Below are 56,189 nucleotides of genomic sequence, written 5' to 3'. Positions count from 1 at the left end.
CGCTGGTGGCGAGCAGGGCGTAGGCCTTGAGCGCGGTGGTCACCCGGCGCGCGCGTGGTTGCGCGGGTTTCCATCCGCGCGCGTCCTGTTCGGCGCGGCGCGCGGCCAGTTCCGCCTCGTCCACCAGCAGGTTGATGCCGCGAGCGGGAATGTCGATGCGGATGCGATCGCCGTCGCGGACCAGGCCAATCGCACCGCCCGCCGCCGCTTCCGGCGAGGCATGGCCGATCGACAGCCCGGACGTTCCACCCGAGAAGCGCCCATCGGTCAGCAGTGCGCATTGCTTGCCCAGGCCCCTGGATTTCAGGTAGCTGGTCGGATACAGCATTTCCTGCATGCCCGGCCCGCCCTTTGGCCCTTCGTAGCGGATCACCACCACGTCGCCGGCCTTCACCTCGTCGCCGAGGATGCCCTTCACCGCGGCGTCCTGGCTTTCGTAGACACGCGCGTTGCCCTCGAACACGTGGATGGATTCGTCGACGCCCGCGGTCTTCACCACGCAACCGTCGCGGGCGATGTTGCCGTACAGCACCGCCAGCCCGCCTTCCTGCGAGAAGGCGTGTTCGACGTCGCGGATGCAGCCCTCGGCGCGATCGGTGTCCAGCGACGGCCAGCGGGTGGCCTGGCTGAAGGCGACCTGGGTCGGGATGCCGGCCGGCCCGGCCTTGTAGAAGGTGTGGACCTTCTCGTCGTCCACCACGCCCACGTCCCACTGCGCGATCGCGTCGCCCAGCGTCTTCGCGTGCACCGTCGCCACCTGCGTGTGCAGCAGCCCGCCGCGCGCCAGTTCGCCCAGGATCGCCATGATGCCGCCGGCCCGGTGCACATCCTCGATGTGGTACTTCTGGGTGTTCGGCGCGACCTTGCACAGTTGAGGCACGCGCCGTGACAGCCGGTCGATGTCGCGCATGTCGAACGCCACCTCGCCTTCCTGTGCGGCCGCCAACAGGTGCAGGATGGTGTTGGTCGAACCGCCCATCGCGATGTCCAGGGTCATCGCGTTCTCGAAAGCCTCGAAGGTGGCGATGCCGCGCGGCAGCGCGGTCGGATCCTCGCCGCCGTACCAGCGGTGGCACAGTTCGACCGCCAGCCGGCCGGCGCGCAGGAACAGCTGCTCGCGATCGGCGTGGGTGGCGACCACCGTGCCGTTGCCCGGCAACGACAGGCCCAAGGCTTCGGTCAGGCAGTTCATCGAGTTGGCGGTGAACATGCCCGAGCAGGAACCGCAGGTCGGGCACGCGCTGCGCTCGACCGCCGCCACCGCCTCGTCGCTGGCATTCGGATCCGCCGCCATCACCATCGCGTCGATGAGATCCAGCTTGTGATCGGCCAGCCGCGTCTTGCCCGCCTCCATCGGCCCGCCGGATACGAACACGGTGGGGATGTTCAGCCGCAGCGCGGCCATCAGCATGCCCGGGGTGATCTTGTCGCAGTTGGAAATGCACACCAGCGCATCGGCGCAGTGCGCATTGACCATGTACTCCACCGAGTCGGCGATGACCTCGCGGCTGGGCAGCGAGTAGAGCATGCCGTCATGGCCCATCGCGATGCCGTCGTCGACCGCGATGGTGTCGAATTCCTTGGCCACGCCGCCGACCCGCTCGATCTCGCGCGCGACCAGCTGGCCGAGATCCTTCAGGTGCACGTGGCCCGGCACGAACTGGGTGAACGAGTTGGCGATGGCGATGATCGGCTTCTGGAAATCGCCGTCCTTCATGCCGGTGGCGCGCCAGAGCGCACGGGCACCGGCCATGTTGCGCCCATGGGTGGAGGTCTTGGATCGGTATTCAGGCATGGTCTGCGGGGGAGTCGTGTTGCGCGGAAGGCGGCGATTCTGCGGGCTTTTCATGGTTGCAGTTGCAACCATCGCCACGCAAACCGGCCTCTCATCGGGACATTACCGAAAATTTTCCCGACGCGCTTGACAAGGCTCGAACGGGCATGTTTCCCTTGCCGCATGTTGCATCGCCACACGCCCCCGACCCACGACCTGCGGACCGCGCCCAGCGCGGCCTCCATTCTCGTCGTCGTCCTTATTACCTCGCCAACAGGTGCGGGACGAACCGGCGTGTAAGCAGAAAACAACGCCAGATTCGCAAAAACCCCGCACTGAGAAGTGCGGGGTTTTTTGTTGCCGCAGTTTCCAACCCACCCTGCCCTTCCCAACCCAGGAACCCCGAAAATGACCACCGCCGCCTCCTCCGCCCCGCAACCCAAGATCGCCGTCGTCGGCTACGGCAGCCAGGGCCGCGCGCACGCGCTGAACCTGCGCGAATCCGGTTTCGACGTCACCGTGGGCCTGCGCCCGGGCGGTCCCACCGAGGCCAAGGCCCAGGCCGACGGTTTCCTGGTCAAGTCGCCGGCCGAGGCCGTGAAGGACGCCGACCTGGTCGCCGTGCTGACCCCGGACATGGTCCAGAAGCAGCTCTACAACGAGGTGCTGGCGCCGAACATGAAGCCTGGCGCCTGCCTGCTGTTCGCCCACGGCCTCAACGTCCACTACGGCCTGATCAGCCCGCGCGAGGATCTGGACGTGGTGCTGGTCGCACCCAAGGGCCCGGGCGCGCTGGTCCGCCGCGAGTACGAAATCGGCCGTGGCGTGCCCTGCATCTATGCCGTCTACCAGGACAAGAGCGGCCAGGCCGAGGCGCTGGCGCTGGCCTACGCCGCCGGCCTGGGCGGCGCCCGCGCCAACATCATCAAGACCAGCTTCAAGGAAGAGACCGAAACCGATCTGTTCGGCGAGCAGGCCGTGCTGTGCGGCGGCGCCTCCTCGCTGGTGCAGGCCGGCTTCGAGACCCTGGTGGAAGCCGGCTACCAGCCGGAAATCGCCTACTACGAAGTCCTGCACGAGCTGAAGCTGATCGTCGACCTGTTCTACGAAGGCGGCATCACCCGCATGCTGGAATTCGTCTCCGAGACCGCCCAGTACGGCGACTACGTCAGCGGCCCGCGCGTGATCGATGCCGGCACCAAGGCACGCATGAAGGATGTCCTGAAGGACATCCAGGACGGCACTTTCACCAAGAACTGGATCGCCGAGTACGAAGCCGGCCTGCCGAACTACAAGAAGTACAAGCAGGCCGATCTGGAGCATCCGATCGAAGTCGTCGGCAAGCAGCTGCGCGCCAAGATGGTGTGGCTGCAGGCCAACGCCTCCCAACCCGATACAGAACAGGCCGCCGCCGCATGAACGCCGACGCTGCCGCTGCCCCGCGCAATGGCGCCCGCTGGTTGACCCTGGCCCTGGAGGCCGAAGGCGTGGACACGCTGTTCGGCTATCCGGGCGGCACCATCATGCCGTTCTACGACGCGCTGGTGGACTCTTCGCTCAAGCACATCCTGGTGCGCCATGAGCAGGGCGCGGCGCTGGCCGCCAACGGCTACGCCCGCGCCAGTGGCAAGGTGGGCGTGTGCGTGGCCACCTCCGGCCCCGGCGCGTCCAACCTGGTCACCGGCATCGCCGATGCGATGCTGGATTCGGTGCCGATGGTCTGCCTGACCGGGCAGGTCGCCACCCCGCTGATGGGCACGGATGCGTTCCAGGAACTGGACGTGTTCGGCCTGACCATGCCGATCGTCAAGCACAGCTTCCTGGCACGACGCGTCGAGGATCTGCCGGAGATGGTGCGCGAAGCCTTCCGCATCGCGCGCGAAGGCCGTCCGGGACCGGTACTGATCGATCTGCCCAAGGACGTGCAGATGGCCGATGCCTCGCATCTGCCCGATCACGTCCCGGCCGCGGTCGATCCGGTGCCAGCCCCGGCGGACGCGCGGCTGGCCGAAGCGCTGGCGGCGATCGCCGGCGCCGAGAAGCCGGTGATCTATGGCGGCGGCGGCATCGCCCTGGCCGACGCGGTGGATGCGTTCCGCCAGTTCGTCGAGGCCACCCGCATCCCGACCGTGTTGACCCTGCGCGCCCTGGGCGCACTGCCCGGCAACCACCCGCAGTTCCTGGGCATGCTGGGCATGCACGGTACCCGCGCCGCCAACATGGCGGTGCAGGAAGCGGATCTGCTGGTGGTCGTCGGCGCGCGCTTCGATGATCGCGCCACCGGCAAGCTGGCCGAGTTCGCGCCGTTCGCACGGGTCGTGCACCTGGACGCCGACGCCTATGAAATCTCCAAGCTGCGCGATGCAGACATCGCCATTCCGGGCGACGTCGCCACCGGCCTGCGGGCCCTGGGCGCGGCACGCAGCACCTGCGAGGAGTGGCGCAAGCGCTGCGCCGGCAACCGCGAGCGGCATGGCTTCCGCTATGACGCACCGGGCAGCGACATCTACGCGCCGGCCCTGCTGAAGCGGCTGACCGAAGTGGCGCCCGCCGACACCATCGTCGCCTGCGACGTCGGCCAGCACCAGATGTGGGTGGCCCAGCACTGCAAGTTCGGCCACCCGCGCAACCACCTGACCAGCGGCGCGCTGGGCACGATGGGGTTCGGCCTGCCGGCGGCGATGGGCGCGCAGTTCGCCTGCCCGGATCGCACCGTCGTGCTGGTCAGTGGCGACGGCAGCTTCATGATGAACGTGCAGGAGCTGGCCACCATCGCCCGCTGCAAGCTGCCGGTGAAGATCGTGCTGCTGGACAACAGCGCGCTGGGCATGGTCCGGCAATGGCAGGAACTGTTCTTCGCCGAGCGCTACAGCGAGATCGACCTGTCCGACAACCCGGACTTCGCCGCGCTGGCACAGGTGTTCGGCATTCCCGCCCGCCGCATCGAACTGCGCAACCAGGTCGACGACGCATTGGCCGAACTGCTGGCCCAGCCCGGTCCCGCGCTGCTGCACGTCGCCATCGACATCAAGGCCAATGTCTGGCCGCTGGTGCCGCCCAACCATGCCAACAGCTCGATGCTGGACGGCAATCCCGCCAAGCAGAGTCCGGAGCCCTCCTCCCATGCGATACCGGCTTGACCTGGTGCTGAAACCCGCCGAGGGCGCGCTGACGCGCGTGATCGGCATGGCCGAGCGACGCGGCTTCGCGCCGCGCGCGATCAGCGGCGAACCCGCCCCGTCCGACGGACGCTGGCGCGTGCAGCTGGTCGTCGACGGCCAGCGCCCGCCCGAAACCCTGCGCCTGCAGATGCAGAAGATCTACGACTGCGAATCGGTCGAGATCACCGCCGTCGATTCCGGGGAGGCCGCGTGATGAACACGTTGTCCGTCCACGCCGTCGGCACCCACGTCCGGAGGCGTCTTCTTCAACATCAGCCGTTCGCGTGCCGCGATGCCTGATGCCGGCCGCGCCGCCAGCAGCGAAGACCCGGACGTCGGTGACGTCCGGGTCAGCGTGGCCGACGTGCTGGCCGCGCAGGCGCGCCTGCGCCGCTACCTGCCGCCGACGCCGTTGCATCATGCCGAACGCTTCGGCGTGATGCTGAAACTGGAAAACCTGCAGCGCACCGGTTCCTACAAGGTGCGTGGCGCATTGAACGCCCTGCTGGCCGCGCGCGAGCGCGGCGACGGCCGCCCGGTCATCTGCGCTTCCGCCGGCAACCACGCGCAGGGCGTGGCCTGGGCCGCCTACCGGCTGGGCGTACAGGCCATCACGGTGATGCCGCATGGTGCGCCGGAAACCAAGATCGCCGGTGTCGCCCACTGGGGCGCGACCGTGCGCCAGCACGGCGCCAGCTACGACGAAGCCTTTGCCTTCGCCCGCGAACTGGCCGAACAGAACGGCTACCGCTTCCTGTCCGCGTTCGACGACCCGGACGTGATCGCCGGACAGGGCACGGTCGGCATAGAGATCGCACCGCACACGCCGGACGTGGTCATTGTCCCGATCGGCGGCGGCGGTCTGGCCTCGGGCGTCGCCCTGGCGCTGAAGTCCCAGGGCATCCGCGTGATCGGCGCGCAGGTGGAAGGCGTGGACTCGATGGCGCGTGCCATCCGCGGCGACACCGCCGCGCGCGATCCGGCCGCTTCGCTGGCCGACGGCGTACGGGTCAAGATTCCCGGTTTCATCACCCGTCGCCTGTGCGCGAACCTGCTGGACGACGTGGTCATCGTGCGCGAGGCCGAACTGCGCGAAACCCTGGTCCGGCTGGCACTGGAGGAACACGTCATCGCCGAAGGCGCCGGCGCGCTGGCGCTGGCCGCCGGCCGGCGCGTGGCCGGCAAGCGCAAATGCGCGGTGGTGTCCGGCGGGAACATCGATGCCACGGTCCTGGCCCGGCTGCTCTCCGAGGTACGTCCGCGCCCGCCGCGCAAACCGCGCCGGCGCAACCGTGAAGGCGACCCTTCGCTTGCCGGCACCCCGCCGCGCAATCCGACCATACCCCGTTCCATCGCAGTGCCGCCCGTATCCCGTTCGCGCCGCACTGCCGCCGTCGCAGAGGAATCCAGCTGGTGAACACGAACACTTCCGAATCCAATCCGTCCGACCACGTCCGCATCTTCGATACCACCCTGCGCGACGGCGAGCAATCGCCCGGCTGCAGCATGACCCCGCAGCAGAAGCTGGTGATGGCGCGCGGACTGGCCGATCTGGGCGTGGACATCATCGAAACCGGCTTCCCCGCCAGCTCGCAATCGGATCGCGAGGCGCACGCGCTGATCGCGCGCGAACTGCGCGACACCACCCTGGCGGTGCTGTCGCGCTGCCTGCCCGCCGACATCGAAACCTCGCTGCGCACGGTCACCGCCGCCGCCCGGCCGCGCCTGCACCTGTTCCTGTCGACCAGCCCGCTGCACCGCGAGCACAAGCTGCGCATGAGCCGCGAGCAGGTCCTGGAGTCGGTCCACAAGCACGTCAGCATGGCGCGCGCGCATATCGACGACGTCGAGTTCTCCGCCGAGGACGCCACCCGCACCGAGGAGGATTTCCTCCACGAGGTAGTCGCCGCCGCGATCGCCGCCGGCGCCCGCACCATCAATCTGCCCGATACGGTCGGCTTCACCACCCCGGAGGAAATCCGCGGCATGTTCCAGCGCGTGATCGCGCAGGTGCCCGGCGCGGACAAGGTGGTGTTCAGCACCCACTGCCACAACGACCTGGGCCTGGCCGTGGCCAACTCGCTGGCCGCCATCGAGGGCGGCGCGCGCCAGGTGGAGGGTTCCATCAATGGCATCGGCGAGCGTGCCGGCAACTGCGCCATCGAGGAAATCGTGATGGCGCTGAAGGTCCGCAATGCTTTCTACAACCTGGACACCGGCGTGGACACCCGCCGCATCGTGCCGACCTCGCAGTTGCTGTCGCGACTGGTCGGCATGCCGGTCCAGCGCAACAAGGCGATCGTCGGCGCCAACGCCTTCGCCCACGAGTCCGGCATCCACCAGCACGGCATGCTGCGCCATCGCGGCACCTACGAAATCATGCAACCGCAGGATGTGGGCTGGCCGTCCTCGCAGATGGTGCTGGGCCGCCACAGCGGCCGCGCCGCGGTCGAACAGCGCCTGCGCGCATTGGGCTACTGGCTGGACGAGGACGAGCTGAAGCTGGTGTTCGAACAGTTCAAGGCGCTGTGCGAAAAGCAGCGCGTCGTCGGCGACGCCGACCTGCAGGCGCTCATGCAGGACGCCGCGGTCAGCGATGGCTATCGCCTGGCCTCGATGACCATCAGCGATGTCGGCAGCCGCGCCAACGCCCTGGTCGAGCTGTCGGATCCGGACGGCAACCGCGTCGCCGAGACCGCACAGGGCAATGGTCCGGTGGACGCCCTGTTCGGCGCGCTGTCGGCCGCCACCGGCGTGCAGCTGCAACTGGAGAGCTACCAGGTGCACAGCGTCGGCATCGGCGCCGACGCGCGCGGCGAGGCCAGCCTGTCGGTGCGCTGCGAAGGCGAGGAATACGAAGGCACCGGCACCAGCAAGGACATCATCGAGGCCTCCGCGCTGGCGTGGCTGGACGTGGCCAACCGCCTGCTGCGCCATCGCCGCGTTGCCAACCAGGAAGTGGCGGCCGCATAAGGCCGATCGCGACATGAATTCACCCGACACTCAGACCATGACCACCCCACCACCCCGCACCCTGTTCGACAAACTCTGGGACGCGCACGTCGTCAGCCCCGAAAGCGACGCCGCGCCCGCCGTGCTGTACATCGATCTGCACCTGATCCACGAAGTCACCTCGCCACAGGCCTTCACCGAGCTGAAATCGCGCGGCCTGAAGCCGCGCCGCCCGGATCGCACCAAGGCGACCATGGATCACTCCACCCCCACCCTGCCCGCCGGCGCGGACGGCAGGCTGCCCTACTACACGGCCGCCGCCGAAACCCAGGTCCAGACGCTGGCGCGCAACTGCGCCGAGCATGGCATCGAGCTGTTCGACATGGGTTCGGACCAGCGCGGCATCGTCCACGTCATCGCGCCGGAACTGGGTTTCACCCAGCCCGGCATGACCATCGTGTGCGGCGACAGCCACACCTCCACCCACGGCGCGTTCGGCGCGCTGGCGTTCGGCATCGGCACCAGCGAAGTCGGCCACGTGCTGGCCACCCAGTGCCTGCTGCAGCGCAAGCCGAAGTCCATGGCGATTACAGTGGAAGGCGAACTGGCGCCGGGTGTCGGCGCCAAGGACGTCATCCTGCACATCATCGGCGTGATCGGCGTCAACGGCGGCACCGGCCATGTCATCGAGTATCGCGGTTCCACCATCCGCGCGATGGACATGGAGCAGCGCATGACCCTGTGCAACATGTCGATCGAAGCCGGCGCGCGGGCCGGCATGGTCGCACCGGACGAGGTTACCTTCGCCTGGCTGGCGCAGGCGCCGCGCGCGCCCAAGGGCGCCGACTTCGAGCAGTCGAAACGTGACTGGGCGTCGCTGCGCAGCGACGAGGGCGCGCGCCATGACGTGGAGGTGCGCATCGACGCCGCCGACATCCGCCCGACCCTGACCTGGGGCACGCACCCCGGCACCGCGATCGCGATCGATGCGCCGATTCCCGCCGCCAACGACGCCGCCGCGCGCAAGGCGCTGGACTACATGGCGTTCGAGGCCGGCCATGCGCTGGCGGGTACGCCGGTGGACGTGGTGTTCGTCGGCTCCTGCACCAACGGCCGCCTGAGCGACATGCGCGAGGTCGCCTCGGTGCTGCGCGGTCGCAGTATCGACCCGCGCGTGCGCATGCTGGTGGTGCCGGGCTCGGAGCAGGTCAAGCGCCAGGCCGAGGCCGAGGGCATCGACGCCATCGTGCGCGCCGCCGGCGCTGAATGGCGCGAACCGGGCTGCTCGATGTGCATCGCCATGAACGGTGATCTGGTCGCGCCCGGCCAGTTGGCGGTCAGCACCAGCAACCGCAATTTCGAAGGCCGCCAGGGCCCCGGCTCGCGCACCCTGCTGGCCTCGCCGCTGACCGCGGCATGGGCGGCGGTGAACGGAAGGGTCAGCGATCCCCGCGAACTGTTCGCTGCGCGCAAGGAGGTGGCCTGATGAGCGGTTTCCGTGAACTGCGTTCGCAGAGCGTCGTGCTGCGCCAGACCAACATCGACACCGACCAGATCATCCCGGCCCGGTTCCTGTCCACCACCGAACGCGCCGGCCTGGGCCGCAATGCGTTCAACGACTGGCGCTGGCAGGCCGACGGCACGCCCAATCCGGAATTCCCGTTCAACCAGCCGGAAAACGCCGGCCGCGCCGTACTGCTGGCCGGCCGGAACTTCGGCTGCGGCTCCTCGCGCGAACACGCGCCGTGGGCGCTGACCGACCTGGGCCTGCGCGCGATCGTCAGCAGCGAGATTGCTGACATCTTCCGCAACAACAGCCTGAAGAACGGCCTGTTGCCGGTGGTGCTGGCCGAGGACGACGTGCAGGCGCTGATGGAACGCCCCGATGACGAACTGGTCATCGACGTGGCCGCGCGCGAACTGCGCACGCCCGACGGCCGCGTCTACCCCTTCCCGCTGGATGCCTTCGCCCAGACCTGCCTGCTCGAAGGCGTCGACGAAATGGGCTATCTGCTGGCCCGCCAGGCCGATATCGAACACTACGAGGAAACCCGCCATGCGCGCTGAAATCGCCGTCCTGCCCGGCGACGGCATCGGTCCGGAAGTCACCGCCGCCGCCGTCTCCGTCCTGCGTACCGTGGCCCGCCGCCACGGCCACGACTTCACTTTCACCGAACACGACATCGGCGGCATCGCCATCGATCGTCATGGCGATCCGCTGCCGGCCGCCACCCTGCGCGCCTGCCAGCAGGCCGACGCGGTGCTGCTGGGTGCGGTGGGCGGACCGAAATGGTCCGACCCGAACGCGAAGATCCGTCCCGAGCAGGGCCTGCTGGCACTGCGCAGGGGCCTGGGCCTGTTCGCCAACCTGCGACCGGTCCGCCCGCACCCGGCGGCGCTGAACGCCTCGCCGATCAAGCCGCACCTGCTGACCGGGGTGGACATCATGGTGGTGCGCGAACTGACCGGCGGCATCTACTTCGGCGACAAGACCCGCGACGAACGCGGCGCCAGCGATCTGTGCAGCTACAGCGTCACCGAAATCGAGCGGGTGGTGCGCAGCGCGTTCCGCCTGGCACGCCAGCGTCGCGGCTACCTGGTGTCGGTGGACAAGGCCAACGTGCTGGAGACCTCGCGCCTGTGGCGCGACGTCACCGCGCGCATCGGTCGCGAGGAATTCGCCGACGTGAAACTGGAGCACGTGCTGGTCGACGCGATGGCCATGCACCTGCTGTCGCGGCCACGCGAGTACGACGTGATCGTCACCGAAAACATGTTCGGCGACATCCTGACCGACGAAGCCTCGATGCTGGCCGGATCGCTGGGCCTGTTGCCCTCGGCCTCGCTGGGCGACGGCCGGGTCGGCCTGTATGAACCGATTCACGGCTCGGCACCGGACATCGCCGGCAAGGGCATCGCCAACCCGTACGCCGCCATCCTGAGCTGCGCGATGCTGCTGCGCCACTCACTGGGCCTGGACGAAGAGGCCGATTGCATCGAGCGCGCGGTCGATGGTGCCCTCAACGCGCAGGTGTTCACCAACGATCTGGCCGCAGGCGGTCGCGGCGTCTCCACCCAGGCTGCCGCCCAGGCGGTGATCGAACAGTTGAACGAGCACTGCTACGTCGCCGAACTCAGGGACTGAGTCTGCTCTCTCTGACAGGCGGGCTTCGGCCCGCCTTTTTTTTGCCCGTCTTGCCAGCCGTCCGCCAACTGCTTGTGGTTGAGACCTGATCCGGCCATAGTCCGCCTCGCCATGCAGAGGACGCGGACATGACGCCCGGCACGAAGCATCGATTGAGACTGGTGATCTCCGCCTCGCTGATCACGCTGTGGGGCGTCGGCTCGCTGGCGGGATGGCCGGTGCTGGAAGGCGTCCTTCCGCTGGCCCTGGTCTTCCTGCTCAACTCGTCCGCGGAAACGGCCGACCCCAACGACTCCGGGCTCATGGGCCTCATGCAACCGCGCCTGGTTCCGATCTTCGTCCTGCTGTTCTTCGGCGGGTTCTACCTGGTGGCGAAGCATGGATTCCCGAAGAGCGGGCTCGAAGATGTCTGGCGGGGCTGGTTCGTGATCCCGGTCTGGATGGCATTGCTGGCACAACTGGTTCTACAGTCCGATCCGGAACCGGCCGGCGAAGCACGGGCTCGCGACGAAACTTCTCCATCGGACGCCTGACTGGCATCCGTTCCCACCTGTCTCCCGCACGCCTCATCCACCTGTCCTTGCTCCTACAATGCCGGCATGAAGACCATCGGAATGCTGGGCGGCATGAGCTGGGAATCCACCGTGCCCTATTACCGCCTTATCAACCAGCGCGTGCAGGAACGCCTCGGCGGCCTGCATTCGGCGCGCATCCTGCTTTACAGCGTGGACTTCCACGACATCGAACAGCTCCAGCACGCCGGCGAGTGGGAGCACGCGGGGGCGTTGCTGGCCGATGCCGCACGGCGCCTGCAATCGGCCGGCGCCGATTTCCTCGTGATCTGCACCAACACGATGCACAAAGTCGCGCCGGTGATGGAAGCCGCGACCGGGCTGCCGCTGCTGCACATCGCCGATCCCACCGCGATCGCCGTCACGGCAGCGGGATTCAGGCGCGTCGGCCTGCTGGGCACGCGGTTCACCATGGAAGAGGATTTCTATCGCGAACGCCTGCAAGGCGATCATGGCCTGGACGTGCTTATCCCCGACGCCGGAGACCGCCTCGAGGTCCATCGCATCATCTACGAGGAACTCTGCCAGGGCATCGTCGACGAAGGATCACGCGGGATCTATCGCGGCGTCATCGATCGCCTGATCACCCGTGGCGCGGAAGCGGTGATCCTGGGTTGCACGGAAATCTCGCTGCTGGTGGGGCCAGGGGATTCACGGGTGCCACTGTTCGACACCACCACGCTGCATGCCCGTGCCGCGGCCGACCACGCGCTCGAAGGCTAGGGTCAGTGATGCGCAAGGTGCTCTTCATCTGCAGCCAGAACCGGCTGCGCAGCCCCACGGCGGAACAGGTCTTTGCGGATTGGCCCGGTGTGGAGGCCGCTTCCGCCGGCCTGAACAACGATGCGGAGAATCCACTTACACCCGAGCTTCTGAAGTGGGCCGACCTGGTGTTCGTCATGGAGCGTGCGCACCGCAACAAGCTGTCGTCACGCTTTCGCGCCCACCTGGGCCGGCAACGTATCGTCTGCCTCGACATCCCGGATGAGTACGACTACATGGATCCAATGCTGATCCGCCTGCTGCGCATGAAGGTCCCGCCCCACCTTCCATAAGGTGGGGCTTCGACTGGCCTCCGCGATGCGCGCTCCGGTCACGCCAGCGCGGGTTGGGCCGGGCCCGTCACGTGTCAGCCCGCGTTGCCTTCCTCCGGCTTCACCTTGAACCACGCCGCATACAGCGCCGGCAGGAACAGCAGGGTCAATAGGGTCGCCACGGTCAGGCCACCCATGATCGCCACCGCCATCGGCCCGAAGAACGCACTGCGCGACAGCGGGATCATCGCCAGCACCGCCGCCAGCGCGGTCAGCACGATGGGCCGGAACCGGCGCACGGTGGCATCGATGATCGCGTGCCAGCGATCGTGTCCGGCATCGATGTCCTGCTGGATCTGATCCACCAGGATCACCGAGTTGCGCATGATCATGCCCGCCAGGGCGATGGTGCCGAGCATGGCGACGAAACCGAACGGCACCCGGAAGATCAGCAGCGCGAGGGTCACGCCGATCAGTCCCAGCGGCGCGGTCAGCGCCACCAGTGCCATCCGCGGGAAGCTGCGTAGTTGCAGCATCAGCAAGGTCGCCACCACCAGCAGGAACAGCGGCATGCCGGCGTTGATCGAGTTCTGCCCGCGCGCGGAATCCTCGACGGTGCCGCCGGTTTCCAGCAGGTAGCCTTCCGGCAACGCCTTGCGGATGTCTTCCAGGGTCGGCTGGATCTGCCCCACCACGGTCGGCGGGGTCAGATCATCGGTATTGAGATCCGCACGCACGGTCACCGTCGGCAACCGATTGCGATGCCAGATGATGCCGTCCTCGAACGCGTATTCCAGGTTGGCGATCTGCGAAAGCGGCACGCTGCCGCCATTGCTGGTCGGCACCGCCAGGCTGCCCACGAGATCCATGCGCGCGCGTTCCTGCTCCGGACCACGCAGCAGGATCTCGATCAGCTCGTTGCCCTCGCGATAGGTGCTCACGTGCAGGCCCGACAGCGAACTGGTCAGGAAGTGCGATACCTGCGCGGTACTGACGCCGAGCGCGCGGGCGCGATCCTGGTCGATCACCAGGCGCACGATCTTGCTGGGTTCATCCCAGTCGAGGTTGACGTTGGCGACATTAGGATTCGCGCGCACCTTTTCGGCCACCTGGCGCGCGAGCGCCTGCACCCGGTCGATGTGCTCGCCCGACACGCGGAACTGGATCGGATAGCCCACCGGCGGTCCGTTCTCCAGCCGGGTCACCCGGAACTGCAATTGCGGGAACTTCGGCGCGACCTCCTCGATCAGCCACTTGCGGGTGGACTCGCGCGCCTCGGTGTCGTCGGCCAGTACCACGAACTGCGAGAAATTGGCCTGCGGCAATTGCTGGTCCAGCGGCAGGTAGAAACGCGGCGAGCCGGTGCCGATGTAGGCCACGTAGTTCTGGATGCCTTCGCGCCTGGCCAGCAGCTTCTCCAGCTGGCGCGCCTGCGCGTCGGTGGACTTGAGCGAGCTGCCTTCGGCCAGTTCGAGATCCACCATCAGTTCCGGGCGCACCGAGTCGGGGAAGAACTGCTGCGGAATGAAGCGGAACATGACGATCGACAGCACGAACGCCAGCACGGTCACGCCGATCACCAGCCAGCGATGGCGCAGGCAGGCATCCAGCAGCTTGCGGAACTTCTGGTAGAACGGCCGCTGGTAGGGATCGTGATCGTGGGCGTCATGCGGCGCGGGTTCCAGCCAGCCGGCCAGTGCCGGATGGCGATCGGCCAGGCGCGCGCGCAGGCCATGCCAGCGCGCGGCCAGCGACCCCGGCTTCGGCGGCCGCGGCTGATCCAGGTCCGGCAGCATCTTGTCGCCAAGATAGGGAATGAACAGCACCGCCGCGATCCACGACACCACCAGGGCGATCGTCACCACCTGGAACAGCGAGCGTGTGTATTCGCCGGTGCTCGACGCGGCGGTGGCAATCGGCAGGAAGCCGGCGGCGGTGACCAGCGTACCCGTCAGCATCGGGAATGCGGTCGACTCGTAGGCGAAACTCGCGGCCTTCAAGCGGTCGTAACCCTGCTCCATCTTGATGGCCATCATCTCCACCGCGATGATCGCGTCGTCCACCAGCAGGCCCAGCGCCAGCACCAGCGCGCCCAGCGAGATCTTGTGCAGGCCGATGCCGAAGTAATGCATCACCGCGAAGGTCATCGCCAGCACCAGCGGAATCGAGACCGCCACCACCAGGCCGGTACGCAGGCCCAACGAGAAGAAGCTGACCACCAGCACGATGATCACCGCCTCGGTCAGCACCCGCACGAACTCGCCGACCGATTCCTCCACCGCATGCGGCTGGTCGGATACCTTGCGCAACTGCATGCCAACCGGGAGGGATTTCTGCAGGCGCTGGAATTCGTGCTCCAGGGTGTCGCCCAGCTTGAGGATGTCGCCACCGTCCTTCATCGCCACCGCGATGCCGATGGCGTCCTCGCCCATGAAGCGCATCTTCGGTGCGGACGGATCCGCGAAGCCGCGGCGCACCTCGGCGATGTCACCCAGCCGGACCGTGCGGCCGCCGGCATGGATCGGGAATTCGCGGATCTCCTCGACCGAGCTGAATTCCCCGCTGACCCGCAGTTGCACCCGGTCGCTTGGCGTCTCGAAGAAACCGGCCGAGGTCATCGCGTTCTGCTCATCCACCGCCTGTTGCACCGCCGTCAGCGGAATGCCCAGCGTCGCCAGCTTGGTGTTGGAGAGTTCAATCCAGACCTTCTCGTCCTGCAGTCCGACCAGTTCCACCTTGCCCACGTCGGATACGCGTTGCAGTTCCAACTGGATGCGGTCCGCGTAGTCCTTCATCACCGCATAGTCGAAGCCCGGTCCGGTCAGCGCATAGATATTGCCGAAGGTGTCACCGAACTCGTCGTTGAAGAACGGCCCCACCACGCCTTCGGGCAGGGTGTAGCGGACGTCGCCGACCTTCTTGCGGATCTGGTACCAGAGTTCGGGAATGTCCTTGGACTTGAGCGAATCCCGGGCCATGAAGATGACCTGCGACTCGCCGGCGCGCGAATACGAGCGGATGAACTCGTACTTGCCGGTGGTCATCAGCGCCTTCTCGATGCGCTCGGTGACCTGCTTGGACACTTCGTCGGCGGTCGCGCCGGGCCATACCGTGCGCACGACCATCGCCTTGAAGGTGAACGGCGGATCCTCGGATTGGCCCAGGTGCCGGTATGACCAGGTACCGATCAGCGCAAGCACGATCATCGCGAACAGCACCAGCGAGCGGTTGGTCAGCGCCCACTCGGAGACATTGAAGCGGCGCATGGTCAGCGACTCCCTTCAGCGGACGCGAGCCCCATCCTGATCGTCGCTTTCATCAGCGTGCTTCCTTGGCGGGCACCGCCAGCACGGGGCGGTTGTCCCGATCCACGGGCGTCACCGCCACGCCTTCGCGCAGCAGATGGCCGCCGCCGACCACGACCCAGTCGGTTGCGGCGACACCGGACAGCACGGGTACTTCAGTATCGCCGTAGGCGCCGAGCCGGACCGGACGCAGCGACACCTTGGCGGTCTTCGGGTCCACCACCCAGACCGCGGTGCCACCCTTGGCGCCACGCTGCACCGCCGACAGCGGCAGCTTCAGCGCCGCCTTGGCGCCGTGTTCCTGCACGTAGACGCGCGCGCTCTGGCCCAGTTCGACCGCGTTGACCGCTTCGCCAACCAAGCTGACCCGCGCGGCGTAAGTGCGGGTCTGCGGATCGGCCGCGGGTGCGATTTCGCGGATGGCGCCCGGCAACCGCTCGCCCGGCGCATTCCACAGTTCCACCAGCACCGGCTGGTCGACGCTGAACTCGCGGATGCGGTTTTCCGGCAGGCCGATGGCGACCTCGCGTCCGCCATCGGCAGCCAGCGTATAGATGGTCTGCCCGGCGGCGACCACCTGGCCCGCTTCGGCCTGGCGGCTGGCAATCACGCCGTCGCGCGGCGCGCGCAGCTGCGAATAGCCCGCCTGGTTGCGCATCACTTCCATCTGCGCGCGGGCGGCGCGGACCCGGCCGTCGGCGGCCTTCCAGGCCGCGACCTGCGCGTCGTAGGCGGAGCGGCTGACCACCGACTGCTCGACCAGCTTGGCGTAACGATCCCGGTCGCCGCGGGTGCGGGCCAGTTCGGCCTCGGCGGCGGCCAGTTCGGCGCGTGCGGCCTGCTCCTGCAGGCTGAAATCGCCCGGATCCAGCAGCGCCAGGATTTCTCCGCGCCGCACCCGCGCACCGGCATCGACGTTTCGACGGGTCAGATTGCCGCCGACCCGGAACGACAACGGGCTCTCCTCGCGGGCCCGCACCTCACCGGCATAAGCCGTCAGCGCCGCCTCGACCCCGCCGACAGGATGCACCACCATGGCCGGCCGCGGGGTTTCCGCGGTTTCATCGCTTCCTCCGCAGGCCGACAGCGCCAATCCGAGGAACAGACCCATTCCGATCCCGCGCAAGCCCTGCCTGTGCATGGCGACTCCGTTGTCATTCAGTAATTAATGGACTTGCCGGTATAGTATAAATATCGAACCGAGTAGTCTAGTATTGCCGAATGGCCAGCCCCGTTCCCCCCGCCAGCCGCCGTCCTGCCGCCAAGCCCGCCACCGGGCCCGGGCGTCCCAAGGATCTCGGCAAGCGCGCCGCCATCCTCGACGCCGCCAAGCGGCTGTTCGCCCGCGAGGGCTTCGGAGGAACCTCGATGGATCAGATCGCCGCCGAGGCCGGCGTCTCCAAGCTGACCGTATACAGCCATTTCGGTGACAAGGAAGCCTTGTTCACCGAGGCCGTGCGGGCCAAATGCGAGGAAATGCTGCCCGACGACCTGTTCCAGATCGAACTCAAGGGACCGCTACGCGACCAGTTGCGGGTCATCGCCCAGGCGTTTTTCGCCCTGATCAGCAGCGACGAGGCCATCAGCACCCACCGGATGATGCTGGTCCCCGGCAACATCGACGACAACCTGAAGCAGGTGTTCTGGCAGGCCGGGCCACAGCGCACCCACGACGCCTTCGCCGCCCTGCTGCAGGCGCGCGTGGATGCGGGCGAGCTGGAGATCCCCGACGTGCCCCGGGCCGCCGAGCAGTTCTTCACCCTGATCAAGGGCGATCTCCATGGACGCATGATGTGCGGCTTGTGCGAGCGGCCCGGCCGGGGCGACGTGGACAGCCACCTGGATGCCAGCGTGGACCTGTTCCTGCGGGCCTACGGAAAGCGCTAGGCTCATGCCGCCGAGGATGCCCGACGGAGGTCGCGGTGACTTCCGGCACTGCGCCCTGCGGGGGCCAGCCGCGATCCTTCCCGAGCGCGACCGGGGCCGTCCCGGTAAAATGCTCGACCCAGTCCCACGCGCCGGATGATTTCCCCCATGACGATCGATTACTCCCTCGCCCGCGAAAACATGGTCGAACAGCAGGTACGTCCCTGGGACGTGCTGGAAGTCCGCGTGCTGGACGTGCTGGCCACGCTGCCGCGCGAGGCGTTCGTACCGGAGATTCACCGCGCGCTGGCGTACGCGGATCTGGAGATTCCGCTGGGCCACGGCCAGAAGATGATGAAGCCGGTGCTCGAGGGTCGTGCCCTGCAGGCCCTCAACATCCAGTCCGATGAGGAAGTGCTGGAGATCGGCACCGGCAGCGGCTATATGGCGGCCTGCCTGGGCGCGCTGGCGCGCGACGTGGTGAGCCTGGAAATCCAGCCCGAGCTGGCCGCCGCCGCGCGCGAGCGCCTGGATCGCACCGGCCTGGGCAACAACGTACGCATCGAAACCGCGGATGCGCTGCACTACACGACCGAGCGCCGCTTCGATGCGATCTGCGTGACCGCGGCGGTGGACAGCATCCCGGCGCGTTTCCTGGAATGGCTGCGCCCCGGCGGCCGCCTGTTCGTCGTGCGCGGACAGTCGCCGGTGATGGAAGCGGTCCTGCACCACGCCGATGTCAACGGCGGCCGCATCGAATCGTTGTTCGAGACTGATCTCGCCTACCTTGTCGGCGCCGCCCCGGCGCCGAAGTTCGTCTTCTAAAGGATCAATAAGGAAACCGCATGAGCCGTCGCCCCCTCGTACTCGCGCTCGCCCTTGCCCTGCCCGTCGGCGCCAGCGCCACCGACCTGCTCCAGACCTTCGATCTGGCGCGGACCGGTGATACCCAGCTGTCCATCGCCGAGTCCAACACGCTGAGCACCAAGGAAGGCAAAGTGCAGGCGCGAGCCGCGCTGCTGCCGCAGCTCAGTGGCTCGGTGGGCTATGAGCGTTCGCACAGCAGCCGACCCGGCAATTTCCAGCAGGATGAATTCGGCAACGTCGTCGCGGTCGGCGACACCAAGGGCCGCACCTACGGTGCGACGCTGAGCCAGTCGATCTTCGACTGGAGCCGCATCGCCAACCTGCGTGCCGAGCGCGCCAACAGCACCGCGGCCGACTACAACCTCAATTCGTCGAACCAGGAGCTGATCACCCGCACGTCGGCGGCCTACTTCGACGTGCTGATCGCGATCGAGTCGCTGGCCGCGGCCCAGACCAACGAAGCCGCCGCCAAGAAGCAGTTCGACTACACCCAGAAGCGCCTCGAAGTCGGCCTGGCGCCGATCACCGACGTGCATGAAGCCCGTGCGCAGTACGACAGCGCCCGCGCCAGCACCATCCTGAGCCGCAACACCCTGGACGACACCTACCGCGCCCTGACCGAACTGACCGGCCAGCCGATCAGCAACCTGCAGGGCCTGCCGGACGATTTCCGTCCCGAACTGCCGGCCGACCAATCGGCGCAGGGCTGGGTGGATCGCGCGGTCGAGCAGAATCCGGCGCTGAAAGCCGCCGAGTTCCAGAAGCAGGCCGCCGACTTCGGCGTGTCCAGTGCGCGCGCCGGCCACTACCCGACTCTCAGCTTCCAGGGCAGCTACAGCAACGGTGCCAATTGGGACTCCGTGCACGGCCCCGGCAGCCCGGGCATTTCGAGCGATTCCGAAGGCCACCGGTGGGGTATCACCCTGAACGTGCCGCTGTTCGCCGGTGGCGCCACCCAGTCGCGCGTGCGCCAGGCCCTGGCCCAGCGCGATATCGCCGACGACACCGTCGAGCAGACCAAGCGCGCCCTGGTCCGCAACACCAGCAACGTCTACCAGGCGCTGGTCGCGGGCGTGAGCGAAGTCGAGGCCCGTCGCCTGGCGGTGGTCTCGGCGCAGAGCGCCTATGACGCTTCCGAGGTTGGCCTGGAAGTCGGTACCCGCACCGTGCTGGACGTGCTGCAGAACCAACGCACGCTGTTCCAGGCGCAGGTCGAGTACGCCCGCTCCAAGTACCAGTACCTGCAGAACCGGCTGTTGCTGGAGCAGGCCGCCGGCACGTTGGAGCGCGCCGATGTCGAGGACGTGAACCGCCTGCTGACGGTCAACGCCGAGGCGCGTCTGGCGCCGGCGGCCACCAGCGCGAACTGATCGGATCAGGCAGTGGACAACAGAAACGGCGGGCTTCGGCCCGCCGTTTTTTTATGCGTTCAATCCAGAATCCCGCCGCGCGTCCACAGGCTCCTTCAGGAGATGACACCCCGCGCGCGCAGCTCGTCTATTTCCCGGGTGGAGAGTCCCCACTCGCGCAGGACTTCTTCGCTGTGCTGTCCCAGCAGCGGCGGCGCGCTTCGATAGCGCACCGGCGTGGCCGACAGTCTCAGCGGGCTGGCCACCAACGGCAGCGCATCCCGCGCGGGATGGTCCACGCTCACCCGCAGACCACGGGCACGCACCTGCGGGTCCGCGAACACTTCGTCGATGTCGTTGACCGGGCTGCAGGGAATGCCGCCGGCTTCCAGCACGGCCAGCCAATCCTCGCGGCTGCGCATGCGCATCGCGTCCGTGATCAACGGAACCAGCGCGTCGCGGTTGCGCACGCGATCGGCGTTGCGGACGAAACGCGGATCACCGGCCCATTCCGGATGTCCGGCGATGGCGCAGAAGCGCGCGAACTGCGCATCGTTGCCGACCGCGAGAATGACGTGGCCATCGGCGGCCTCGAACGCCTGGTATGGCACGATGCTCGGATGGCCGTTGCCCATCCTGTGCGGCACGACGCCGCCTACCAGATACTGGCTGCCGAGATTGGCCAGCATCGCCACCTGCGCATCGAGCAGCGCCATGTCGATGACCTGTCCTTCTCCAGTCATATCGCGATGCCGCAACGCCGCCAGGATGGCGACCGTGGCGTACATACCGGTGAACAGGTCGGCGACGGCGACGCCCACCTTCTGCGGCCCCGCACCGGGCAAACCGTCGCGTTCGCCGGTCACGCTCATCAGTCCGCCCAATCCCTGCACGGCGAAGTCGTAACCGGGGCGGCGCGCATAGGGCCCGGTCTGTCCGTAACCGGTGATCGAGCAATAGATCAGGCGCGGGTCATCGGCGCGCAGGCGGGCGGCATCCAGTCCGTAGCGCGCCATGTCGCCGACCTTGAAATTCTCCACCACCACGTCGCAACCCCGCGCCAGCCGGCGGATCAGCGCCTGCCCGTCGGCGGTCGCGATATCCACCGCCAGCGAGCGCTTGTTGCGGTTGGCGCACAGGTAGTACGCCGATTCACCGGTCTCCTGGCCGTCGCGATCGCGCAGGAACGGCGGCCCCCAGCCACGGGTGTCGTCACCGCTGCCGGGTCGCTCGATCTTGATCACGTCGGCGCCCAGGTCCGCCAGCGTCTGCGTGCACCACGGTCCCGCCAGCACGCGCGACAGATCCAGCACCCGCACGCCGGACAGCGCCTGCGGAGGAATGACGGGCATGCTCATCGGCGCAATCAGTCCACCGAGGGCGGCAGATCCGGCTGGATCATCGCCAGTGTGCGCGCCAGCGCGCCACGTCCGTGCTCGACCAGCGCGCGTCCGTTGTCGGCCATGCGCTGGCATTCGACCGGATCCTCGAGTAGCCGCTGCACGCCGGCCGCCACCGCCTGCGCGTCCTGGCCGACGATCAGCGCATCGGCTTCCCTCAGCCGCTTGGCGATCTCGACGAAGTTGTGCAGATGCGGACCGGTCACCGCCGGGGTACCCACCGCGGCCGGCTCCAGCAGGTTGTGGCCGCCGATCGGCTGCAGGCTGCCGCCGACGAAAGCCACGTCCGCGCAGGCGTAGAACGAGGCCAGTTCGCCCAGCGTATCGATGACGAACACGTCGGTATCCGCGGCCGGCCAACGCTTCCCGCGACGGGAGGCCGTGCGCAGATGCGCGGCTTCGGCCGCTTCCTGCACGCGCGGGAAGCGCTCGGGATGGCGTGGCGCCCACAACAACAGCAGATCCGGCCAGCGCGCGCGCAGATGGCGATGGATCGCCAGCACCGCCGATTCCTCGTCCTCGTGGGTGCTGGCCGCGATCCAGACCGGACGGCGGCCGGCGTTCTCGCGGAAGCCCGCCACGAACGCGTCCAGTCCCTCGGGAACACGCACATCGAACTTGAGGTTGCCGATATCGCGCACCTGTTCCGGATCCGCGCCGAGCACCACGAACCGGCGCGCATCCGCATCGGACTGCGCGGCGATCCGGCGCAGGGTGCGCAGGGTGCGCGCGATCAATGGCCGCAGCACGCTGTAGCCGCGCAGCGAACGCGCCGACAGGCGACCGTTGAGGATGTAGGTCGGTATGTGGCGGTCCTGGCAACCGAACAGCAGGTTGGGCCAGAGCTCGGTTTCCATCACCAGGCCGATCGCCGGGCGGTAATGGTCCAGGAAGCGTCCGACCGCGCCGGGCAGGTCGTAGGGCGCATAGACGTGCTCGACACTGTCGCCCCACAGCGCGGCGACCCGTTCCGAGCCGGTCGGGGTGATGGTGGTGACCACCCAGCGCAGGTCCGGACGCGCGCGGCGCAGGGCTTCCACCACCGGCGCGGCGGCGTTGACTTCGCCCACCGAGACCGCGTGCAGCCAGATGTCCGCCGGCTCCGGCTTGCGCTCGTAGCTGCCGAAACGCTCGTTCCAGCGCTGGAAATACTCGGCGAAGCGGAAACCGCGCCAGATCAGGTGGTACACGGTGACGGGCGTCAACAGGTACAGCGCGCCCGAGTACAGGCCACGCAACAAACGCTCGGTGAAGTCCTTCCGCATCGGGAAAGGATAGGTAAGACGCTAGAATTAAGCCATGGCCGCCCCGCAGATGCCCGTCCGTCCCCCGTTCTCCCCTCGCCTGTGGCTGAAGTGGCTTGGCCTGGGTGTCATGGTCGCCGGTGCGCGGTTGCCCTGGCCGGTGCAGCGCGCGCTGGGCGCGTGCATCGGCTGGCTGGCGCCGTACCTGGCGCCTTCGCGCCGGCGCGCGGCGGAGGTCAATCTCGCGCTGTGCTTTCCCGATGTGGACGCGGCGGAGCGGCAGGCACTGCTGAAGGACAGCTTCCAGGCGCTGGGCGTCGGCCTGTTCGAGTTCGCGCGCGCCTGGTGGGGCTCGATCACGCCGATGCGGCGCGACGTGGTCGTCGAAGGACTGGAACACCTGCAGGCGCTGCGTGCGCAGGGACGCGGCGTGCTGATGGTGTCCGGGCACTTCATGACCCTGGAGATGTGCGGCCGGCTGATCTGCGACCACATCGAGCTGGCCGGGATGTACCGGCGCCATCGCAATCCGGTGTTCGAATGGGCGGTCAAGCGCGGTCGCCTGCGCTATGCGACCCACATGTTCACCAACGACGAGATCCGCGGCGCGGTCCGCCATCTCAAGCAGGGCGGTTTCCTCTGGTATGCGCCGGACCAGGACATGCGCGGCAAGGACACGGTGTTCGCGCCGTTCTTCGGCGTGCCGGCCGCCACCATCACCGCCACCCACCAGCTCGCGCGCCTGACCGGATGCGCGGTGGTGCCGTTCTTCCATCGCCGCGAAGGCGGCCGCTACATCCTGCGGGTGGCGCCGCCGCTGGAGGATTTCCCGTCGCAGGACGCGGTGGCCGACAGCGCGCGCGTCAACGCGCAGATCGAAGCGATGGTGCGGGAAGCGCCGGCGCAGTACCTGTGGATCCACCGCCGCTTCAAGCGCCAGCCCGAGGGTCGCAGCAAGCGTTACGACCCATAGTCCGCGCACTCCGGATGAGAGGCGCTTCGGCTCAGGTCGCCGTGGCCGCCGACCGGATCAGGCCACCGACGGGGATTCCGGCGCGGCCTCGCGGGCCAGCAGGCTGCCGGTGTAGAGCGCGGCCAGCATCAGGGTCAGCCCGCCCCAGAACGTCGAATAGAACGCCAGGTGGGTATTGAACGGGAACACCGTCACCGCCAGCGCCAGCATCGCCGGGCGCGCGCGTTCCTTGGCCTGCGGGGTCGCATAGCGCCAGGCGCGCCAGGCCAGCGCGGCGCCGGCCAGCCACAGCAGCAGGCCGATGGCGCCGGTTTCGCTCAGTACTTCCAGCACCAGTTGGTGGGCATGCAGCGCGGGGCCGTGGCCCCAGGCCGGGCGGCCGCCGTGCAAGGGATCGCAGTCGGGGAACGCCTTGCGGAATCCGCGCACGCCGACGCCGTTGATCGGTTGCTCCTTGACCATGCACCATGCCGCGCCCCAGATCTGGGTACGTCCGGACAGCGCCATGTCGACGCCGTCCTCATCGGCGGCCAGGGCCTGGCTGGTGCGATCCAGGCGTTCGCGCAGCTGCGGCGAGGACACGCCGAGCGCCACCAGTGCCAACGCGCCGAAGGCGAACACCGCCAGCAGTCGCTTCCAGCCCAACAGCGGCAGGCCGGAGAACACCAGCACCAGCGCATAGGTGATCCAGGCGGCGCGCGCGCCGGCGAGGATGATCACCACGCCCACCGCCGCGGCCGCGGCGACCCATCCGAAGGTTCCCAGCTTCCGGCCCGCGGCGAACAGCACGAACGGGGACAGGCTGGCCAGCACCACGCCCAGCTTGAGATTGCAGGGGCCCAGGAAGCCACTGAGGCGATCCAGCACCGCCACATCCTCGGCCGTGCACATGGAATGGCCGCTGGTCAGCTGCTTGAGCTGGTCCAGGCTCCAGAACAATGGACTGGTGCCCGACACCGCCTGCAGCAACGCATCGCAGGTCCATAGCGCCACGATGACGGCAAGGCCGCCGAACGTGGTTCGCCGGCCGCGTTCGTTGGCCACCGCGGCGGCGACCAGCCACAGGAAAGGCAGGTAGCGCAGATCCACCACCGCCTCGCGCAGCGCGCGTGCGGAGTCGACCGCCTCGACGGCTGAAATCAGCTCGGGCAGCCAGTAGGCCAGGAACATCACGCTGGTCAGCGCCCACGCCGGATTGCTGAGCAGGCTGGCACTGCCGCGGAAGCGCGCCAGCAGCAAGCGGACGATGGCCGCCAGTGCGCCGAGCACCATCACGCCCTCGGCGAATCCGGGCATCGGCCATAACGCGACGAACGTCAGCACCCACGCCGGCGCCCAGCGCCAGCCGTGTGGCGCGTGCTGCGCGTTCTCAGTGATCGGCGGGCTGACGGTCATGGGCGAGTTCAAGATAGGTGGCGAGCGTGGCGTCCTGCATCGCACGCAGGGTGTAGGCCCGCATCGTAGCCGCTGAAGGCGGCGGATGCGAAGCCAGCAGGGATTGCGTGGTCCGCAGCAGCGCGGCTTCGTCGAACGGCGGCACCGCGCCCTGCGGTTGCAGTTCCGCCAGCAGTTCGCCGACGCCGCCATGGGCCCAGCCCGCCACCGGACGTCCCACCGACAGCGCTTCGATGACGGTGCGGCCGAACGCCTCGGGCTTGCGCGACAGTTGCAGCACCAGATCCGACGCGGCATAGGCATCGGCGATGCGCGCGGTCGGTGGCGTGATCACCAGCGCGTCGCCGAAGCCGCCCTGCTCCGCCTGCCATTCAAGTTCTTCGATGTACTGCTCGCGACCGGCTTCGCGCGCGCCGGGCATCCACAATCGCGCGTCCCGTCCCTGCGCACGCAGCTGGCCGAGCAGCGAGACCGCATCGCCATGTCCCTTCAGCCGCGTCCCGCGACCGGGCAGCAGCAGCAGCGGGCCCTCGCCCGCCAGGCCCGGGTATTCGCTGGCAAATTCGGCGCGCATCGCCCGATCAGGCCACGCCCGATGTGGGAAGCGCGTCGGATCGATGCCACGCGGGATCACCCGCAGCTTGCCGGGATCGGTGCGCGGATAATGCGCCAGCACGTAGTCGCGGACAGTTTCCGATACGCAGATCACCCGCTCGCCACGGGTCATGATCGCGCTGTAGCGGCCCGGCGAGTTGAGGCCATGCACGGTGGTGACGAAGCGCGGACGCCGCGCGGCGGGCAATGCGCCCAGCGCCTTCCACCCCAGCCACGCCGGCAGGCGCGAACGCGCATGCACCAGATCCGGGCGCTCGCGCAGGAACAGATCGCGCAGGCTGCGGACGTGTCGCAGGGTCAGCAACGACTTGCGGCCGATGTCGAGAGTGACGTGTTCGGCGCCGGATTGTTCCAGCGCGGGCACCAGCCGGCCGCCGGCGGAGACGACGATGGCGCGATGGCCGCTCTGGACCAGTGCCTCGACGATCTCCAGGGTCGATCGCTCCACGCCGCCGGACTCCAGCGCCGGCAGCAGTTGCACCACGGTCAGGCGGGGCATCGCGGCCCGGCCGGAATCAGTCGGCGAGGACGAAGTGCGAGCCGCAGTACGGGCACTGGACTTCGCCGCCCGGGGCATCCTCGATCGGCAGGTACACGCGCGGATGCGAGTTCCACAGCGCCATCGACGGCAGCGGGCAGCTCAACGGCAGGTCGGCGCGATGCACGGTGTAGCGCTTCTCGGCGTTGGCGGGCGCGGTGGCGGTCTGGCTCATGGCGGCGATGCGATTCGGGGGAACCGGGGAAGTTTACCACCGGTGGGGAAACCGGGCCCGTGCGCGCGCCGCGGACAAGGCCGGCGAAAAAAAGAAACGCCGCCCGGCGGAAACCGGACGGCGCGGGTGGGCCGGTCGGGGGAGGGAGGGGCACCGGCCCCGGGGAGACTTACTCCTTCGGCACCATCGCTTCGGTGGTGATGCGCAGTTTCACTTCATCGCTGACCGCCGGCGCGTACTTGCCCACGCCGAATTCGGTGCGGCTGACGGTGGTGGTGGCGTCGAAGCCGATCGCCGCGCGCTTGGCCATGGCGTGCTCGCCGGCCTTGTTCAGGGTCACGTCCAGCACCACCGGCTTGGTGATGTCCTTGATGGTCAGGTTGCCGGTGACCTTGAGCTTGCCTTCACCGGCGGCTTCCACCTTGGTGCTCTTGAAGGTGGCGGCCGGGAACTTGGCGGCATCGAAGAAATCGGCGCTGCGCAGGTGCTCGTCGAAATCGGCGACGAAGCTGTTCAGGCCCGACAGCGGCAGGGTCACCTCGACCTTGGACGCGGACACGTTCTCGGCGTCATAAACGATGGTGCCGTCGGCCTTGCCGAAGTGCGCGCTCGGGTTGGAGAAGCCGAAGTGGCTCCACTGGGCGATCACGTCGGTGTGGTTGGGATCGATCTTGTAGGTGACCGGGGCGGCGAACGCGGAACCGGCGAACGCGAACAGGGCGGCAATCAACAGGGTCTTGCGCATGGTGGAATCTCCGGGGGTGGTGGTCAGTCGAATACGTCAGGCTTCGTCAAGGCAGGGTCGAGGCGGGCGACATGACCGACGGCCGGCGGAAGACCCGGGAAAAAGGTTCATCCGAAAGGAGGCGGGATCGGGCACGTCGGATTCGCCCGACCGCGCGAATCACAACCCGGCCAGTGTAGAGTGTCCCGACTTTGGCGATCATCCGGCTGCTCCGGAACGGATTGTTTTGACAGGTGGAACAAACAGACCGCCCCGCCCTGCTTTCCGACCGCCTCTGGACCCTCACTGACGGCCATGCGGGCAACGTCCGCCAGGCGTCGGCCCTGGCCGACGCGTTGGAGGCGGCACCGCGCGAGGCACTGGTCCTGCGACCGAGCGCGCCCTGGCGCTGGTGGGCGCCTCGGCGGCTGCCCGGGGACACGGGGGCGTTCGGGTCCGCGTTCCGGACCGCGCTGGCCGCCCCGCCGCGACTGGCCATCGGCTGCGGCCGGCAGGCCGCGCTCGCCACCCGCTTGCTACGCTCGGTGGGCAGCCAGGTCGTGCAGATCCTGGATCCCCGGCTGGATCCCTCGCTGTGGAACTGGGTCGTCGCGCCGGCGCATGACGGCCTGTCTGGCGCCAACGTTCTCACCGTGCAGGGCAGCCTGAATCCCATCGACGACGCCTGGCTGGCGCGGGCGCGCAACGGATTCGCCACGTTCGCGGATCTGCCCGGACCACGCACCGCCGTATTGCTGGGCGGTCGAAGCGCGCATGCCCGCTTCGACCGCAATGCCTTCGAAGTGCTGGCCGGCCGGCTGGAGGCGATGCTCGCCCGCGACGGCGGCAGCCTGCTGATCACCGCTTCGCGGCGGACCGACGCGCAGGTCCGCGACGCGCTGCGCCACCGCTTCGTCGAGACGCCTGGACTGACCTGGATCGACGACGCCGACGGCGCCAATCCCTATCCGGGACTGCTCGCCTGGGCCGACCGCATCGTGTGCTCGCCGGATTCGGTCAACATGATCTCCGAAGCCTGCGCCACCCGCGTGCCGGTATTCGTGTTCGATCCGCCGCGCGTGAGCGGACGGCCGCGCCGGTTCCTCGACGCGCTGCTGGCCAGCGGCCGGATCCGCGCCATGGACGGGAAGCTGGCGCCGTTTGCGGTCGAGCCGTTGCGCGAAACCGCGCGCGTGGCCGGCCTGCTGCGGGAACGGCTGGGCGGTTCCGTCGGCTGACGGGAAACGGCCCGCATCAAGGAAACAGCGCGATCACGGCGGTGGCGGATAAAGTGGGCCTTCCTCCCCCGCGCGGTGTTTCCATGAACGATGCCGACAAGCAGGCCCTGATCCAACGTTACATCACTGCCTACAACGCCTTCGATATCGATGGCATGGTCGCATTGCTGTCCGACGACGTGCGCTTCGAGAACCATGCCGGCGGCGCGCTCACCACGGCCACCGACGGGCGCGACGCCTTCCGCGCGCTCGCCGAGCAATCGCGGTGGTTGTTCTCCGTCCGCGAGCAGCGGGTGACATCATGGCGTTTCGATCCCGAGCGGACGATCGTGGAGATCGACTATCGCGGCACCCTCGCCCAGGACATTCCCGACGGCCCGTCCGCGGGCACAGAACTGGCGTTGCAGGGACGGTCGGAGTTCGGCTTCGCCGGTGACCGAATCAATCATCTGGTCGATTTCAGTTGAGTGCCTCCACCGATGGCCAGGATTGCCATCGACGGCCGCTTTAAACGCCCTGCCCGCCCGACGCATCCAACCGGTTCCTGTTTTCCAGCGGCGAGGGTGACGGCATGCGCTACGTACACGTCTTGGGCGCCCTGCTGCTGGGCCTGATGATCCTGGCCCTGCCGGGGCTGGGGCGGAGCGACGGCGGGGACGACGCAGTCGAATCGGCCGATGTCGAGCGCTTCTGGACCGCCTATGACCGCATCGTCGCCACACCGGACGACGCGGACCGGCGCCGGATCCTGCAGCGGGATTTCCTCGATCCCGGCAGCGCGGGCCTGAAGGCATTCATGCAGGCCAAGGGCTATGACGCGGATTGCTATCTGGATGCGATCCGGCGCTATCCGAAGTTCTGGAACTCGGTGCGCGCCGGATCGCTGGCGCTGGCGGCGCGCGGCGGCGAGTTCGCGCCTGGCATCGCCCGCTTCCGCGAGTTGTATCCGGCATTGCGACCGGCCCGGATCTATTTCGCCATCGGCTGCCTGCGCTCCAGCGGCACCACGCTCGGTGACAAGGTGCTGATCGGCGCGGAAATCGCCGGCGGTGATTCGCGGACCGATGTCTCCGAACTGCCGGAGCGCATGTCCAGGGCGCTGGGCGTCTATTTCCGCAGCGAGCCGGGCACGCAGCTGGTGCTGCTGAACGTGCACGAGTACGTGCACACCCAACAGAAGGGGCCCGGCGCCAACCTGCTGGCGCAGGCGATGTACGAAGGCGCGGCGGACTTCGTCGCGGAGCGCATTACCGGGCAGGTCCCTGCGCAACCGTACATGCGCTACGGACCGCGCAACGAAGCTGCGCTCAAGCGTGATTTCAGGGCGCAGATGCGCGAAACGGACTGGAGCGGCTGGCTCTACAACGGCCCGGACAATGCCTACGGCACGGGCGATCTGGGTTATTACATCGGTTACGCGATCATGCGCGACTACTACCAGCGCGCGTCCGACAAGTCACGCGCGCTGGCCGAGATCATCGAGCTCAACTATCGCGACGGTGCGAAGGTGGAGGCATTCCTGAAGCGTTCGGGGTTTTATGCGGGGGAGTGAGTTGTTTTTGTAGGAGCGACGTCAGTCGCGACCGGAGATACCGGCGGTACGGAGACTACGGTCGCGACTGACGTCGCTCCTACACAACACCACAGGGTTACCCGCCGAAATCGAGATCGTGGGCCGCCAGCACATGGCGCACGGCGGCGCGGGCAGTGGCGATGGCGGCGGTCTCCGGCACCAGTCGCGGGCGCCGATCCAGGGTGCAGGCCAGGCCTTCGGCGAGGAACACGGTATGCGCCTGGGTCAGCGCCTGCGCGGTCGGTTCGTCGATGCGGCCGGTTGCCAGCAGCGCGGCGATCAGCGAGGCGGTGTTGCGCGGCGTCAGCAGCGCGGGGGCGGCGTCGGATTCACGCAGCACCCGGTACTGCAGCAGGAACTCCAGATCGACCAGGCCGCCTTCGCCCTGCTTGAGATCGAAGCGGGCGGCGTCGCTGCGGTCCAGTTCCGCACGCATGCGCTGGCGCATCTTCACCACGTCGTCGCGCAACTGCGCCGGATCGCGCATCCGCGACAGGGTGGTGTCGCGGATGTCCTCGAAATCCTGCTGCAGCACCTCGTCGCCGGCAACGCCGCGCGCGCGCACCAGCGCCTGGTGTTCCCAGGTCCAGGCACGTTCGCGCTGGTATTCGCGGTAGCTGGCCAGTGACGACACCAGCAGGCCCTTGGCGCCGTCCGGCCGCAGGCGCACGTCCACGTCGTAGAGCCGGCCGGCGCCGGTCTCCGCACCCAGCAGGGCGACGATCTTCTGCGCCAGCCGCGCGTACCAGCGTCCGGCTTCCAGGGGACGCGCACCGTCGGACTGCGCGTCGGCGGGCGCGTCGTAGAGGAACACCAGATCCAGATCCGAGCCGAAGCCCAGTTCCTCGCCACCCAGGCTGCCATAGCCGATCACCGCGAAGCGTCCCTGCGGAACGCGGCCGTGCGCGGCCGCGACCTCGTCCTCGGCGGTGCGCAGCACCACCCGCACGACTTCGTCGGCCAGCCAGGCCAGCTGGCGGGTGCTTTCGCGGGCGGGTTGGCGACGGTCCAGCGCGGCCATGGCGATGCGGAAGCTCAGCGCCAGCCGGCGTTCGTTCAATTCGCGCAGGGTCGACTCGGCATCGCCGCCCTCCAGCGCGCGGTTGCATTCGACGTGCAGGCCCTGCTTGTCCGGCAGCGGTCCGGACACGCGTGCGTCCAGCAGTTCGTCCAGCAGCAGCGGGTACAGCGCCAGCCGTTCGGCCAGCAGCGCGCTGCGCGCCAGCACGTCGACCAGGCGCGCCAGCGCGCTGGGCTGTTCGTCCAGCAGTGCCAGATAGCTGGCCCGACGCAGGATCGCCTGCAGCAGCGCCAGCGCCCGCTTGAGCGCGGCATCCGGCTGCGCCGATCGCGCCGCCGCGCCGAGCAATGCGGGCACCACCCGATCCAGTCGCGCGCGCGAAGTGTCCGACAGTGCCCGCACCCCGGAGAAACGGGCGAAATCGCGCAGCGCGCCGTCCGCGGTGGCGGCGTCTGCGAAGCCGGCGTCGGCCAGCGCGGATTCGTCACCGCCTTCCGGCAATGCGCGCCAATAGTGTTCCAGCGCGCCCGGCTCGGCCTGGCCGCGGCGCGGCGCGAGCAGTTCGGCGAATTCCTGCGCCACCCGATCACGCTGGCGCTGCAGGGCGGCCTGCAGCGCCGGCCAGTCCGGGTAGTCCAGCCCGCGCGCGATGCGTTCGCGATCCAGCGGGTTGTCCGGCAAGGCGTGGGTCTGCGCGTCGCGCAGCATCTGCAGGCGGTTTTCCAGCCGGCGCAGGTAGCGGTAGGCCTGGCCCAGCGCGGCGCCATCGCCTTCGACCACCTGGCGGGTCGCGACCAGCGCGCGCAACGCCGGCATCAGCCGGCGCTCGCGCAGCGACGGTTCGCGGCCACCCCGGATCAACTGCAGCGCCTGCACCAGGAATTCGATTTCGCGGATGCCGCCCGGGCCGCGCTTGATGTCGTCGGCCAGTTCGCGGCGCGCCACTTCCGCGGCGATCGCGGCCTTCATCTCGCGCAGGCCGTCGAGCGCGGTGTAGTCCAGATAGCGGCGGTAGACGAACGGGCGCAGGCTTTCCAGCCAGCGCTCGCCGGCCTCGATGTCGCCGGCGACCGCACGCGCCTTCAGCCAGGCGTAGCGTTCCCAGTCGCGGCCTTCACGCTGGAAGTACTGGTCCATGCCGACGAACGACAGCGCCACCCGCCCGGCATTGCCGAACGGACGCAGGCGCAGATCCACCCGATGGCAGAAGCCGTCGACCGTGGGCTCGTCCAGCAGCTTGGCCAGGCGTTGGCCGAGGCGGGCGAAGTAGTCCTCCGCCGCCAGCGGACGCGCGCCATCGGACTCGCCGTTATGCGGGAACGCATAGACCAGATCCACGTCGGAGGAAAAGTTCAGTTCGCCGCCGCCCAGCTTGCCGAGGCCGAACACCACCAGCCGCTGCACGCTGCCGTCCGCGGCGCGCACGAGGCCATGACGCAGGGCGAATTCGGCTTCCAGCGCTTCCAGGCCGATGCGCAGGCAGTTCTCCGCCAGCCGCGTGCTGCCGGCGAGGATGGCGTCGACATCGTCCAGGCCCAGCACGTCGCGCCAGATCAGGCGGGTCGATTCGGCGGTGCGGTAGCGACGCAATTGCTCTTGCCAGCGTCCGGATTCATCGGCTTGCAGGATCGGCGCGGGCGTGGGCGCGGCGCCGTCGTCACGCAGCAGGGCTTCCAGCCGATCCGGCTGCCGGCGCAGGGTTTCCAGGGCGAAGTCGCTGGCCAGGATCACCTTGCCGACGCGCGCGGCGCGGGCGGGATCGGCCAACAACTCGGCCGAACCAGGCGAGGATTCGCGCAGGCGGGCCAGGCCGCGTTCGATCAGGGCATCGAGATCGGTGTCGGAAACCGGGGCGTTGTCATCCATATCGCCGGATTGTGGCATGCCGTCCCGGCTTTGTTTGTAGGAGCGACGTGAGTCGCGACCGGAAAACTGATGCGCAAGCAAACCCGTGCTTTTCCCCAGGGCATGCGCGTCATGGGAAGAAGCGGAAGGCACGGGCAACGGGGTCGCGACTCACGTCGCTCCCACAAGACATTGCTGGCTTTATCAGGCGGCCAGCGAGAGATCCGGCAGGGTGGCCTGGCGCTGCAGATCCAGGCCGAACTGCGCGGCCAGCTTTTCCAGCAGCACCGGCTTGACCTGTTCCAGGCCGGAGGGACCACCGAGATCGGCCAGCGTGGCAACCTGCAATCCCTCGTAGCCGCAGGGATTGATGCGGTGCCAAGGCGACAGGTCCATGGCGACATTGAACGCCAGGCCATGGAAGGTGCGGCCGTGGCGCACGCGGATGCCGAGCGCGCCGATCTTGGCGCCGGCCACGTACACGCCCGGCGCGCCGGACTTGCGTTCGGCGTGGATGTTCCATTCGGCGACGGTATCGATCATCGCCTGTTCGATCTTGCAGACGTAGTCGCGCACGCCGACCTTCATCCGCGGCAGGTCGAACAGCGGATAGGCCACGATCTGGCCCGGGCCGTGATAGGTCACCTGGCCACCGCGATCCACCTGCACCACCGGGATGTCGCCGGGCGCGAGCACGTGCTCCGGCTTGCCGGCCTGGCCCAGGGTGAACACCGGATCGTGCTCGACCAGCCACAGCTCGTCGGGGGTCTGTTCGTCGCGCGCGTCGGTGAAGCGCTGCATCGCCCGCCACACCGGTTCGTAGGGCTGTCGCCCCAGTTCACGCACCGCGCAGGGACGGCTCACAGCGTCCACTTCACTTCCGGGTGCGCGCGCAGGGCCTCGTGGGCGGCGTCGTACTGCTCGCGGCTGGCGGCCTGGAAGGCGATGCGCACGGACACGTACTTGCCGTTGGCCGAATGCTTCCAGCTGATGTCCTCGTGGATCACTTCCACGCCGGCCTGGGTCAACAGTTTCGGGAGTTCGGTTTCCAGGCCCGCGTTGGCGGTGCCCATGGCGCTCAGTTCGAAGGTGCCGGGGAACTGGAAGCCGTGTTCGGGGTTGTCGGACTTGATTTCCATGGCGGGAATTATTGGGCCGGTGCGGGTGAAAACCAAGCGCGGGCCGGCCCGGACCCCGCAAAACGCGAAGGCCGCGGTTTCCCGCGGCCTCCGGAGCATCGGTCGTGGCGCGCGGGCCTCAGCGGGCCAGCTGCACCAGGGTGGAGGAAACCCAGCCCTTGTTGCCGAGTTCATCCTCGACTTCCCACATCACGCCTTCCTTGGTGCCGGTGGGGTACAGCATCATGCCCACGTCCAGATCGCGCACGGCCTTGCCGGTGCCCTTGGCGTTGGCGAACAGGCGGCCCGGCTTGGTCATTTCCACGGCCTGCTGCGCGCTGGCGGCCGAGGCGTTCTCGGCCACGCCGCCCAGCTGGGTGACCAGATCGGTGTAGGCCTGCAGGTAGGCCAGGGTGATGACCTGGCCGATTTCGGTGTTGGCATAGCCGCCCACGCCGGCCGCGCCCACGCCGCTGCCGCCGAACAGGCCGCCGCCCGCGCCCCAGCCCATGTCGGTCTTCTTGGCGTTGCCTTCGGCCATCGCGACCTGCTCGGACGAGCGCACGTCGGTCAGGGTCAGGACCACGTCGGCGGTCTTGCTCTTGAAGTTCAGGCCACCCACCACGGCGCCGGCGGTGCCGCCGATCAGGCCGCCCAGCAGGCCGGTGATGGCGTTGCCGCTGGCGTTGGAGTTCTGCGAGATCAGGTCGGGCACCAGCACGTAGTCGGCCGCCTTGATCTGGCCCTTGCCGATGTTGGAACGGTTGCGCAGCTCACCGTCGGCGGCCAGGGCGCGCTCGCTCATGGCGGCGTTCAGGCCCACGCCGCGATCCACCAGGGTGAAGCAGCGCGACTTGTTGACGAACACCTTGATCAGGCGCGACGGCGCCGGCAGCTGCTGGCCGGTCCACCAGTTCACCACGTCTTCCGGCTCGATCACCGAGATGGTGCCCAGCGGCTTGGTGCAGGTCGGAATCTGCGCGACCTTTTCCTTGCGCGTGTCCTGGGCGCTCTTGGCGGCGAAGGCGGGCACGGCGATCATCAGCATCGAGGCCGCCAGCGCGGCCTGCTTCAAAGAAATCTTCAACATGAAAAATCAATCCCTGTTTGGTTGAAACATTGCGGGGCCTGTGGCCCCTCCCCTGCTCCGCCGCAACCATCCGAATGGCAGCCCGCGGAAGCCGCGATGATAAGCGAATGCGAACCTTCTTCCATGACCCGTAAGTACCGGGATCATTGACCAGAAACGCGAATCCGGCGCCCGCCCGGCCAGCGGGGGATAATCGCCAACCCCTCCTTATCGGCCCGCCCATGCCCTTCTTGATTGTCAGCGTCCTGTTCAGCGTGCTGGTCGGCGTGCTGTTGAAGCTGGCCCAGCGACGCGGACTGGGCATGGTGCCGGTGATCCTGGGCAACTACGTGGCCGCCCTGCTGCTTTGTTTCGCAACCCTGGACCCGCCTCTGGACCGCCTGCGCGACCCGGGCACGCCGTGGCTGGCGCTCGGACTGCTGATGGTCCTGCTGCCGGGCATCTTCCTGGCCATGGCGGCGTCGGTGCGGGCCGCCGGCATCGCCCGCACCGACGTGGCCCAGCGCCTGTCGCTGGTGGTCTCGCTGGGCGCGGCATTCCTGTTCTTCGGCGAGACCGCGGATGCCGGCAAGCTGGCGGGATTGGGGCTGGGCCTGATCGCCATCGCCGCGATCGTGTCGCGCCCGCGCGCGGGCGACACCGGCTCCGGCGGCGACGCGCGGGCGCGCTGGCTGCTGCCGCTGACCGTGCTGCTGGGTTATGCCGCGGTCGACATCCTGCTCAAGCGCATCGCCGTGGCCGGCACGCCATTCGCGGCCTCGCTGACCCTCGCCTTCGCCGGCGCGCTGACCTGCATGCTGGCCTTGCAAGGCGGGAGGCTGGTCAAGGGAACCCCCCGCCGCGACGGCGCCGCGCTGCTCGCGGGATTGCTGGTCGGCGCCTGCAACTTCGCCAACATCCTGTTCTACATCAAGGCCCACCAGGCACTGCCGTCCCATCCCGCCGTGGTGTTCGCGACGATGAACCTGGGCGTGGTGGTGCTGGGCACGCTGGTGGGCACGTTCGCCTTTGGCGAGAAGCTCAGCCGGATCAACTGGCTGGGCATCGGATTGGCGGTGGTGTCGGTGGGATTGATTGCCGCGAGCCTCGCGCATGGATGACACGACGCGAGCCGATGACGTGGCCCGTGGCGAGTGGAGGGACCACGTCCACATCGATGCCCCCGTCACGCGGGTCTGGCGCGCGCTCACCGATCTCGCCCGCCTGCCGCGCTGGATGGGCGAACCCGAGTTGCGGATTGCGGTGGAAACCGACTGGCGGGTCGGCGCTCCCATCACCATCCGCGGGTTCCATCACGTGCCGTTCGAGAATCGCGGCGTGGTGCTGGCTTTCGATCCACCGCATGCGCTGGGCTATCGCTATCTCAGCTCGCTGTCGGGACTGGCGGACGAACCGGGCTACCAGACGCACCTGCATTTCGATCTGGCGGAAGAAAACGGCGGCACCCGCCTGGCGCTCAGCGCACATGGGTTCCCCACCGATGCGATCTTCCATCACACCGCGTTCTACTGGGCCGGAACCCTGCATGTGCTCAAGGCCTACGTCGAGGGCCTGGACCGTGAATGAGCGGAACGGGCCACCCGCCCGCCCCGCCCATCCCGGTCCACTTACTCGCCGCGGTCGTAGGAGAACTGGATGCCGGCGGTGCCGCCGGTCTCGATGAACAGGTTCATGAAGGCCGGCACAGTCTGCTGCCGGTTCCAGTCGCGCTGCAATTCACAGAACAGCTGCGGCACGCTGATCAGCTTGCCTCCGGCTTGTTCGATACGACGCAGCGCGGCCTCGTGCGCGACCAGCGAGGTGCCGCCGACCGCATCGGCGACCACGTAGACCTCGTAGCCTTCGCGCAGCGCATCCAATGCGGGGAAGGTCAGGCAGGCCTCGGTCCATAGCGCGGTCATGATCAGCTTGCGCCGTCCGGTCGCCTCCACCGCCTGGCGGAACGCCACGTCCTCCCAGGAATTGATGGTGGTGCGGTCGTAGGTGGGGAACTTGTCCAGCACCTTGCGCAGCTGCGGGATCGGCGGCTTGTTCAGGCCCGTCTTGACGTTGACGGTCGAATGCACGATCGGCAGGCCGTAGGCTACCGCCGCCTTCGACGCGCCGACGATGTTGTTGACCAGCAATTGGCGATCCATGGAGGCGATGGAATTCACCTGCACGGGCTGGTAGTCGATGATGATGAAGGCCGCGTTCTGCGGGGTGAGCAGGTGATCGCTCTTCGGATCACGGATCGGTTCGCTTGCCATGACGGTGGCTCCTGTGGAGGGTCCGGCAATGCCGGAGGGAAGCACCGCGGCGCCGCGGGGAGGAGGACGGCGTCGCGATGCGGAAGCACGGAGCCGGCTCTCGCCGTCTCCATCGGGTCGCAGGTACTCAGGCGCGCTGGGAATCCAGGGCTTCGTGGTTCTTCTGCACGTCCTGGGCTTTCGTGTAGCTCTCGATCAGCAACTGGTAGTTCGGGAAGATCCGGGTATAGATCTCGGCCCACTGCTGCGCGTCGTCGCGATGCCAGGTCTTCTGCAGCTCGGAAGCCACCGCGGCGGTGTCCATCGGTACCACGCCGGCCTGCACCACGCGCGCCAGGGTGATTTCCTCGGCCATCTTCGAATAGGTGCCGGAGGCATCGATCACCGCGAATACCTGGTAGCCGTCGGCCACCGCGGCGATGGACGGGAACGCCATGCACACGCTGGTGATGGTGCCGGCGATGATCAACTGCTTGCGCCCGGTTGCCTTCACCGCGGCAACGAAGTCGGGATTGTCCCAGGCGTTGATCTCGCCGCGCCGTGCCACGTACTGCGCATGCGGCGCGGCGGCGTGGATTTCCGGAATCAGCGGGCCGTTCGGGCCCTGCGGTACCGAGGCGGTGGTGATCACCGGCAACCCGGCCAGGGTCGCCATTTTCGCCAGCGCGGTGGCGTGGGCGCGCACGCGGGTGAACGGCATGTCGCCGATGGTCTGGAACAGGCCGCTCTGGTGATCGATCAGCAGCATCGCGGCATTGGCCGGATCGAGAATCGGCTTGCTGCCGTTGAAGTTGGCGGGAAGGCTCATGGGGAAGTACTCCGTGGGGAAGAGCGGGCGGTCACCGCCCGGGGAACTACTGCGCGATCCGGCCGAAGCGGCCGCGGTTGAAGTCGTCGATGGCCTGGACGATTTCGCTCTGGGTGTTCATCACGAACGGGCCATGGCCGACGATGGGCTCGTCGATGGGTTCGCCGCTGAGCAGCAGGAAGGTGGCGTCGGACTCGGCCTCGACGAATACATCGGTACCGTCGCGATCCAGCACCACCAGTTCCGCCTCGCGCGCGACCTGCTTGCCGTTGACCCGCAGCGCGCCCTTGAGCACGACCAGCGCGAGGGTTCGGCCTTCGGCGACGTCGAAGGTGGTGCTGCCGCCCTGCCGCAGACGCACGTCCCACACGTCCATCGGGGTGAAGGTGCGCGCCGGCCCGGGATGTCCTTCGTACTGTCCGGCCACCACCCGCACGCTGCCGGCGTCGTCGGGCAGCGCGACCGACGGAATGTCGCCATCGAGCAGGGTCTGGTAACCCGGTGCGGACATCTTGGCGGCGGCCGGCAGGTTCACCCACAGCTGCACCATGTCCAGGGTGCCGCCGGTGCGGGTGAAATCGGGCGAGTGGTATTCCTCGTGGAGGATGCCGGAGGCGGCGGTCATCCACTGCACGTCACCCGGGCCGATGCGGCCGCCGGCGCCGGAGGAATCGCGGTGTTCCAGTTCGCCTTCGTATACGAGGGTCACGGTTTCGAAGCCACGGTGCGGATGCTGGCCCACCCCGCGCGGGTGCTCGGCCGGATCGAACCGGTACGGGCCGGCGTAGTCGAGCAGCAGGAACGGGCTGAGGTGGCGGCCGTGGGTCTGGTAGGAGAACAGCGAGCGGGCCGGGAAACCGTCGCCCACCCAGTGGGGACGGGGGGCGCCGTAGACGCCGAGGACTTTCTTCATGGTGGGCTCCCGCCCGGGGAACCGGGCTTGATCTGCGATGGGCGCACGTTAGTCCCGGGACGATGGACCCGGTAGTCGGCAGGATTTATCCTCAGAGTCCTATCAGGTGAACGATGACCGGCATGGTCCCGACCGACCTCAACGACCTGTTCTACTTCGCCCAGGTGGTGGATCACGGCGGGTTCGCTCCCGCCGGGCGCGCGCTCGGCGTGCCCAAGTCCAAGCTCAGCCGGCGCATCGCGCTGCTGGAGGAACGCCTGGGCGTGCGCCTGATCCAGCGCTCCACCCGCCGCTTCTCGGTCACCGACATCGGCCAGGACTACTACCGCCATTGCAAGGCGATGATCGTGGAGGCCGAGGCGGCGCAGGAGGCGATCGAACTCACCCGTTCCGAGCCGCGTGGCGTCGTGCGGCTCGCCTGCCCGGTGGCGCTGCTGCACGCGCGGGTCGGAGTGATGGTGGCCGATTTCATGGCGGAGAATCCGAAGATCACCGTGCTGCTGGACGCCACCAACCGCCGCGTCGACGTGGTCGGCGAAGGTGTCGACGTGGCGATCCGCGTGCGTCCGCCACCGCTGGAGGACAGCGATCTGGTGATCCGTGTGCTGGCGCAGCGCTGCTGGAACGTGGCCGCGAGTCCGCGCCTGTTCGGCAATGCGCCGCTGCCCGCCACGCCTGCGGATCTGGCGCTCCATCCCACTCTCGACCTCGGTCCGTTCCATCGCGACCATAGCTGGCAGTTCACCGATCGCGACGGCACGATCGCCACCGTCCATCACGAACCCCGCCTGGTCACCGACGACATGACCGCGATCCGCATGGCCGCGGTCGCCGGCGTCGGCATCATGATGCTGCCGACCATGGTGATGTGCGACGAACTCGCCGATGGTCGCCTGGTCCGGCTGTTGCCGGATTGGCGACCCAAGCAGGGCATCATCCACGCCGTGTTCCCGTCGCGGCGCGGGCTGGTGCCGTCGGTGCGCAGCCTGATCGACTATCTCGCGCAGCGCTTCCAGACGCTGGAGGAAGACTGACCGCCTTGGCGTGGACCGGCATAATCGCGTGGTCTTCCTCCTTCTTCGCGCGCATGCCGAATCCTTCCGATCCGCACATCGCTCCCGCCAGCGAGATGAAAGCCGACGTCGATGGCGAAGCCATCACGCAACTGGCCAATGCCTTCGCCGCGATCGCCGACGAACGGCCTGCCGCCGCCCAGCCCGCGCTGCGGCAGGCGGACGCGCGGGGTTCGCGCATGGCCGCCGCGCTGTTGCGACACCTGGCCGGTGAAGGCCCGGACAGTGCCTACGCGGCGCACGCCGCGTTCCAGGCCTTCATCCGCGGCGGCGACAACGTGCCGCTGTACGCCGCGGTCAGCCAGGCGATGGCCGAACGCCATGCGCGGCCGACGGTGAACCGCCTGCTCGATATCGGCGCCGGCGACGGCATGGCGCTGTTGCCGGCGCTGCGCGCCGCCGCGCGGCTGCCCGAGCGCATCGACGTGATCGAACCCCAGGGTGGCCTGCGCGACGCGCTGGCAGCGCTGTTCGCCGGGCAGTTTTCCGATGCCCATACGCAAGGACGGCTGCACCTGCACGGCGTCACGCTGCAGTCCTTCGTGCAGGGGTTGTCGCCCGGGGATCACTGGGATCTGGCGCAATCCAGCTTCGCGCTGCAATCGCTGCCGCCGCCCGAACGGGTGGCCGCGCTGCGCGCGTTGCGGCCACACGTGGACACGCTGGTGGTGGTGGAGTTCGACGTACCGGCGCTGGCGCACGGCACGCCTGCGTACTTCCATTCGGTCGCCGGTCGCTACGAACGTTGCCTCGCCCAATACGGCGAGGAGGCGGCGCTGATCGCGCACGGCTTCCTCGCGCCGATGCTGGCCGGCCAACTGCGACGCGGTGTCGCGCCCTCGAACTGGGAGCAGCCGGTCGCGGACTGGCAGCGTGAACTGGGACAGGCCGGTTATCGCTTGCGCGACGCACGCCCGCTCTACGACTACAGCTGGTCGCCTGCCTGGTGGATGGAAGTTTCCGCGCATTGAGCGGCGACACTCGTCGCTCTCTTGTGGGAGCGACGTGAGTCGCGACGCCCGGTTTGGCGATGCGAAAAAAAAAAGCCTCGCGACTTACGTCGCTCCCACAACGCCGGATTGGCTTGAGTGGGGTGGACAGCGGCGATGGCTGACAAAGCGGGCCCTCTGCATTTCAAACGTCCCCTTCCCTGTGGGAGCGACGTGAGTCGCGAAATCCAGATTGATCGGGCAGCTGCCATCATGGGGTCATCGCGGCGATGTTGGATCATGGTGGCCTGTCCGATCTCGTGCGCCGCGCCGCCCTGAAGGAGTGTCCTTGAGCCATCCATCGCCCACCGGTTCCCGCGCGCCGCCCTCGGGCGTGATCGCGATCTTCCTGGTGTTCCTGCGCCTGGGGCTGAGCTCGTTCGGCGGACCGCTGGCACACCTGGGTTATTTCCGCGCCGAGTTCGTGCAGCGGCGACGCTGGTTGGACGAAGACGCATTCGCCGGACTGGTCGGGCTGTGCCAGTTCCTGCCGGGGCCGGCGAGCAGCCAGCTCGGTTTTGCGCTGGGCTGGCTGCGCGGCGGCTGGCGCGGGGCGTTGGCGGCATTCCTCGGCTTCACCCTGCCCTCGGCGTTGCTGATGTACTGGCTGGCGCTGCATGCGCCGCGCGCGTCCACCACGCCGCTCGGGCTGGCACTCGTGCATGGCCTCAAGCTGGTGGCGGTGGTGGTGGTCGCGCATGGCCTGTGGGGCATGGCACGCACGCTCACGCCGGATGCGCGCCGCATCGCCTTGGCGATCGCGGTCGCCGCGCTGGCGCTGCTGGCGCGCGATCCGATCTGGCAGCTGGCGGCCATCGGCCTCGGCGCGATCGCTGGTGGGTGGTGCTGTCCGCCGGCGTCGACAGGATCCAGTCCGGCTCCACGCACGCCGCGTTGGTTGGCGTCCATCGCGCTGTTCCTGTTCGCGGCGGGACTGCTGTGGACATTCTGGCCGCGCGACGTGGCACCGACTCTGGATGCGCTGGCGGCGGCCAGCTACCAGTCCGGGGCGCTGGTGTTCGGCGGTGGCCACGTGGTGCTGCCGTTGCTGGAAGCCAAGCTGGTGGCGCCGGGATGGATGGGCGCGGACCAGTTCCTGGCCGGCTACGGCGCCGCGCAGGCGATGCCCGGACCGATGTTCTCGCTGGCGGCTTTTCTCGGCGCGAGCGTGGACGTCGGGGTCGGCCGCCCGCTGGCGGCCGCGGTGGCGCTGCTGTGCATTTTCCTGCCGGGCTTCCTGTTGCTGATCGCGCTGCTGCCGGGCTGGGCGCGGATTGCCTCCCATCCGCGACTGGCGCGGATGGTGGCCGGCATCAACGCGGCGGTCGTGGGCCTGCTGGCGGCGGCACTGTACGACCCGCTGTGGAAGAACGCGGTGGGCACGCCCGTCGACGTGGGAATCATCGTGCTGGGCCTGCTGATCGCGGCCCGGGCGCGGCGGTCGGCGCTGTGGGTGCTGGCGGTGTGCCTGGGCGCGACGTGGCTGGCGACGGGCCTGCCGCGGCCCTGACGGACGACGTTCAGCCCTCTTGGGCCAGCGGCAGGCGCAGTTCCGCCACCGTGCCGGCTTCGGGCGCGCGCGACTGCAACTCCAGGCTGCCCTGCTGTGCTTCCAGGATCTGGCGTGACAGCACCAGGCCGATGCCGGAGCCGCCGCTCTTGGTGGTGAAGAACGGCACGAACAGGCTGTCGCTGGACGGCAGGCCCTCGCCACGATCCCTGACCTGCACGCGCGCCTGTCCGTTTTCCGCCCACGCACGCAACTCGACCGGCACGGTGCCGCCGGCTTCGACCGCGTTGCGCAGCAGGTTGATCAGCACCTGTTCCAGCTGGTCGGCGTCGGCGATCACCCGCAGTTGCGGCGCGACCTCGACCCGGATGCGTTCGTCGACCAGCCGACGCACGCGCTCGCACAGCGACGCCAGCGCCACGCTGGCCGGTTGCGGTTCGGGCAACTTGGCCAGCCGCGCGTAGCCGCCGAGGAAGCGCTGCAATGCCAGGCTGCGCTGTTCGATCAGATCCAGCCCACCCGCAAGGTCGGTGCGCGCCTCCGGGTCGAGCGTCGCGCCTGCCGGCGGCAACACGCGTGCCAGGGTATCGGCCATGGAGGCGATTGGCGCCATCGAGTTGTTGATCTCGTGGCTGAGCACGCGCAGCAGGCGGCGGAACGCCTGCGCTTCCTCGTCACGCAACGCGCGCTCCATCGGCTGCAGCACCAGCAGGCGGCCGGCCTGGCTGCGGCTGCGCAGCGACGCGTGCCCGATCTGCCAGCGTCCCTGCTGGGTGGGAAAGGCGTGCGCGTGGATGCGGCCATTCGCAATGTCGAACAGCGGCGCCAGCCCCAACGCATCCGCGCGCTGTCCCAGCAGTTCGGCAGCCGGCCGGCCCAGCAGCCGTTCACCGGCGGGGTTGATCAGGCGCAGGCGATCATCCTGCTCGAACGCGAATACCGCGCCGTCCAGCGCGGCCAGGGTCTTGCTCAGCAGTTGCAGGCTCTCGTGGGAATCGCGCTGCTCGTCCTGCAATCGCTGCGCCAGTGCGTTGAAACGACCCATCAGCCGGATCTGTCCGTCGCCGCCGGAGACCGCGCCGCGCACGCTGTAGTCGCCTTCGCGCAGCGATTCCAGCAAGCCGTCGAGGGTGCGCAGGCGGCGCCCGTCCGCGTATCGCTGCAATCGCCAGATGATCGCGGTCAGCGCCAGCACGCAAATCAGCAGCAGGGCCGCTTCGCGCGGCGCCGGCGTGCCCAGCGCGAGCACGGTCGCCAGCGCCAGCATCGACGGCGCGACCAGCCACGCCGCGCGTCCGCGCTCAGGCGTTTTCATCGCCACGCAGGCCGTGTTTCTCCAGCCGCCGGTACAGGCTCTGGCGGGTGATGCCGAGCTGGTCGGCGGCGCGTTGCAGGTTGCCGCCCTGGTCGGCCAGCGCGCGCCGCAACAGCAGCGCTTCGGCTTCCTCCAGGGTCATGCGTTCGGACAACCGTGGCTCCGCCGCGCCGGGCAGGCGCAGCGCGGCGGCGTCCAGCACGCCTTCGTCGGCCAGCAGCGCCGCGCGTTCCATCACGTGCGACAGTTCGCGCACGTTGCCCGGCCACGGATAGGTGAGCAGTGCGCGCTCGGCATCGCGGCCGATGCGCGGCACCGGGCGGCGGTAGCGGGTGCAGGCGGCGGACAGGTAATGGCGGGCCAGCGGCAGGATGTCCTCGCCGCGCTCGCGCAGCGCCGGCACCCGCACCTGGAACGTGTTGATCCGGTACAGCAGATCCTGGCGGAAGCGGCCGGCCGCCACTTCGCTTTCCAGATCCGCGTTGGTCGCGGCGATCACCCGCACGTCCACCCGCCGCGTCTGCGAGGAGCCCAGGCGTTCGAACTCCCCTTCCTCGATCGCGCGCAGCAGCTTGGGCTGCTGGTCCAGCGGCAGGTTGCCGATCTCGTCCAGGAACAGGGTGCCGCCGTCGGCCAGTTCGAACCGGCCGGCGCGATCCTGGCGCGCGTCGGTGTAGGCGCCGCGCACGTGGCCGAACAGTTCGGCCTCGAACAGGGTCGGCGCGATGCCGCCGATGTTGACCTTGACGAAGGCCCGCGCCGCGCGCCGCGAGCCGCGATGCACGAAGCCCGCCAGCAGGCTCTTGCCGGTGCCGTTCTCGCCCAGCAGCAGCAGGTTGGCGTCGCTCTCGGCGATCCGCGCCAGATCCTCCAGCAGGCGGCGCATCACCGGCGATTCGGCGATGAAGTCGTCGCCGGCCTCCTGCAGTAGCAGCGCCTGCGCCTGTCCCAGCCGCTGCTCGCTGCGGCGGCTGCGATCCAGCGCGATGCGGCTTTCCAGCACGTTCAGCACGCGCGCGTTCTGCCACGGCTTCTCGATGAAATCGACGGCGCCGCGCTGCATCGCCGTCACCGCCAGTTCGATGCTGCCCCAGGCGGTCATCGCCACCACCGGCAGGCCGGGGCACTGCGCGGCGATCTGCTCCACCAGTGCCAGTCCCTCCTCGCCGGAGGTGGTGTCACGGCGGTAGTTCATGTCCACCAGCACGGCGGCGAATTCGTCGCCGCGCAGGCAACCCAGCGCGATCTCCGGCGACTCCGCGCCGACCATGCCGTAGCCGGCGCTCTTGAGCAGCATGCGCAGCGCCTCGCGCACGTCGGGCTGATCGTCGACGACCAGGATGCGGGGGCTGGGAGACGGACGGGAAGTCGGCACGGTGCTCATCACCGCCAGTCTAGCGTCCGCGCCGGAGCGCGGGCGCTATTCATTGCGCAGCGCCTGCATCGGCGGCACCCGCGCCGCCCGCAGCGCCGGCGACAACGCCGCCACCAGGCCGGCCAGCGCCAGCGCCGCCACCACCGCGCCGATCGCCAGCGGGTCCGCCACCTGCACCTCGAACAGGTAGCGCTGCAGGAACCGCGACATCGCCATCGCGATGCCCAGTCCCGCCAGCAGGCCGATGGCAATTTGCAGGCCGGCCTCGCGCAGCACCTGCCGCAGCAGCCGGCGCGGCGCGGCGCCAAGTGCGGCGCGCACGCCGAATTCGTGCCGGCGCGCGGCCACCGCGGTGGCCATCACCGCGTACAGGCCCACCGCCGCCAACAGCAGCGCCAGGCCGGCGAACAGGCCCACCAGCAGCAGGTTGAGCTTCTGGTCGCTGGTAGTGGAGGCGACCACCGCGTCCATCGCGTCCAGATCGGAAATCGGCTGCTGCGGCGCGACCTCGGCAATCGCCTCGCGCAGGGCCCGTTCGGCGTTTCCACCCGTGTTGCCGGCACGCGACTGCAACGCGTAGGTCAGGCCACCGAATCCGCGGATGATCCGCCAGGCGCCCGGGGACAGCTGCGCCAGCGGGGTGTAGACGATTGGGGGCGCCGGCTCGGCCGGGCCGAACTGGCGCACGTCGCCCACCACGCCGACCACCCGCATCGGTACGCGCCGATCCTCGCCGTCGTCCTCGATGGCGACGATTTTTCCCAGCGGCGCATCACCCAGGTACTGGCGCGCGAACGCGGCGCTGACCACGCAGATGCGCTCGGCGCCGGCGGTATCCTGTTCGCCAATCCCGCGGCCGGCGAGCACCGGCATGCCGAACACATTGAAGAAATCCGGCGTCATGAAGCGGTACTGCGCGCTGATCGAGCGTCCATCCGGCAGCACGTAGCTCCAGTTCAATTGGGTGGCCGTGGGCGGGTTGCTGCCCGCCCCGACATGGGCGATCCCGGGCAACCGCCGCAGCCGCTCGACGATGCGATCGGTCTGCTCGACCATCGAACCGACTTCGGCGTGGCGTTCGCGGATCGGCGCCAGGCTGAAGATGGTGACCGCGCGGCTCTCGAAGCCCATCGGCACCTCCGACAATCGCTGCAGGGTGCGGGTGAACAGCGCGGCACCCATCAGCAACACCACCGCCACCACCACCTGCGCGATCACCAGGCCGCGGCCGAGCCTGCCGGCGCCTCGGCTCCAGCCCGCGCGTCCGCCGCCGACCAGTTCGCGGGTGAGTTGCAGGCCGCGCACGCGCAACAGTCCCAGCACGGACGCCAGCAACGCGGTGGCCGCACCGGCGAGCAGTGCGAAACCCACGCTGGCGCCGGTCAACGCGGCCGCTTCGCCGCGGATCCATTCCGGTGGCACCCAACCGGCCATCAGGCGCAGGCCCAGCCAGGCCAGCGCGATGCCGACCAGCGCACCGCACAGCCCGATCAACAGGCCCTCGGCCAGCGCCGGCAGGCCCAACCGCGCCAGTGGCGCGCCAAGCGCGAGGCGCACCGCGCTGTCATGGCTGCGGCCCAGCGCGCGCAGCAGCATCAGGCTGGCCAGGTTGATCGCGGCGATCAGCAGCACGCACGCGCCCGCGCCGAAGAACAGCCACAGCGTATTGCCCGTGCGCGAGGCGAACACGCTGCCCTTCAGCGGCAGCGCATTGGGCGGGAATTCGAGCAGATGGCGCCGCCATTCCTCGGTCATCCGCGGGTTCTGGCGGAGGAGCGCCCCGAGCACCGCGCCGGTTTCCGCCGAGGCTTCGGCCACGCTGATGCCGGGCTTGATCCGGGCGATGATCTGTTCGTTGGTGGACAGGTTGGTGCTGGCCAAATCCGGCTGCATCGACAGCAGGATGTCGAATTGCACCGGCCAGCGGAACGCGGCCGGCAGCACGCCGACCACCTGGGCGGCACGTCCTTCCACCTGCAGGGTCTGGCCGATCGCGGCGGGATCGGCGCCGTAGTACTGCGTCCAGAACGCATGGCTGAGGATGACCGCCTGCGGGCCGTTCACCCGATCCTCCTCGGCGTTGAAGTTGCGACCCAGCGCCATCGGCAGGCCCAGCGTTTCCAGGAAACCGCGATCCACGCGCAGGGATCCGACCACACGCCCCTCGTCGCCGCGCGCGATGTTGGTGTTGATCGCCCAGCTCCGCAGCATGCCGGTCGAGGCAAAGCTGCGCATGCGCCGCACCGGCGCGTAGTACCCGGGCGCGGCCGAGTTGCGCTCGCCGTCGAAGTACTGGCCGAGGGTGACCAGCCGATCCGGCTGCGGAAACGGCAGCGGCTTCAACAGCGCCTGGTCCAGCAGCGAGAACACCGCCGTTGTGGTCGCCACGCCCAGCGCCAGGGTCAGCACCGCCAGCAGCAGGTAGCCGGGGCGACGCAGCAGGCCGCGCCAGGACTGGCGCGCCTCGTTCCAGAGGATGGCGACGCTCACGACACCGCCTCCAGGCCGGGCAGCGCCATGTCGCGTTCATGGCGCAGGCGCTCGAAGGTGTCCTCGTCGACGATGCGGCCGTCGAGCATGTGCACGATGCGCTGCGCGCGCCGCGCGAACGCCGGATCGTGGGTCACCATGCACAGCGTGGTGCCGTTTTCGTGCAGTTGTTCCAGCAACTGCATCACCGCCTCGCCGTTGCGGCTGTCGAGGTTGCCGGTGGGTTCGTCGGCCAGCAGGATCGACGGATTCCCCACCAGCGCGCGCGCCACCGCCACGCGCTGCTGCTGGCCGCCGGACAGTTGCCCGGGATAATGGCGGGTGCGATGGTTCATGCCGACCAGTTCCAGCACTTCGCGCACGCGCCGGGTGATGTCGGCGCGACCGAATCCGTCGCGATAGGTCAGTGGCAGGGCGACGTTCTCTTCCACGGTCAGGTCCGCGATCAGGTTGAACGCCTGGAAGATGAAGCCGATCTCGCCATTGCGGATGCGCGCGCGGCCACGCGCATCCAGATCGGCGACGTTGCGCCCGTTGAGCCAGTACTCGCCGCGACTGGGCGGGTCCAGCAGGCCCAGAATCGACAGCAGGGTGGACTTGCCGCAACCGGAAGGACCGGTGATGGCGACGAAGTCGCCCCGGGCGATGTCCAGCGCGATGTCGGACAGGGCATGGGTTTCGACCTCGTCGGTATGGAAAACCTTGCCCAGCTGCTGCAGGCGCAGCAGCGATGCGGAGGTGGCGGAAGCAGGCGGGAGGGCGGTATTCATCGGGGCTCCTGGGAAAGGTCAGCGTAAACGCAGTCGCGGGTACTGCGCCCACTGGCTGGTGTCGGAAAGCACGGCGCGGTCGCCGGGGCGAAGACCGCTGCGGATTTCGATGCGATCGCTGGAAGCGGCGCCAAAGCGCACCGCGGTCTGGCGGGCCTCGCCATCGCCGTCCAGCACGAACAGGGTGCCGGGACTGCCGGGCACGGCCAGCGCCGGGCGCGGAATGCTGACGACATCGCGCAGCACGCCCAGGCGGATGCGGCCGTCGACCGACAGATCCGGACGCGCGCCAGGGGGCAGCTTGCGTCCCAGATCCACGTCGATGGTCACGCTGCCGTTGCGCACCGCCGGATCGATGCGGGTGAGCCGGCCTTCCACCACGCCGTTGCGGGTGTCCACGCTCACCGCCAGATCCAGCGACAGATCCTTGGCCAGCACTTCCGGTACCTGCAGGCGAGCGATCAGATCATCCGGACGCGCCACCCGTGCGAGCTTGGCGCCGACGGTGACCTGCTGGCCCGGTTCGACGTCGATCTGCTGGAGGATGCCGTCGCTGCCGGCGCGCACGTCCAGCGCCGCGACCTGCTGGCGCGCGATCGCCAGTGTGCTGGCGGCTTCGTCGCGCCGCGCCTGCGCCGCGCGCAGTTGCGCGGCCATGTTCTGGCGGAACGCGGACACGCGCCGGGTTTCGATTTCCGCGCGTCCCTGCTGGGTGGTCTCGGTGATCTGCGCCTGGCGTAGATCGATCTTCGACATCACTCCGGCGGCGTGCGCGCGTTCGTAGGCCTGCGCCTTGACCTCGGCGATGCGCCATTCCGACTCCGCCTGCGCTTGCTGCGCCTGCTGGTCCAGCAATTGCGAAGCCAGCGACGTGCGCACCGAGGCGACTTCGGCTTCCGCGCCCGCCAGCGCCGCTTCGGCTTTTTCCAGGTTGGCGGTCAGCTCCGGATTGACCATGCGCAGGATTGCCGTGTCGGCGCCCACCCGGCTGCCGGGCTGCACCAGTACCTGCTCCAGCGTGGCGACCGCGCCGGCGGTAATCCAGCGGATGTCGCGCGGTACCAGCGTGCCGGTCGCGCGGATTTCGCGGACCATGTCGCCGCGCTCGGCATCGCCGATCCACAGGCTGCCGCGTTCGACCTTGGGCGCGGCCTGGCCCACGCCGAGGATGGCGACGGCGGCGAGCGCCGCCAGGAACAGGGTCGGACCGCCGATGAGCAACAGGCGACGGCGGGAAACGGAGCGGGTCTGGGGGCGGGCGATATCCATGTCCCTTTGAAGAGCATGGCACGTGCCAATCTCGACACGCACTCAACTGATTGATTCAGTGAAAGATTCTTTCCACCCTTGGCACGCCGGCCTGTCCGTTTTCGTACGTTCGGCGTCCGCCACCGGGCGTCCTGCCGCCGTTCGTCGGCGAGTTGCTTCCCGGGATTTACATACTGTGTGGCACAAAGTACTGTTTTCCAAACTTTACGGGGTGGAACATGGTGGAAGCACGCGACAACCCGGGATCCAAGCTGGAACTGGAGCTGCGGCGCGGCGTGCTGGTGCTGGCGGTGCTGTCGCAGCTGCGCGAGTTCCAGTACGGCTATTCGCTGCGGCAGGCGCTGGCCCAGCGCGGCATGCCGATCGAGGAAGGCACGCTGTATCCGCTGCTGCGACGCCTGGAGGGCCAGGGGGTGCTGGCCTCGGAGTGGCGGATCGAGGACGGTCCACCACGCCGCTACTACCGCTTGAACGACGCGGGCGAGGCGATGCTCGCCGAATTGAAGGCCTATTGGGATTCGCTGGTCGGGACCATGGGTGGACTGCTGCAAGGGGACGGGAAATGAATCCGAATGACGTGATCGATGCCTACGTGATCGATGTGATGCGCCGCCTGCCCGCGGGCGAGCGCAATGAAATCGGCCTGGAGCTGCGCGGACTGCTGGCCGAGATGCTGGCCGAGCGCGCCGGCAATGAAGGCCGCGCCGCCGACGATGCGATGGTGCTGGCGCTGCTGCGGGAATTCGGCACGCCAGCCGAGGTGGCCGCGCGCTATCGCCCGCCGGGCCCGGTGATCATTCCGCCGGAACAGGCCCGTGGCTTCACCCTGCTCGCGGTGATCGGCCTGGTGTTGCAATGGGCGCTGAGCCTGCCGCATGTGTTCGACGGCCGCCTGTCGCCGGCTGGCTGGTGGCTGGGCCCGGGTCTTGGCGCGTTCTGGTGGCCGGGTTTCATGATCATGTTCACCCTGCTCGCGGCGTGGCTGCGACACCGCGGCTGGTTCAAGCCACGCTGGCGGCCACGATCGGTCGATCCGGAACGCGTCAATCGCGGTGCGCTCGCCTTCGGCCTGGTGTGGTTCGCGATCGGCGCGACCGTGGTGATTTCGCTGCCGTGGCTCACACCCCACCTGCCCGGCGCGTTGCCGCAGGTGCTGGCGCTGGATCCGGATTTCCTGCGGATGCGCGCCTGGCCGGTACTGCCAATGTGGGCGGCCAGCTTCGCGATCCTGGCGGTCGTGCTGCTGCAGGGTCGCTGGTCGCCACTCATGCGCAAGCTGGAGATCGTGTCCAGCGCGGCGTTCATCGCGCTGCTGGCCTGGTGGATCGCCGCCGGCCGCATGTTCCTGGCCACGCCGACCGATCAGGGCGCACGCGGCGTGCTGGCACTGATCGTCGTCTTCATGGTGGTCGACCTGGCGATTCGCGTGCACCGCCGCCGCACCCGCATCCAGTTGCCCGCACTCACCCGCTGACCCAGCCGGCCGACATCGCCGGCTGACCCGACCGCCGGCACCGCCGGCCTCCACATACCTCGCAAGGAGTTCCGCCATGCTTCGCGCGTGTCTGCTTTCGCTCGCCCTGATTCCGGCCAACCTGGGCCTGGCCAACCTCGTTTTCGCGGAAGAAACCGCCGCGCCGCCCGCCACATTCGTGCCGCCACCGGCACCCGGCGAACTCGTCGATATCGGCGGCCGCCGACTGCACCTGCATTGCAAGGGCGACGCGGCCGGACCTGCGGTGATCTTCGAAGCGGGACTGTCGCAGTACACCGCGCGTTCCGGCTTTTCCAAGGTGCAGGACGCGGTCGCGCCGTTCGCCCGCGCGTGCACCTACGACCGTGCGGGACTGGGCTGGAGCGATCCGGTGTCCGGACCGCGCACGCAACAGGACATGGTGGCGGATCTGCATGCCCTGATCGCCGCCAAGCAACTGCGGACGCCGCTGGTGATCGTCGGCCATTCCGTCGGCGGCCTGCTGGCGCGGCTGTACGCGCGGGAATACCCTGAAGAAGTCGCCGGCCTGGTGCTGGTGGACGCCAGTCCCGAGCCGTATCTGTTCACTCCGGCCGCGGCACGGTTCCGCGCGGGACTGGCGGCGGAGATCGACGCGGGCCTGAAGAAGGCGCAGGGCGACGGACCGGTGGTGCCGCTGCCTGCCGATGTCGAGCCCGACATCGTGATCGCCTTCCTGCCGCGCGTGCTGGCCACGGTGAAGCAGGAGTACGAAGCCCTCGATCGCGTGCCCGCCGCCATGCAGCAGGCGCGGGGTTACGGCACCCTTGGCGATCTGCCGCTGGCGGTGATCCGGCGCGGCAAGACCGAGACGCCACCGAGCGCGGAAGATCTCCAGTGGCGCGAGTGGCAGGAAGATCTGGCGGCCTTGTCCACGCGCGGCGTCATGGTCGTCGCGGAAAACACCGGCCACGTCATCCCGTATGAGAATCCTGCGGTGGTCGTCGACGCGGTGCGCCGGATCCTCGAACAGACTCCGGACGACGCAAGCAAGCGCTGATGGGCAACGGCACGACGCACCGCGCGAGGATCAACGCGGTGCGTGTGCCGCGAACGCCGCGCGGGGGCGCGGATGCAGGTGCTCGCTGCGCAGCGCGCCGGGCGACTGGCCGATGATGCGCTTGAACGCGCGGCTGAATGAGGCTTCGGAGTCGTAGCCCAGGCGATTGGCCGCCACCGCCACCCGCATGCCTTCCTGCGCGATCCAGCGTCGCGCCTGGAACATCTTGATCCGCGCGACATAGCGCGCCGGCGTTTCCCCCAGCGTGCGGGTGAAGGCTTCGGCGAAGCGGGAGCGCGACGCCCCCATCAGGCCGGCCAGTTCCGGCACCGTCCAGTCGCGTTCGGGTTCGGCGTGGATGGCGGCGACCACCTTGCCAATCGACGGGCAGTGCACGGCGGCGATCCAGCCCGAGGAATCGCTGCACCCGCATTCCACCCACGCGCGGATGATGCTGGCGGCCAGCACGTCGGCGAGCCGGGCCAGGATGCCGCACGCGCCGATGCGATCCAGCGCGACTTCGCGCTCCATCGCCTCCAGCATCGCCGGCACGGTGGGATCGCGCTGCGCCAGTTCGCCGGCACGCATCATGTCCGGCATCATCGCCAGCAGCGGATGCAACGGATCCAGGTTGAAGCGCAGGCTGCCGCAGAACATCACGGTGCTGGCGTCCGGATCGGCGTCGCCATCGTGTTCGGTCTTGACCAGGTAGATGTTCTCCGACACCGGCACCCGCGCCAGCGCGTCGATGTCCATCGTCGGTACGTCCGGCGCGCTGGCCAGCACATGGAAACCACCACGCGGCAGCAGCACCGCGTCGCCTGCGTTCAGGCGCACCCAGTCCGCGTCTGGCAGCTTCAGCCAGCAGCCGCCCCGGGCGACGAAATGAAAGCGCGCCTCGCGGCTGGCGGGAAAGGCGATCGCCCACGGCGCCTGCATCACGCAGCGGCCGTATTCGACGCCGTCCAGGCGCAGGTCGAGCAGGACCCGGGTCAGCATGTCGCGTCCGCCAGCCGGCGCTTCCGTCTCGCCGCGTGGGGCGACAGGGTTCCGACTCCTGGACGAATGAGCAAGCATATCGGTCTTTCCGGCATGGAAACGCCAGCATCATACGCCTAATCTGCCTATCCGCTCCCCCCGGATTCCCTCCCCCGTGTCTTCCTCCTCCTGTTCCGACTGCACCGCCGACGGCCTGCTGGACGCGCCCGGTTCCACCGCCGAGATCGCTTCCCCGGCCGTCGCCAGCGACGAGATTCCCACCCGCTGGGCCGCCGTGGGCGCGCTGGCGCTGGGCGTGTTCGGCCTGGTCACCGCCGAATTCCTGCCGGCCAGCCTGCTCACCGCGCTGGCCTCCGACCTGTCCATCAGCGAAGGCGCGGCCGGGCAGACCGTCACCGCCACCGCCCTGGTCGGCGCCGTCGCCGCGCCGTCGATTCCGCTGCTTACCCGGCGCATCGATCGCAAGCACGTGATGCTGGCGCTGACCACGCTGCTGGTGCTGTCCAACGCGCTGGCCGTCGTCGCCGACAGCCTGTGGCCGTTGCTCACCGCGCGGGTGATGCTGGGCGTGGCGCTGGGCGGCTTCTGGTCGATGGCCGCCGCGCTGGCGATGCGACTGGTGCCGGAATCGAAATTCCCGCGCGCGATGTCGTTCATCCTCACCGGCGTTTCGGTCGCCACCGTCTGCGCCGCGCCGGTGGGCGCGTGGATGGGCGAACTGTGGGGCTGGCGCAGCGCGTTCGTCGCCGCCGGCGTGGTCAGCGTGATCACCCTGCTGGCGCAAATCTTCACCCTGCCCGCGCTGCCGCCGACGGCCAATCCGGATCTGCGTGTGCTCGGCCAGTTGCTGGGCCGACCGGGCGTGCGCATGGCGCTGCTGGCGGTGCTGCTGGTGATCTCCGGTCACTTCGCCGGCTTCACCTACCTGCGCCCGCTGATGGAGAACGTCACCCACCTGTCGGTCGGCGCGATCTCGGCGATCCTGCTGGCCTACGGCATCGGCGGTTTCTTCGGCAACTTCGCCGGCGGCTACCTGGCCGGGCGCAGCGAGCGCACCGCGATCGTGTTCGGCGGCACCCTGATCGCGCTGCTGGCGATCGGCCTGCTGCTGGCCGGTCACTCGATGATCGTCACCGCGGTCGCCATCGCGCTGTGGGGCTTCGCGTTCGGCGCGTTCCCGGTCGGCTTCCAGATCTGGATCATCCGCGCCGCGCCGGATCAGGCCGAAGGCGCGGGCGGCCTGCTGGTGGCCGCGTTCCAGATCGCCATCGCCACCGGCGCGATCGGCGGCGGTCTGCTGGTGGATCATGTCGGCGCGATCGGCGGTCCGCTGTTCGCGGTCGTCATGATGACGCTCGGCACCCTGCTGACCCTGCGTCATGGCCCGCGTCCGGCTGACTTGGCGGACGAAGCGCTGCCTTCCCGTCCCGGTTTCCACTGAGCCTCCCGCATGTCCCTGCCCGCCCGTTCCGCCGAAACACCGCTCAACCGCCGCATCACCCTGGCCGCGCGTCCGCGCGGCCTGCCGTTGGCGACCGACTTCCGGCTGATCCACGAACCGGTGCCCGTTCCCGGCGAAGGACAGATGTTGCTGCGCACGCTGCACCTGTCGCTGGATCCGTACATGCGCAACCTGATGGACGAGATCGGGCCGGGCTATGCGCCACCGCTGGCGCTGGGTGACGTGATCGTCGGCGGCACCGTCAGCCGGGTCGAGGCCTCGCGCCATCCCGGTTTCCGCGAAGGCCAGATCGTGCTCGCCAACGCCGGCTGGCAGGACTACGTGCTCTCGGATGGATCCGATCTGGCCGCGCTGGACGGCCTGCCACAGCCGTCACTCGCCCTGGGCGGGCTGGGCATGCCCGGTTTCACCGCCTATGTCGGCCTGCTCGACATCGGCCAGCCGCGTGCCGGCGAGACGGTGGTGGTGGCCGCGGCGACCGGCGCGGTCGGCGCCGTGGTCGGCCAGCTCGCCAGGCTGAAAGGCGCGCGCGTGGTCGGCATCGCCGGCGGCCCGGACAAGTGCCGCTTCGCGGTGGAGGCACTGGGCTTCGACGCCTGCCTGGATCGACGCGAGGGAAACCTGGCCGAACATCTTGCCGCCGCCTGTCCCGACGGCATCGACGTGTACTTCGAGAACGTCGGTGGCGAAGTGCTGGACGCGGTGCTGCCGCTGCTCAACCTGCACGCGCGCGTGCCGGTGTGCGGTTTCATCGCCCACTACAACGATCGCGACGCCGCCGGCGCGGTGGATCAGCGGCCCCAGCTGCTGGCGACGATCCTGCAGAAGCGCGTGCGCATGCAGGGCTTCATCATCCTGGACCACTACGCGGATCGGTTCGAAGCGTTCCGCCGCGACATGCGGGACTGGCTCGCCAACGGCGACATCCGCCTGCGCGAGGACGTCGTGGACGGGCTGGAACAGGCGCCGGCCGCGTTCGCCGGCCTGTTGCAGGGCCGCAACTTCGGCAAGCTGGTCGTGCGGGTGGCGGACTGATCGTCCGCGTCCCGCACGGGCGATCCGCTATCATCCGCGCACATTCCCAACGCAGGAACGGACGTGGATTCGATTCGGGTACCGGTGTCGATCGGTGAACTGGCGGACAAGATCACCATCCTGGAGATCAAGTCCGAGCGCATCACCGACGAGGGCAAGCGCCGCAACGTGCTCGCCGAACTGCAGGATCTGCTGCCGTTGTGGGCGCCGATCGCCGCGCGCCATCCGAGCATGGCCGAGCTGAAGGTGCAGCTGAAGCAGGCCAACGAACTCATGTGGGACGTGCAGGACGCGCTGCGCGAGAAGGAAGCCACGCAGGTGTTCGATGATGCCTTCATCCAGCTGGCGCGCGCAGTCGCCCAGCACAACGGTCATCGCGTGGGCCTGAAGAACGCCATCAACCAGCAGGCCGGCTCGACCTTCATCGAAGAGAAGGAATACCGCG

The 56,189-nt window shown here is 68.7% G+C and carries 51 protein-coding genes (2 of these 51 only partly in view); 29 read left to right on the top strand and 22 right to left on the bottom strand.

Annotated elements, in window-relative coordinates; genetic code table 11:
• A protein-coding gene (gene ilvD, locus FG323_RS14800) for a dihydroxy-acid dehydratase (protein WP_141455477.1) crosses the window boundary here: on the bottom strand, positions 1-1,795 show its 5' portion. It extends 47 nt beyond the left edge of the window; only the first 1,795 of its 1,842 coding nucleotides appear in the window; the start codon lies at positions 1,793-1,795; its stop codon lies off the left edge, out of view.
• Between the two features lie 387 nt (positions 1,796-2,182).
• Here ilvD and ilvC point away from each other — a divergent pair, with 387 nt between their 5' ends.
• The 11 genes from ilvC to FG323_RS14745 all read left to right on the top strand — a co-directional run bounded on the left by ilvC (position 2,183) and on the right by FG323_RS14745 (position 12,659).
• A complete protein-coding gene (ilvC, locus tag FG323_RS14795) occupies positions 2,183-3,193 on the top strand; it encodes a ketol-acid reductoisomerase (RefSeq protein ID WP_141455476.1) in 1,011 nt (336 codons plus the stop codon).
• The gene (gene ilvG, locus FG323_RS14790; protein ID WP_141455475.1) at positions 3,190-4,914 is read left to right on the top strand and encodes an acetolactate synthase 2 catalytic subunit; all 1,725 of its coding nucleotides are present in this window, start codon (positions 3,190-3,192) and stop codon (positions 4,912-4,914) included. Before ilvC ends, ilvG begins: the two co-directional genes overlap by 4 nt.
• The gene (locus FG323_RS14785) at positions 4,898-5,149 is read left to right on the top strand and encodes an ACT domain-containing protein (RefSeq protein WP_141455474.1); all 252 of its coding nucleotides are present in this window, start codon (positions 4,898-4,900) and stop codon (positions 5,147-5,149) included. Before ilvG ends, FG323_RS14785 begins: the two co-directional genes overlap by 17 nt.
• 78 nt (positions 5,150-5,227) lie before the next feature.
• Positions 5,228-6,352, top strand: a complete 1,125-nt coding sequence (locus FG323_RS14780; RefSeq protein WP_141455473.1) for a threonine dehydratase — start codon at positions 5,228-5,230, stop codon at positions 6,350-6,352.
• Positions 6,349-7,908 (top strand): 2-isopropylmalate synthase, encoded by a 1,560-nt coding sequence (locus FG323_RS14775; protein ID WP_141455472.1) that lies wholly within the window; start codon positions 6,349-6,351, stop codon positions 7,906-7,908. The genes FG323_RS14780 and FG323_RS14775 overlap by 4 nt, the downstream gene beginning before the upstream one ends.
• Before the next feature lie 13 nt (positions 7,909-7,921).
• Positions 7,922-9,373, top strand: a complete 1,452-nt coding sequence (leuC, locus tag FG323_RS14770; RefSeq protein WP_249888789.1) for a 3-isopropylmalate dehydratase large subunit — start codon at positions 7,922-7,924, stop codon at positions 9,371-9,373.
• Positions 9,373-9,954, top strand: coding sequence for a 3-isopropylmalate dehydratase small subunit (leuD, locus tag FG323_RS14765; RefSeq protein WP_141455471.1), 582 nt, complete (start codon positions 9,373-9,375; stop codon positions 9,952-9,954). Before leuC ends, leuD begins: the two co-directional genes overlap by 1 nt.
• On the top strand, positions 9,944-11,032 hold the full coding sequence (leuB, locus tag FG323_RS14760; protein ID WP_141455470.1) for a 3-isopropylmalate dehydrogenase: 1,089 nt from the start codon (positions 9,944-9,946) through the stop codon (positions 11,030-11,032). The genes leuD and leuB overlap by 11 nt, the downstream gene beginning before the upstream one ends.
• A gap of 128 nt (positions 11,033-11,160) precedes the next feature.
• Positions 11,161-11,565, top strand: coding sequence for a hypothetical protein (locus tag FG323_RS14755; protein ID WP_141455469.1), 405 nt, complete (start codon positions 11,161-11,163; stop codon positions 11,563-11,565).
• Positions 11,566-11,631: 66 nt separating this feature from the next.
• Positions 11,632-12,327 (top strand): aspartate/glutamate racemase family protein, encoded by a 696-nt coding sequence (locus FG323_RS14750; RefSeq protein WP_141455468.1) that lies wholly within the window; start codon positions 11,632-11,634, stop codon positions 12,325-12,327.
• A 5-nt stretch (positions 12,328-12,332) separates the two neighbouring features.
• Positions 12,333-12,659 carry a low molecular weight protein tyrosine phosphatase family protein gene (locus tag FG323_RS14745; RefSeq protein ID WP_141455467.1) on the top strand — a complete coding sequence of 109 codons (327 nt, stop codon included), beginning with the start codon at positions 12,333-12,335 and terminating at the stop codon, positions 12,657-12,659.
• 74 nt (positions 12,660-12,733) lie between these two features.
• Here FG323_RS14745 and FG323_RS14740 read toward each other — a convergent pair whose 3' ends face one another.
• The gene (locus FG323_RS14740) at positions 12,734-15,904 is read right to left on the bottom strand and encodes an efflux RND transporter permease subunit (RefSeq protein WP_141455466.1); all 3,171 of its coding nucleotides are present in this window, start codon (positions 15,902-15,904) and stop codon (positions 12,734-12,736) included.
• 52 nt (positions 15,905-15,956) lie between these two features.
• Entirely contained in the window at positions 15,957-17,054 is a 1,098-nt protein-coding gene (locus FG323_RS14735) for an efflux RND transporter periplasmic adaptor subunit (RefSeq protein ID WP_255470198.1), read from the bottom strand.
• Positions 17,055-17,164: 110 nt separating this feature from the next.
• Between FG323_RS14735 and FG323_RS14730 the strand changes: the two genes are divergently transcribed.
• The 3 genes from FG323_RS14730 (at position 17,165) to FG323_RS14720 (ending at position 20,046) form a co-directional block, all read left to right on the top strand.
• Positions 17,165-17,830: a TetR/AcrR family transcriptional regulator gene (locus FG323_RS14730; RefSeq protein WP_141455464.1), complete on the top strand. Its 666-nt coding sequence runs from the start codon at positions 17,165-17,167 to the stop codon at positions 17,828-17,830.
• 147 nt (positions 17,831-17,977) lie between these two features.
• Positions 17,978-18,634 carry a protein-L-isoaspartate O-methyltransferase gene (locus tag FG323_RS14725; protein WP_141455463.1) on the top strand — a complete coding sequence of 219 codons (657 nt, stop codon included), beginning with the start codon at positions 17,978-17,980 and terminating at the stop codon, positions 18,632-18,634.
• 20 nt (positions 18,635-18,654) lie between these two features.
• Positions 18,655-20,046 carry a TolC family outer membrane protein gene (locus FG323_RS14720; RefSeq protein WP_141455462.1) on the top strand — a complete coding sequence of 464 codons (1,392 nt, stop codon included), beginning with the start codon at positions 18,655-18,657 and terminating at the stop codon, positions 20,044-20,046.
• 95 nt (positions 20,047-20,141) lie between these two features.
• Here FG323_RS14720 and FG323_RS14715 read toward each other — a convergent pair whose 3' ends face one another.
• Together FG323_RS14715 and waaA are read right to left on the bottom strand one after the other, a co-directional pair.
• Positions 20,142-21,383 carry a CaiB/BaiF CoA-transferase family protein gene (locus tag FG323_RS14715; RefSeq protein ID WP_220094182.1) on the bottom strand — a complete coding sequence of 414 codons (1,242 nt, stop codon included), beginning with the start codon at positions 21,381-21,383 and terminating at the stop codon, positions 20,142-20,144.
• A gap of 8 nt (positions 21,384-21,391) precedes the next feature.
• Complete coding sequence (gene waaA, locus FG323_RS14710) at positions 21,392-22,690, bottom strand: lipid IV(A) 3-deoxy-D-manno-octulosonic acid transferase (protein ID WP_141455461.1); 1,299 nt, start codon at positions 22,688-22,690, stop codon at positions 21,392-21,394.
• Positions 22,691-22,724: 34 nt separating this feature from the next.
• On the opposite strand from waaA, the gene FG323_RS14705 reads away from it, so the two are divergent.
• Positions 22,725-23,642: an LpxL/LpxP family Kdo(2)-lipid IV(A) lauroyl/palmitoleoyl acyltransferase gene (locus FG323_RS14705; protein WP_141455460.1), complete on the top strand. Its 918-nt coding sequence runs from the start codon at positions 22,725-22,727 to the stop codon at positions 23,640-23,642.
• Positions 23,643-23,699: 57 nt separating this feature from the next.
• Here the strand turns inward: FG323_RS14705 and FG323_RS14700 are convergent, their stop codons facing one another.
• The 4 genes from FG323_RS14700 to FG323_RS14685 all read right to left on the bottom strand — a co-directional run bounded on the left by FG323_RS14700 (position 23,700) and on the right by FG323_RS14685 (position 27,110).
• A complete protein-coding gene (locus tag FG323_RS14700; protein WP_141455459.1) occupies positions 23,700-25,037 on the bottom strand; it encodes an O-antigen ligase in 1,338 nt (445 codons plus the stop codon).
• The gene (locus tag FG323_RS14695) at positions 25,012-26,151 is read right to left on the bottom strand and encodes a glycosyltransferase family 4 protein (RefSeq protein WP_141455458.1); all 1,140 of its coding nucleotides are present in this window, start codon (positions 26,149-26,151) and stop codon (positions 25,012-25,014) included. The genes FG323_RS14700 and FG323_RS14695 overlap by 26 nt, the downstream gene beginning before the upstream one ends.
• Before the next feature lie 16 nt (positions 26,152-26,167).
• A complete protein-coding gene (locus tag FG323_RS14690) occupies positions 26,168-26,365 on the bottom strand; it encodes a zinc-finger domain-containing protein (protein WP_141455457.1) in 198 nt (65 codons plus the stop codon).
• A gap of 169 nt (positions 26,366-26,534) precedes the next feature.
• Positions 26,535-27,110, bottom strand: a complete 576-nt coding sequence (locus FG323_RS14685) for a YceI family protein (protein WP_141455456.1) — start codon at positions 27,108-27,110, stop codon at positions 26,535-26,537.
• A gap of 233 nt (positions 27,111-27,343) precedes the next feature.
• On the opposite strand from FG323_RS14685, the gene FG323_RS14680 reads away from it, so the two are divergent.
• From FG323_RS14680 to FG323_RS14670, 3 genes are all read left to right on the top strand, one after another.
• Positions 27,344-28,327, top strand: coding sequence for a mitochondrial fission ELM1 family protein (locus tag FG323_RS14680; protein ID WP_255470197.1), 984 nt, complete (start codon positions 27,344-27,346; stop codon positions 28,325-28,327).
• 83 nt (positions 28,328-28,410) lie between these two features.
• Positions 28,411-28,794 carry a nuclear transport factor 2 family protein gene (locus tag FG323_RS14675; RefSeq protein WP_141455455.1) on the top strand — a complete coding sequence of 128 codons (384 nt, stop codon included), beginning with the start codon at positions 28,411-28,413 and terminating at the stop codon, positions 28,792-28,794.
• Positions 28,795-28,898: 104 nt separating this feature from the next.
• A complete protein-coding gene (locus tag FG323_RS14670; RefSeq protein WP_141455454.1) occupies positions 28,899-29,879 on the top strand; it encodes a hypothetical protein in 981 nt (326 codons plus the stop codon).
• Positions 29,880-29,976: 97 nt separating this feature from the next.
• Here FG323_RS14670 and glnE read toward each other — a convergent pair whose 3' ends face one another.
• The 4 genes from glnE to FG323_RS14650 all read right to left on the bottom strand — a co-directional run bounded on the left by glnE (position 29,977) and on the right by FG323_RS14650 (position 34,932).
• Entirely contained in the window at positions 29,977-32,787 is a 2,811-nt protein-coding gene (glnE, locus tag FG323_RS14665) for a bifunctional [glutamate--ammonia ligase]-adenylyl-L-tyrosine phosphorylase/[glutamate--ammonia-ligase] adenylyltransferase (RefSeq protein WP_255470196.1), read from the bottom strand.
• A 183-nt stretch (positions 32,788-32,970) separates the two neighbouring features.
• Positions 32,971-33,630, bottom strand: coding sequence for a lipoyl(octanoyl) transferase LipB (lipB, locus tag FG323_RS14660; RefSeq protein WP_255470195.1), 660 nt, complete (start codon positions 33,628-33,630; stop codon positions 32,971-32,973).
• Positions 33,627-33,905 (bottom strand): DUF493 family protein, encoded by a 279-nt coding sequence (locus FG323_RS14655; RefSeq protein WP_141455451.1) that lies wholly within the window; start codon positions 33,903-33,905, stop codon positions 33,627-33,629. The genes lipB and FG323_RS14655 overlap by 4 nt, the downstream gene beginning before the upstream one ends.
• A gap of 118 nt (positions 33,906-34,023) precedes the next feature.
• Positions 34,024-34,932: a CsgG/HfaB family protein gene (locus FG323_RS14650; protein WP_255470207.1), complete on the bottom strand. Its 909-nt coding sequence runs from the start codon at positions 34,930-34,932 to the stop codon at positions 34,024-34,026.
• Positions 34,933-35,195: 263 nt separating this feature from the next.
• Here FG323_RS14650 and FG323_RS14645 point away from each other — a divergent pair, with 263 nt between their 5' ends.
• Complete coding sequence (locus FG323_RS14645) at positions 35,196-36,074, top strand: EamA/RhaT family transporter (protein ID WP_141455449.1); 879 nt, start codon at positions 35,196-35,198, stop codon at positions 36,072-36,074.
• Positions 36,067-36,540, top strand: a complete 474-nt coding sequence (locus tag FG323_RS14640; protein ID WP_141455448.1) for an SRPBCC domain-containing protein — start codon at positions 36,067-36,069, stop codon at positions 36,538-36,540. Before FG323_RS14645 ends, FG323_RS14640 begins: the two co-directional genes overlap by 8 nt.
• A gap of 41 nt (positions 36,541-36,581) precedes the next feature.
• On the opposite strand, the gene FG323_RS14635 is transcribed toward FG323_RS14640, so the two are convergent.
• From FG323_RS14635 to FG323_RS14625, 3 genes are all read right to left on the bottom strand, one after another.
• Complete coding sequence (locus FG323_RS14635; RefSeq protein WP_141455447.1) at positions 36,582-37,223, bottom strand: hydrolase; 642 nt, start codon at positions 37,221-37,223, stop codon at positions 36,582-36,584.
• Between the two features lie 127 nt (positions 37,224-37,350).
• Positions 37,351-38,031 carry a hydrolase gene (locus FG323_RS14630; RefSeq protein WP_141455446.1) on the bottom strand — a complete coding sequence of 227 codons (681 nt, stop codon included), beginning with the start codon at positions 38,029-38,031 and terminating at the stop codon, positions 37,351-37,353.
• Positions 38,032-38,077: 46 nt separating this feature from the next.
• The gene (locus FG323_RS14625; RefSeq protein ID WP_141455445.1) at positions 38,078-38,944 is read right to left on the bottom strand and encodes a pirin family protein; all 867 of its coding nucleotides are present in this window, start codon (positions 38,942-38,944) and stop codon (positions 38,078-38,080) included.
• Between the two features lie 122 nt (positions 38,945-39,066).
• Here FG323_RS14625 and FG323_RS14620 point away from each other — a divergent pair, with 122 nt between their 5' ends.
• From FG323_RS14620 to chrA, 3 genes are all read left to right on the top strand, one after another.
• Positions 39,067-39,978 carry a LysR family transcriptional regulator gene (locus FG323_RS14620; protein ID WP_141455444.1) on the top strand — a complete coding sequence of 304 codons (912 nt, stop codon included), beginning with the start codon at positions 39,067-39,069 and terminating at the stop codon, positions 39,976-39,978.
• Between the two features lie 53 nt (positions 39,979-40,031).
• Positions 40,032-40,988: a hypothetical protein gene (locus FG323_RS14615; RefSeq protein WP_141455443.1), complete on the top strand. Its 957-nt coding sequence runs from the start codon at positions 40,032-40,034 to the stop codon at positions 40,986-40,988.
• A 307-nt stretch (positions 40,989-41,295) separates the two neighbouring features.
• Positions 41,296-42,516 carry a chromate efflux transporter gene (chrA, locus tag FG323_RS14610; RefSeq protein ID WP_220094181.1) on the top strand — a complete coding sequence of 407 codons (1,221 nt, stop codon included), beginning with the start codon at positions 41,296-41,298 and terminating at the stop codon, positions 42,514-42,516.
• 10 nt (positions 42,517-42,526) lie between these two features.
• On the opposite strand, the gene FG323_RS19800 is transcribed toward chrA, so the two are convergent.
• From FG323_RS19800 to FG323_RS14585, 5 genes are all read right to left on the bottom strand, one after another.
• The gene (locus FG323_RS19800; protein WP_220094195.1) at positions 42,527-43,006 is read right to left on the bottom strand and encodes an ATP-binding protein; all 480 of its coding nucleotides are present in this window, start codon (positions 43,004-43,006) and stop codon (positions 42,527-42,529) included.
• An 811-nt stretch (positions 43,007-43,817) separates the two neighbouring features.
• A complete protein-coding gene (locus FG323_RS14600; RefSeq protein ID WP_141455441.1) occupies positions 43,818-45,215 on the bottom strand; it encodes a sigma-54 dependent transcriptional regulator in 1,398 nt (465 codons plus the stop codon).
• A 36-nt stretch (positions 45,216-45,251) separates the two neighbouring features.
• The gene (locus FG323_RS14595; protein ID WP_141455440.1) at positions 45,252-47,696 is read right to left on the bottom strand and encodes an ADOP family duplicated permease; all 2,445 of its coding nucleotides are present in this window, start codon (positions 47,694-47,696) and stop codon (positions 45,252-45,254) included.
• The gene (locus tag FG323_RS14590; protein ID WP_141455439.1) at positions 47,693-48,466 is read right to left on the bottom strand and encodes an ABC transporter ATP-binding protein; all 774 of its coding nucleotides are present in this window, start codon (positions 48,464-48,466) and stop codon (positions 47,693-47,695) included. Before FG323_RS14590 ends, FG323_RS14595 begins: the two co-directional genes overlap by 4 nt.
• An 18-nt stretch (positions 48,467-48,484) precedes the next feature.
• Complete coding sequence (locus tag FG323_RS14585; protein WP_141455438.1) at positions 48,485-49,735, bottom strand: efflux RND transporter periplasmic adaptor subunit; 1,251 nt, start codon at positions 49,733-49,735, stop codon at positions 48,485-48,487.
• A 218-nt stretch (positions 49,736-49,953) separates the two neighbouring features.
• Between FG323_RS14585 and FG323_RS14580 the strand changes: the two genes are divergently transcribed.
• From FG323_RS14580 to FG323_RS14570, 3 genes are all read left to right on the top strand, one after another.
• Positions 49,954-50,301, top strand: coding sequence for a PadR family transcriptional regulator (locus tag FG323_RS14580; protein ID WP_141455437.1), 348 nt, complete (start codon positions 49,954-49,956; stop codon positions 50,299-50,301).
• Complete coding sequence (locus FG323_RS14575) at positions 50,298-51,209, top strand: hypothetical protein (protein WP_141455436.1); 912 nt, start codon at positions 50,298-50,300, stop codon at positions 51,207-51,209. The genes FG323_RS14580 and FG323_RS14575 overlap by 4 nt, the downstream gene beginning before the upstream one ends.
• Before the next feature lie 76 nt (positions 51,210-51,285).
• Positions 51,286-52,248, top strand: a complete 963-nt coding sequence (locus FG323_RS14570; protein WP_141455435.1) for an alpha/beta hydrolase — start codon at positions 51,286-51,288, stop codon at positions 52,246-52,248.
• A 30-nt stretch (positions 52,249-52,278) separates the two neighbouring features.
• Here FG323_RS14570 and FG323_RS14565 read toward each other — a convergent pair whose 3' ends face one another.
• Positions 52,279-53,247 (bottom strand): AraC family transcriptional regulator, encoded by a 969-nt coding sequence (locus FG323_RS14565; protein WP_249888820.1) that lies wholly within the window; start codon positions 53,245-53,247, stop codon positions 52,279-52,281.
• Positions 53,248-53,401: 154 nt separating this feature from the next.
• On the opposite strand from FG323_RS14565, the gene FG323_RS14560 reads away from it, so the two are divergent.
• The 3 genes from FG323_RS14560 to FG323_RS14550 form a co-directional block, all read left to right on the top strand.
• Entirely contained in the window at positions 53,402-54,688 is a 1,287-nt protein-coding gene (locus FG323_RS14560; protein WP_255470194.1) for an MFS transporter, read from the top strand.
• Positions 54,689-54,697: 9 nt separating this feature from the next.
• Complete coding sequence (locus FG323_RS14555) at positions 54,698-55,744, top strand: NADP-dependent oxidoreductase (protein ID WP_141455433.1); 1,047 nt, start codon at positions 54,698-54,700, stop codon at positions 55,742-55,744.
• Positions 55,745-55,807: 63 nt separating this feature from the next.
• Positions 55,808-56,189: the 5' portion of a DUF6165 family protein gene (locus FG323_RS14550; protein WP_141455432.1), read on the top strand. 11 nt of this gene lie beyond the right edge of the window; the window shows 382 of its 393 coding nt (coding positions 1-382); it begins with the start codon at positions 55,808-55,810; its stop codon lies off the right edge, out of view.

It is taken from the genome of Pseudoxanthomonas sp. z9 (genome assembly GCF_006542425.1).
GTDB lineage: Bacteria > Pseudomonadota > Gammaproteobacteria > Xanthomonadales > Xanthomonadaceae > Pseudoxanthomonas_A.
This window is presented reverse-complemented; position numbering and strand designations above follow the sequence as displayed.

What these genes read in the sequence shown, in the direction of transcription:
- ilvC (WP_141455476.1), top strand. Translation starts at nt 2,183, where the DNA reads ATGACCACCGCCGCCTCCTCCGCCCCGCAACCCAAGATCGCCGTCGTC.
- ilvG (WP_141455475.1), top strand. Translation starts at nt 3,190, where the DNA reads ATGAACGCCGACGCTGCCGCTGCCCCGCGCAATGGCGCCCGCTGGTTG.
- FG323_RS14785 (WP_141455474.1), top strand. Translation starts at nt 4,898, where the DNA reads ATGCGATACCGGCTTGACCTGGTGCTGAAACCCGCCGAGGGCGCGCTG.
- FG323_RS14780 (WP_141455473.1), top strand. Translation starts at nt 5,228, where the DNA reads ATGCCTGATGCCGGCCGCGCCGCCAGCAGCGAAGACCCGGACGTCGGT.
- leuC (WP_249888789.1), top strand. Translation starts at nt 7,922, where the DNA reads ATGAATTCACCCGACACTCAGACCATGACCACCCCACCACCCCGCACC.
- leuD (WP_141455471.1), top strand. Translation starts at nt 9,373, where the DNA reads ATGAGCGGTTTCCGTGAACTGCGTTCGCAGAGCGTCGTGCTGCGCCAG.
- leuB (WP_141455470.1), top strand. Translation starts at nt 9,944, where the DNA reads ATGCGCGCTGAAATCGCCGTCCTGCCCGGCGACGGCATCGGTCCGGAA.
- FG323_RS14755 (WP_141455469.1), top strand. Translation starts at nt 11,161, where the DNA reads ATGACGCCCGGCACGAAGCATCGATTGAGACTGGTGATCTCCGCCTCG.
- FG323_RS14750 (WP_141455468.1), top strand. Translation starts at nt 11,632, where the DNA reads ATGAAGACCATCGGAATGCTGGGCGGCATGAGCTGGGAATCCACCGTG.
- FG323_RS14740 (WP_141455466.1), bottom strand. Translation starts at nt 15,904, where the DNA reads ATGCGCCGCTTCAATGTCTCCGAGTGGGCGCTGACCAACCGCTCGCTG.
- FG323_RS14735 (WP_255470198.1), bottom strand. Translation starts at nt 17,054, where the DNA reads ATGGGTCTGTTCCTCGGATTGGCGCTGTCGGCCTGCGGAGGAAGCGAT.
- FG323_RS14730 (WP_141455464.1), top strand. Translation starts at nt 17,165, where the DNA reads ATGGCCAGCCCCGTTCCCCCCGCCAGCCGCCGTCCTGCCGCCAAGCCC.
- FG323_RS14725 (WP_141455463.1), top strand. Translation starts at nt 17,978, where the DNA reads ATGACGATCGATTACTCCCTCGCCCGCGAAAACATGGTCGAACAGCAG.
- FG323_RS14720 (WP_141455462.1), top strand. Translation starts at nt 18,655, where the DNA reads ATGAGCCGTCGCCCCCTCGTACTCGCGCTCGCCCTTGCCCTGCCCGTC.
- FG323_RS14715 (WP_220094182.1), bottom strand. Translation starts at nt 21,383, where the DNA reads ATGAGCATGCCCGTCATTCCTCCGCAGGCGCTGTCCGGCGTGCGGGTG.
- waaA (WP_141455461.1), bottom strand. Translation starts at nt 22,690, where the DNA reads ATGCGGAAGGACTTCACCGAGCGTTTGTTGCGTGGCCTGTACTCGGGC.
- FG323_RS14705 (WP_141455460.1), top strand. Translation starts at nt 22,725, where the DNA reads ATGGCCGCCCCGCAGATGCCCGTCCGTCCCCCGTTCTCCCCTCGCCTG.
- FG323_RS14700 (WP_141455459.1), bottom strand. Translation starts at nt 25,037, where the DNA reads ATGACCGTCAGCCCGCCGATCACTGAGAACGCGCAGCACGCGCCACAC.
- FG323_RS14695 (WP_141455458.1), bottom strand. Translation starts at nt 26,151, where the DNA reads ATGCCCCGCCTGACCGTGGTGCAACTGCTGCCGGCGCTGGAGTCCGGC.
- FG323_RS14690 (WP_141455457.1), bottom strand. Translation starts at nt 26,365, where the DNA reads ATGAGCCAGACCGCCACCGCGCCCGCCAACGCCGAGAAGCGCTACACC.
- FG323_RS14685 (WP_141455456.1), bottom strand. Translation starts at nt 27,110, where the DNA reads ATGCGCAAGACCCTGTTGATTGCCGCCCTGTTCGCGTTCGCCGGTTCC.
- FG323_RS14675 (WP_141455455.1), top strand. Translation starts at nt 28,411, where the DNA reads ATGAACGATGCCGACAAGCAGGCCCTGATCCAACGTTACATCACTGCC.
- FG323_RS14670 (WP_141455454.1), top strand. Translation starts at nt 28,899, where the DNA reads ATGCGCTACGTACACGTCTTGGGCGCCCTGCTGCTGGGCCTGATGATC.
- glnE (WP_255470196.1), bottom strand. Translation starts at nt 32,787, where the DNA reads ATGGATGACAACGCCCCGGTTTCCGACACCGATCTCGATGCCCTGATC.
- FG323_RS14655 (WP_141455451.1), bottom strand. Translation starts at nt 33,905, where the DNA reads ATGGAAATCAAGTCCGACAACCCCGAACACGGCTTCCAGTTCCCCGGC.
- FG323_RS14650 (WP_255470207.1), bottom strand. Translation starts at nt 34,932, where the DNA reads ATGCTGATGATCGCCGTGCCCGCCTTCGCCGCCAAGAGCGCCCAGGAC.
- FG323_RS14645 (WP_141455449.1), top strand. Translation starts at nt 35,196, where the DNA reads ATGCCCTTCTTGATTGTCAGCGTCCTGTTCAGCGTGCTGGTCGGCGTG.
- FG323_RS14640 (WP_141455448.1), top strand. Translation starts at nt 36,067, where the DNA reads ATGGATGACACGACGCGAGCCGATGACGTGGCCCGTGGCGAGTGGAGG.
- FG323_RS14635 (WP_141455447.1), bottom strand. Translation starts at nt 37,223, where the DNA reads ATGGCAAGCGAACCGATCCGTGATCCGAAGAGCGATCACCTGCTCACC.
- FG323_RS14630 (WP_141455446.1), bottom strand. Translation starts at nt 38,031, where the DNA reads ATGAGCCTTCCCGCCAACTTCAACGGCAGCAAGCCGATTCTCGATCCG.
- FG323_RS14625 (WP_141455445.1), bottom strand. Translation starts at nt 38,944, where the DNA reads ATGAAGAAAGTCCTCGGCGTCTACGGCGCCCCCCGTCCCCACTGGGTG.
- FG323_RS14620 (WP_141455444.1), top strand. Translation starts at nt 39,067, where the DNA reads ATGGTCCCGACCGACCTCAACGACCTGTTCTACTTCGCCCAGGTGGTG.
- FG323_RS14615 (WP_141455443.1), top strand. Translation starts at nt 40,032, where the DNA reads ATGCCGAATCCTTCCGATCCGCACATCGCTCCCGCCAGCGAGATGAAA.
- FG323_RS14600 (WP_141455441.1), bottom strand. Translation starts at nt 45,215, where the DNA reads ATGAGCACCGTGCCGACTTCCCGTCCGTCTCCCAGCCCCCGCATCCTG.
- FG323_RS14590 (WP_141455439.1), bottom strand. Translation starts at nt 48,466, where the DNA reads ATGAATACCGCCCTCCCGCCTGCTTCCGCCACCTCCGCATCGCTGCTG.
- FG323_RS14585 (WP_141455438.1), bottom strand. Translation starts at nt 49,735, where the DNA reads ATGGATATCGCCCGCCCCCAGACCCGCTCCGTTTCCCGCCGTCGCCTG.
- FG323_RS14580 (WP_141455437.1), top strand. Translation starts at nt 49,954, where the DNA reads ATGGTGGAAGCACGCGACAACCCGGGATCCAAGCTGGAACTGGAGCTG.
- FG323_RS14575 (WP_141455436.1), top strand. Translation starts at nt 50,298, where the DNA reads ATGAATCCGAATGACGTGATCGATGCCTACGTGATCGATGTGATGCGC.
- FG323_RS14570 (WP_141455435.1), top strand. Translation starts at nt 51,286, where the DNA reads ATGCTTCGCGCGTGTCTGCTTTCGCTCGCCCTGATTCCGGCCAACCTG.
- FG323_RS14565 (WP_249888820.1), bottom strand. Translation starts at nt 53,247, where the DNA reads ATGCTGACCCGGGTCCTGCTCGACCTGCGCCTGGACGGCGTCGAATAC.
- FG323_RS14555 (WP_141455433.1), top strand. Translation starts at nt 54,698, where the DNA reads ATGTCCCTGCCCGCCCGTTCCGCCGAAACACCGCTCAACCGCCGCATC.